This is a genomic window from Saccharothrix sp. S26 (genome assembly GCF_021390395.1).
Classification (GTDB): domain Bacteria; phylum Actinomycetota; class Actinomycetes; order Mycobacteriales; family Pseudonocardiaceae; genus Actinosynnema.
Map to the genome: position 1 here is coordinate 112998 of NZ_JAJUWT010000022.1, position 57671 is coordinate 170668.

General features: G+C 72.5%; 44 protein-coding genes (2 of these 44 cut by a window edge). 19 read left to right on the forward strand and 25 right to left on the reverse strand.

Features of this window, described 5'->3' with window-relative positions; genetic code table 11:
• The 5 genes from LZG04_RS31040 to LZG04_RS31060 form a co-directional block, all read right to left on the reverse strand.
• On the reverse strand, positions 1-668 hold the 5' portion of the coding sequence (locus tag LZG04_RS31040) for a pentapeptide repeat-containing protein (RefSeq protein ID WP_233823620.1). 463 nt of this gene lie to the left of the window's left edge; 668 of the gene's 1131 nt are visible here — the first part of the coding sequence; its start codon is at positions 666-668; its stop codon lies off the left edge, out of view.
• A gap of 88 nt (positions 669-756) precedes the next feature.
• Positions 757-1716: a hypothetical protein gene (locus LZG04_RS31045; RefSeq protein ID WP_233823622.1), complete on the reverse strand. Its 960-nt coding sequence runs from the start codon at positions 1714-1716 to the stop codon at positions 757-759.
• Entirely contained in the window at positions 1713-2924 is a 1212-nt protein-coding gene (locus LZG04_RS31050; protein ID WP_233823624.1) for an MFS transporter, read from the reverse strand. Before LZG04_RS31050 ends, LZG04_RS31045 begins: the two co-directional genes overlap by 4 nt.
• Positions 2925-2991: 67 nt before the next feature.
• Positions 2992-4386 (reverse strand): DNRLRE domain-containing protein, encoded by a 1395-nt coding sequence (locus LZG04_RS31055; RefSeq protein WP_233823626.1) that lies wholly within the window; start codon positions 4384-4386, stop codon positions 2992-2994.
• 179 nt (positions 4387-4565) lie between these two features.
• On the reverse strand, positions 4566-5426 hold the full coding sequence (locus tag LZG04_RS31060) for a LysR family transcriptional regulator ArgP (protein ID WP_233823753.1): 861 nt from the start codon (positions 5424-5426) through the stop codon (positions 4566-4568).
• A 69-nt stretch (positions 5427-5495) separates the two neighbouring features.
• Between LZG04_RS31060 and LZG04_RS31065 the strand changes: the two genes are divergently transcribed.
• Complete coding sequence (locus tag LZG04_RS31065) at positions 5496-6089, forward strand: LysE/ArgO family amino acid transporter (protein ID WP_233823628.1); 594 nt, start codon at positions 5496-5498, stop codon at positions 6087-6089.
• Positions 6090-6095: 6 nt separating this feature from the next.
• Here the strand turns inward: LZG04_RS31065 and LZG04_RS31070 are convergent, their stop codons facing one another.
• The gene (locus tag LZG04_RS31070) at positions 6096-7334 is read right to left on the reverse strand and encodes a cytochrome P450 (RefSeq protein ID WP_233823630.1); all 1239 of its coding nucleotides are present in this window, start codon (positions 7332-7334) and stop codon (positions 6096-6098) included.
• 646 nt (positions 7335-7980) lie between these two features.
• Here LZG04_RS31070 and LZG04_RS31075 point away from each other — a divergent pair.
• From LZG04_RS31075 to LZG04_RS31115, 9 genes are all read left to right on the forward strand, one after another.
• On the forward strand, positions 7981-9645 hold the full coding sequence (locus LZG04_RS31075; RefSeq protein ID WP_233823632.1) for a condensation domain-containing protein: 1665 nt from the start codon (positions 7981-7983) through the stop codon (positions 9643-9645).
• Positions 9646-9693: 48 nt separating this feature from the next.
• Complete coding sequence (locus LZG04_RS31080) at positions 9694-13146, forward strand: non-ribosomal peptide synthetase (RefSeq protein WP_233823634.1); 3453 nt, start codon at positions 9694-9696, stop codon at positions 13144-13146.
• Positions 13143-16724, forward strand: a complete 3582-nt coding sequence (locus tag LZG04_RS31085) for a type I polyketide synthase (RefSeq protein WP_267938396.1) — start codon at positions 13143-13145, stop codon at positions 16722-16724. Before LZG04_RS31080 ends, LZG04_RS31085 begins: the two co-directional genes overlap by 4 nt.
• A gap of 17 nt (positions 16725-16741) precedes the next feature.
• Positions 16742-18187, forward strand: a complete 1446-nt coding sequence (locus LZG04_RS31090) for an MFS transporter (protein WP_233823638.1) — start codon at positions 16742-16744, stop codon at positions 18185-18187.
• 20 nt (positions 18188-18207) lie between these two features.
• On the forward strand, positions 18208-19476 hold the full coding sequence (locus tag LZG04_RS31095; protein ID WP_233823640.1) for a cytochrome P450: 1269 nt from the start codon (positions 18208-18210) through the stop codon (positions 19474-19476).
• On the forward strand, positions 19473-20168 hold the full coding sequence (locus tag LZG04_RS31100; RefSeq protein WP_233823642.1) for a thioesterase II family protein: 696 nt from the start codon (positions 19473-19475) through the stop codon (positions 20166-20168). The genes LZG04_RS31095 and LZG04_RS31100 overlap by 4 nt, the downstream gene beginning before the upstream one ends.
• Before the next feature lie 11 nt (positions 20169-20179).
• A complete protein-coding gene (locus LZG04_RS31105; RefSeq protein WP_233823644.1) occupies positions 20180-22279 on the forward strand; it encodes an amino acid adenylation domain-containing protein in 2100 nt (699 codons plus the stop codon).
• 76 nt (positions 22280-22355) lie between these two features.
• The gene (locus tag LZG04_RS31110; RefSeq protein ID WP_233823646.1) at positions 22356-23357 is read left to right on the forward strand and encodes an aldo/keto reductase; all 1002 of its coding nucleotides are present in this window, start codon (positions 22356-22358) and stop codon (positions 23355-23357) included.
• 115 nt (positions 23358-23472) lie between these two features.
• Positions 23473-24429: a cyclase family protein gene (locus tag LZG04_RS31115; RefSeq protein WP_233823648.1), complete on the forward strand. Its 957-nt coding sequence runs from the start codon at positions 23473-23475 to the stop codon at positions 24427-24429.
• A 26-nt stretch (positions 24430-24455) separates the two neighbouring features.
• On the opposite strand, the gene LZG04_RS31120 is transcribed toward LZG04_RS31115, so the two are convergent.
• From LZG04_RS31120 to LZG04_RS31140, 5 genes are all read right to left on the reverse strand, one after another.
• Complete coding sequence (locus tag LZG04_RS31120) at positions 24456-25532, reverse strand: epoxide hydrolase family protein (RefSeq protein ID WP_233823754.1); 1077 nt, start codon at positions 25530-25532, stop codon at positions 24456-24458.
• 633 nt (positions 25533-26165) lie between these two features.
• Entirely contained in the window at positions 26166-27377 is a 1212-nt protein-coding gene (locus LZG04_RS42100; protein WP_267938398.1) for a hypothetical protein, read from the reverse strand.
• On the reverse strand, positions 27374-28885 hold the full coding sequence (locus LZG04_RS31130) for an alkaline phosphatase (RefSeq protein WP_233823650.1): 1512 nt from the start codon (positions 28883-28885) through the stop codon (positions 27374-27376). The genes LZG04_RS42100 and LZG04_RS31130 overlap by 4 nt, the downstream gene beginning before the upstream one ends.
• 262 nt (positions 28886-29147) lie before the next feature.
• On the reverse strand, positions 29148-29588 hold the full coding sequence (locus LZG04_RS31135; protein ID WP_233823652.1) for a hypothetical protein: 441 nt from the start codon (positions 29586-29588) through the stop codon (positions 29148-29150).
• A gap of 60 nt (positions 29589-29648) precedes the next feature.
• Complete coding sequence (locus tag LZG04_RS31140; protein WP_233823654.1) at positions 29649-30644, reverse strand: LacI family DNA-binding transcriptional regulator; 996 nt, start codon at positions 30642-30644, stop codon at positions 29649-29651.
• Between the two features lie 139 nt (positions 30645-30783).
• Here LZG04_RS31140 and LZG04_RS31145 point away from each other — a divergent pair, with 139 nt between their 5' ends.
• Both LZG04_RS31145 and LZG04_RS31150 read left to right on the forward strand, forming a co-directional pair.
• A complete protein-coding gene (locus LZG04_RS31145; RefSeq protein ID WP_233823656.1) occupies positions 30784-33507 on the forward strand; it encodes an AbfB domain-containing protein in 2724 nt (907 codons plus the stop codon).
• A 61-nt stretch (positions 33508-33568) separates the two neighbouring features.
• Positions 33569-33865 carry a hypothetical protein gene (locus LZG04_RS31150; protein WP_233823658.1) on the forward strand — a complete coding sequence of 99 codons (297 nt, stop codon included), beginning with the start codon at positions 33569-33571 and terminating at the stop codon, positions 33863-33865.
• Here the strand turns inward: LZG04_RS31150 and LZG04_RS31155 are convergent.
• Positions 33805-34383 carry a hypothetical protein gene (locus tag LZG04_RS31155; protein ID WP_233823660.1) on the reverse strand — a complete coding sequence of 193 codons (579 nt, stop codon included), beginning with the start codon at positions 34381-34383 and terminating at the stop codon, positions 33805-33807. The two genes, LZG04_RS31150 and LZG04_RS31155, sit on opposite strands and share 61 nt — an antisense overlap.
• 911 nt (positions 34384-35294) lie before the next feature.
• Between LZG04_RS31155 and LZG04_RS42745 the strand changes: the two genes are divergently transcribed.
• Both LZG04_RS42745 and LZG04_RS31165 read left to right on the forward strand, forming a co-directional pair.
• A complete protein-coding gene (locus tag LZG04_RS42745; RefSeq protein ID WP_308199526.1) occupies positions 35295-36224 on the forward strand; it encodes a histidine kinase in 930 nt (309 codons plus the stop codon).
• Positions 36225-36229: 5 nt separating this feature from the next.
• Complete coding sequence (locus LZG04_RS31165; RefSeq protein ID WP_233823758.1) at positions 36230-36883, forward strand: response regulator transcription factor; 654 nt, start codon at positions 36230-36232, stop codon at positions 36881-36883.
• On the opposite strand, the gene LZG04_RS31170 is transcribed toward LZG04_RS31165, so the two are convergent.
• On the reverse strand, positions 36861-38081 hold the full coding sequence (locus tag LZG04_RS31170; RefSeq protein ID WP_233823662.1) for a S8 family peptidase: 1221 nt from the start codon (positions 38079-38081) through the stop codon (positions 36861-36863). The two genes, LZG04_RS31165 and LZG04_RS31170, sit on opposite strands and share 23 nt — an antisense overlap.
• 261 nt (positions 38082-38342) lie before the next feature.
• Here LZG04_RS31170 and LZG04_RS31175 point away from each other — a divergent pair, with 261 nt between their 5' ends.
• Entirely contained in the window at positions 38343-40172 is a 1830-nt protein-coding gene (locus tag LZG04_RS31175) for a DNA/RNA non-specific endonuclease (RefSeq protein ID WP_233823664.1), read from the forward strand.
• A 10-nt stretch (positions 40173-40182) separates the two neighbouring features.
• Here LZG04_RS31175 and LZG04_RS31180 read toward each other — a convergent pair whose 3' ends face one another.
• Entirely contained in the window at positions 40183-40773 is a 591-nt protein-coding gene (locus LZG04_RS31180) for an ABATE domain-containing protein (RefSeq protein ID WP_233823666.1), read from the reverse strand.
• Positions 40774-40858: 85 nt separating this feature from the next.
• Here LZG04_RS31180 and LZG04_RS31185 point away from each other — a divergent pair, with 85 nt between their 5' ends.
• The gene (locus tag LZG04_RS31185; RefSeq protein ID WP_233823668.1) at positions 40859-41626 is read left to right on the forward strand and encodes an MBL fold metallo-hydrolase; all 768 of its coding nucleotides are present in this window, start codon (positions 40859-40861) and stop codon (positions 41624-41626) included.
• A gap of 53 nt (positions 41627-41679) precedes the next feature.
• On the opposite strand, the gene LZG04_RS31190 is transcribed toward LZG04_RS31185, so the two are convergent.
• Positions 41680-42696 (reverse strand): TerC/Alx family metal homeostasis membrane protein, encoded by a 1017-nt coding sequence (locus LZG04_RS31190; protein ID WP_233823670.1) that lies wholly within the window; start codon positions 42694-42696, stop codon positions 41680-41682.
• 249 nt (positions 42697-42945) lie between these two features.
• On the opposite strand from LZG04_RS31190, the gene LZG04_RS31195 reads away from it, so the two are divergent.
• The 3 genes from LZG04_RS31195 to LZG04_RS31205 all read left to right on the forward strand — a co-directional run bounded on the left by LZG04_RS31195 (position 42946) and on the right by LZG04_RS31205 (position 45645).
• Positions 42946-44442, forward strand: a complete 1497-nt coding sequence (locus tag LZG04_RS31195) for a beta-xylosidase (RefSeq protein WP_233823673.1) — start codon at positions 42946-42948, stop codon at positions 44440-44442.
• A 166-nt stretch (positions 44443-44608) separates the two neighbouring features.
• Positions 44609-45319, forward strand: a complete 711-nt coding sequence (locus LZG04_RS31200) for a bifunctional 2-polyprenyl-6-hydroxyphenol methylase/3-demethylubiquinol 3-O-methyltransferase UbiG (RefSeq protein WP_233823675.1) — start codon at positions 44609-44611, stop codon at positions 45317-45319.
• A 47-nt stretch (positions 45320-45366) separates the two neighbouring features.
• Positions 45367-45645, forward strand: coding sequence for a zinc-ribbon domain-containing protein (locus tag LZG04_RS31205; RefSeq protein WP_233823677.1), 279 nt, complete (start codon positions 45367-45369; stop codon positions 45643-45645).
• Between the two features lie 11 nt (positions 45646-45656).
• Here the strand turns inward: LZG04_RS31205 and LZG04_RS31210 are convergent, their stop codons facing one another.
• The 10 genes from LZG04_RS31210 to LZG04_RS31255 all read right to left on the reverse strand — a co-directional run.
• A complete protein-coding gene (locus LZG04_RS31210; protein WP_233823679.1) occupies positions 45657-46490 on the reverse strand; it encodes a siderophore-interacting protein in 834 nt (277 codons plus the stop codon).
• A 40-nt stretch (positions 46491-46530) separates the two neighbouring features.
• Complete coding sequence (gene glmS / locus LZG04_RS31215; protein WP_233823681.1) at positions 46531-48354, reverse strand: glutamine--fructose-6-phosphate transaminase (isomerizing); 1824 nt, start codon at positions 48352-48354, stop codon at positions 46531-46533.
• Between the two features lie 15 nt (positions 48355-48369).
• Positions 48370-48651 carry a hypothetical protein gene (locus tag LZG04_RS31220; RefSeq protein ID WP_267938399.1) on the reverse strand — a complete coding sequence of 94 codons (282 nt, stop codon included), beginning with the start codon at positions 48649-48651 and terminating at the stop codon, positions 48370-48372.
• A 477-nt stretch (positions 48652-49128) separates the two neighbouring features.
• Positions 49129-49710, reverse strand: a complete 582-nt coding sequence (locus LZG04_RS31225; RefSeq protein WP_233823683.1) for a dihydrofolate reductase family protein — start codon at positions 49708-49710, stop codon at positions 49129-49131.
• A gap of 63 nt (positions 49711-49773) precedes the next feature.
• Positions 49774-50595 (reverse strand): helix-turn-helix domain-containing protein, encoded by an 822-nt coding sequence (locus LZG04_RS31230; RefSeq protein WP_233823762.1) that lies wholly within the window; start codon positions 50593-50595, stop codon positions 49774-49776.
• Positions 50596-50723: 128 nt separating this feature from the next.
• Complete coding sequence (locus tag LZG04_RS31235) at positions 50724-51506, reverse strand: helix-turn-helix domain-containing protein (protein ID WP_233823685.1); 783 nt, start codon at positions 51504-51506, stop codon at positions 50724-50726.
• Positions 51507-51538: 32 nt separating this feature from the next.
• On the reverse strand, positions 51539-53272 hold the full coding sequence (locus LZG04_RS31240) for a copper resistance protein CopC (RefSeq protein ID WP_233823687.1): 1734 nt from the start codon (positions 53270-53272) through the stop codon (positions 51539-51541).
• 75 nt (positions 53273-53347) lie between these two features.
• Positions 53348-54124 (reverse strand): YcnI family protein, encoded by a 777-nt coding sequence (locus LZG04_RS31245; RefSeq protein WP_233823689.1) that lies wholly within the window; start codon positions 54122-54124, stop codon positions 53348-53350.
• A gap of 51 nt (positions 54125-54175) precedes the next feature.
• On the reverse strand, positions 54176-55210 hold the full coding sequence (locus tag LZG04_RS31250) for a multicopper oxidase family protein (RefSeq protein WP_233823691.1): 1035 nt from the start codon (positions 55208-55210) through the stop codon (positions 54176-54178).
• A 76-nt stretch (positions 55211-55286) separates the two neighbouring features.
• Positions 55287-57671 carry the 3' portion of a cupredoxin domain-containing protein gene (locus tag LZG04_RS31255; RefSeq protein ID WP_267938400.1) on the reverse strand. 354 nt of this gene lie beyond the right edge of the window, so 2385 of the gene's 2739 nt are visible here — the last part of the coding sequence; the start codon falls outside the window, past its right edge; its stop codon occupies positions 55287-55289.

The window sequence follows — 57671 nt, forward strand, 5'->3', positions numbered from 1 at the left end:
GTGCCGTAGGGCTGGCGCAGGTAGGCGCAGAGCACGTCGATGCAGCCCTGGCGGGCTTCCGGCGCGTCGTTGGCCAGCGCCGCGAACGCGTAGATGCCCGCGATGCGCACCGAGGCGTCGTGGGCGCCCAGCAGTTCGGCCGCTTTGGCGTAGCGGTCGAGCAGCACCTTCGCGTCCTCGCGGTGCGAGTCGACCTCGTTGAGGCGTTGCCTGCGGTAGGCGACGGTCAACGCCACGACCGCGCCGACACCCCCGACCACGGTCAACACGACCTTCACCGCGTCGAGCCGCTCCTGGACGCCGTTCGGTCGTCCCAGCACGCCCCACAGGGCCATCCCCGCACCCGCCGCGACCGCTGCGGCCAACACCAGCAGCAGGGCCACGTGCACGAGCAGCGACATCGCCGACGTCCGCGGCCGGCGTGGCAGGGCCATCGTGCCCCCGCGACCTCCGCCTGCCGAAAGCGCCACCGCCACCAGCACGAAGACCCACGCCGACCAGTGCCAGCCCACCCACTGGCCACCCGCCACCACCGCCTGCGCCCACCACCGGGGTGCCAGGCTCACGACCGCGGCCACCAGGGCTGTCGCCGCCAGCGCTTGCCGCAGTCGCGGTCGCCGGCGGAAACCGAGGACGGCCCGGCTCACCTGGAGAGGTTGCTCGCTCATCACGCCATGGTGGCGCAACGGACCGCGCGCCAACCCTCGAATGGCGCCCGGGGTTGCGTTGCCGCGTGGTTCGCCGCCGGTCGGCTCGTCACCCGATCGGCGCGGGTGACGCGGCCTCGGGAACCAGGACCACGGGCGAGCCGGAGCCGTCCGCGGGGACCGCCCACACGTCGTTCACGCCGTCTTCCCGCTGGATGCCGTAGGCGATGGTGCGCGCGTCGACCCAGGTCGGCTGGTCGTCCACGCTGCGGGTCTCCGCGAGCGCGCGCACCTCCAGCGACTGGAGATCCAGTGTGGACAGTCGCCACCCTTGCCGGGGATCGCCGTTGACGGCGGCCTTGTACGCGATGCGCTTGCCGTCCGGCGACAGCGACGGGCATTCCACGTTGTCCGCGATCGACCGGAGCGTGCGGGCGGTGAAGTCGCCCTCCATCAGGTAGCGGTGGCCGCCGGTGGACATGGTCGCGTAGAAGCGGTTGTCGTCGGCGGCGAAGGTGACGCCCCAGAAGTTGCGGTCGGCGGCGGTGGCCGGCGCACCGTCCAGGGTGGACGTGAACTCCTCCAGCGAGGCGACCGCGGTGCCGGTGCGGGTGTCGAGGATCCCGGTGCTGGTGGAGAACCCGTTGGCGGCGTAGGAGTGGCCGTCCACGAACAGCGTCCACGCCACCATCCGCCCGCTGTCCGACACCCGGGTCCGGTTCGGGAACCCGGTCAACGGCATCGTCCGCACCTCCCGCAGCCCGGCGTCGAGCACCGCCAGCTCACCGGCCTTGAACGCGCCCACCGGCCGCAGGCACGACGTCGTGCCACCGGCGCTGTACACCCGGTCGCACCGCTGCTCGCCCACCTCGCGCGGCCCACCCGGGTCAGACCGCGACACGGTGGACACCCTGCCGTTGGTCAGCACCATCAACCGGGGACCGGTGACGGTGGTCGACGCGACCTCGTCCGGCTCCCCGGAGCGTGACAGCGCGGCGTACCCGACCGCGACCGCCGCCAACAGCACCGCGACCAGCACGGTGATCAGCAACCGGACCCGAGTGCTCATGAGCGACGTCCCACCAGCGCGAAGGTACCCACCAACGTGAGCGCGACGGCTGCGGCGGCCAACCGCGTCGCGGCCTCCGGCCCCCAGAACTGCCACGCCAGGCCGAACAACACCGACGACCCCAGGTAGGCCAACGCCTGCCCGCTCTGGATCAACGCGATGCCGGTCGTCCGCAACCCCTCGGGCAGCAGCGGCCCGGCCAACGCCATCAGCACCCCGTCCGTGGCCGCGTAGAACACGCCGTACAGCGCGACCACCACCACGACCAGCACCCACCCGTCCAACGGCCCGGACAGCAGCAGGTACACCGCGCCCAGCGCCACGTACCCGCCCGCCATCACCGGCAGCCGACCGACCCGGTCGGCCAGCGCGCCCAACGGCGCGGCCAGCAGCAGGTACACCAGGCTCGTGCCGACCGCGAGCAGCGGGAACCACCCGATCGACAGCCCTTCGCGCTTCTGCAGCAGCAGGTACACGAACCCGTCGCCGATGGTGGCCAACCCGAGCAACGACGCCGCCAACACGACCCGCCGCACGCCGCCGTCGCGCCACAGCCCGCCGACGGCCCGGACCCGCACGGGCCGCGACGGCACGGCCGACCGGTGGTCGCGCACGAACAGCACCAGGATCACCACGCCCAGCGCCGCGACGCAGAAGCTGGTCATGAACACCGCGTCGAACGAGTCGCCGGCCAACGCCAGCACGGCCAGTGCCACCAGCGGCCCGGCGAACGCGCCCATCCCGTCCATCGCCCGGTGCACGCCGAACGCCCGCCCCAGGTCGCCCGACGGCGTGGACAGGGTGATCAACGCGTCACGCGGGGCCGTGCGCAGGCCCTTGCCCGCCCGGTCCGCCGTGATCACCGCGCCGAGCGCGGCGGTGGCGCTGCCCGCGACCAGCAACCCGAGCTTGGCCAGGGCCGACAGGGCGTAGCCGAACCCGGCCACCGCCTTGCGCCGGTCGGTGCGGTCGGCGAGGAAGCCGCCGACGAGCCGGAGCAGCGTGGTGGCCCCGGTGTAGACGCCGTCGATCACGCCGTAGGCGGCGGGGCTGAGCTGGAGCCCGACGACCAGGTACAGCGGCAGGACGGCGGTGACCATCTCGGAGGAGATGTCGGTGACGAGGCTGACCGCGCCGAGCGCGAAGACGTTGGCGCTGACGCCCTTCCAGCCCGCGGTCTTGGGTCGGGTGATCGTGGACAGGTACACGGCGCACCTCCGGAGAACGGGGGTGCCGCGCCCGGCCGGGGGACGGCCGGGCGCGGCGGTCGGCGGGTCAGTGACAGGCGGTGGTGCCGCTGTCGGTGAACGTCTGGCCCGCGACGGGCACGAACCGCCAGTCGAAGCTCGTGCTGCGCAGGGTCAGCTTCAGCACGCCGTACGCGGTGCTGTTGCGGACCTCGCTGTTGGGTCGGATGGTGCCGAAGCCGTAGTGGCTCGCGCCGCCCATGCCGGCGACGAACGTGCGGATGCCGCGGGTGGTGTCGAGGCCGCCGCTGGGGTTCTGCGGCGCGAACCGCTCGTACTGGTGGTTGTGGCCGAACAGCACGAGGTCGGCGTTGTGGTCGTACAGCGCCTGGAACAGCGGGCGGGTGGCCGTGGAGGGTGCGTGGTTGGCGCCGGAGGTGAACAGCGGGTGGTGCCAGTACGCCGCGGTGCACGGCTTGGTGCTCGCCGCGAGGTCGGCGCGCAGCCACTGCTCCTGCGCGGAGCCGGCCGACATGCTGATGTTGGAGTTCAGCGACACGACGTGCCAGTTGCCGAGGTCGTAGGAGTAGTAGCCGCGGCCGGACGGGCCGGCTTGCGTGCCGAAGTAGTTGTAGTAGCCGGTCGCGCCGCTGGTGTTGTAGTCGTGGTTGCCGGGCGACGGGCGGGTGCGGGCCTTGTGCCTGCCCCAGGTGGGGTCGTAGTAGCTCGCGAACTCCGAGGCGGTGCCGCTGTCGTAGACGTTGTCGCCGGTGGTGAAGACCGTGCCGGGGATGGTGTCGAGCAGCGCGGCGGTGGCGCTGTCGCCGGAGCCGGAGTCGGAGATGTCACCCGCGCCGACGAGGACCGGGTCACCGCCGGCCGGCGGGGTGGTCGTCGTGGTGGTGGTGCCGGTGGTGATCACGAGTTGTGGCGCGGTGGCGCCGGTTTCCCGCGAGTCGTAGTCGGCGCCGTCGGTGTTGGTGGAGGTGACGCCGAAGCTGAACGTGCCGTTGGCGCGCACGTGCGCGGTGACGTCGACCTCGTACCAGGCGTTGCGGGCGACGGAGCCGAGCGTGCCGAGGGTGGCGCCGTCGATGGCGGGCTGGTTGTTCCAGGTCACGCCGGTTTCCGACCAGGTGGTGTCGGTCATGGCGCGGAACGTGCCGCCGGAGGGGCTGGTGGCGCCGGAGACGTCGTCGGTGTGCACGCGCAGCTTGGCGCTGCCGATCGTGCCGGTGACGCCGGTGACGGTGAACTTGAGGAACAGCCGCTTGGCCGGCGAGCCGTCCACGCCGAGCCGGCCGGAGGTCCCGTAGTTCGTGCCGGGGACGGAGTTGTCGACGTGGGTGTCGGCGGAGGGGGTGAAGGTGGTGGTGGCGGCCTCGGCGGCCGGCAGGTGGCCGGAGGAGGCGATGGCGGTGAGGGTGGCGGCGGTGACGACGCCGATGGCGAGCAGCGCGAGGGGAGCTCTGCGTCCTGACATGCGGAACCCTTCGTTCTTCGAACGACGGCAGTGAGGGCTTCGCAGACAGTAGGGATCCGCGGACACTGCGTGGTGATGGTCGGGCGGCCGGCCGGTGAACGCCCGGCGAACCGCTCACACGTCCATCACCGATGCGTGCATCCGGCGGTGCGGTCGCGAGGAACCGTCGCGTGAGGGGGTCAGTGCAGCTCCGCGGCGGCCGCGCGGAACACCGCGTCGGCGACGCGCGCCAGCGGCGGTGAGTCGAGCTTCCACTGCTGCCAGTGCAGCAGCACGTCCACCGGCCGGTCGGGGGCGAGGTGCACGAGCCTGCGGTGGGCGGCGATCTGGTGCTCGGTGAGCAGCGCCCACCCGGCGCCCGCGACCACGGCGTCCTCGAACACGTGCCCGTCGGGCAGGTGGTGGCGGTGGGCGGAGGCGTTGCGGCCGGACAGCTCGCGGCAGAACCGGTCCTGCAAATCGTCCTTGTCGTCGAACACGATCACGGGCGCGTCGTGCAGCGGTCGGCCGTCGGCGAGCCACCGGCGGGTGAACCGGCGGGTGGCGACGGCGTGGTAGCGGATGCTCCCGAGTGGACGGACGACGCAGCCCTGCACCGGCCGGGGCGAGGAGGTGACCGCACCGACGACGAGTCCTTGGCGCAGCAGCTCGGCGGTGTGGTCCTGGTCGTCGCGCCGCACGGTGAGCACCAGGCCGTCGTCGCCGGCCAGTTCCTTGACCACGCGGCGGAACCAGGTGGCGAGCGAGTCGGCGTTGACCGCGACCGGGATCGGCGTCGGGTCCTCGACCAGGCCCAGGGCGTCGCGCGCGTCGCGGTCGAGCAACGCCTGCTGTCGGCCGTAGCGGGCGATCACCGCGCCGGACTCGGTGAGCCGTGCGGGTTTGGCGCGCACCAGCAGGACGCGGCCGGTGCGCTGTTCGAGCAGCTTGATCCGCTGGCTCACGGCGGAGGGCGTGACGTGCAGCGCTTTGGCGGCGGCGTCGAAGGTGCCCTCGTCCACGACGGCCAGCAACGTCCGCACGCACTCCGGATCCAGCATCACGAGCGCTGATGATACGTAAGAAAACGTAGCTGGCCTTATGTCGATGGCGTTCCTACCGTCGTGGTCGTGACCTACGCGCTGCTCGCCGGGCTCGGCACCGGACTGTCCCTCATCGTCGTGATCGGCGCACAGAACGCCTTGGTGTTGCGCCAGGGCGTGCTGCGGCAGCGGGTGCCCGCGATCGTGGCCATCTGCGCGGGCTCGGACGCCGTGCTGATCGCGCTCGGCGTGGGCGGTGTCGGCGCGGCGCTCACCGCGTGGCCCGCCGTGTTGACGGCGGTGCGGTGGATCGGCGCGGTGTTCCTGGTCGGCTACGGCGTGCTGGCGGCGCGGCGGGTGCTGCGGCCGTCGGCGTTGACCCCGGAGCGCACGGCGGGCGCGGCGTCCGCGGCGATCCTCACCTGCCTGGCGTTGACCTGGCTCAACCCGCACGTGTACCTGGACACCGTGCTGCTGCTGGGCACGGCGTCCACGGGGTTCGGCGGCGACCGGTGGTGGTTCGCGGTCGGGGCGATGACGGGCAGCGTGCTGTGGTTCAGCGCGCTCGGGTTCGGCGCGCGGTGGCTGTCGGGGACGTTCGCCAAGCCGGCGGCGTGGCGGGTGCTGGACGCTGCGGTCGCCGTGGTGGTCACGGCGACCGGCGTCTCCCTCGTGGTCTGACTCCCGCTAGGACAGGCGCGCCTTGGCCCGCGCGGTGATCGGCACGTGCTTGTAGCCGGACACGAAGTTGGAGATCAGCCGCTCCGGCTTGCCCGCCGGCGCGAAGTCCTCGAAGCGGGTCAGCAGCTCCTCGAACAGGATCTTCAACGTCACCCGCGCCACGCTGTGGCCGATGCAGTAGTGCGGGCCGATGCCGAACGCCAGGTGCTTGTTGGGCTTGCGGCGGAGGTCGAAGCTCTCCGAGTCGGCGAACTCCTCCTCGTCCCGGTTGGCCGACCCCAGCCACACCACGACCGCGTCGCCCGCCGCGATGGGCGTGTCCCGGATCACGACGTCCCGTGTGGCGTAGCGCAGCATGTGGTTCACCGGCGACGCCCACCGCAGCGCCTCCTCGACCGCGGTGGTGGTGACGGACATGTCGGCCGCCCAGTCGCGCAGCACGGCGGTGTCGGCGAACTCCGCCATCACGTAGTTCGGTGCGTGCGGTGTGGTCACGTTCGCACCCAACAGCAGGCTGTAGCAGTTGGACACGATCTCGGGCGGCGTCATGTGCCTGCCCTCGAACCGGGTGGAGATCAGCACGCTGAGCAGGTCGTCGCCGAGGTGGTCGCGCCGGTGGCGCACCAGGTCCTGGAAGTAGGCGAACAGCTCGTGGTGCGCCATCGACAGGGTGGCCGACTTGCTGCCCGCGTCCTGGTACTCCGGGTCGTCGGCGGCGATGCAGATGGTGGTGAGCCTGCTCAGCCACGCCCAGTCGGACTGCGGCAGGCCCATCATGGTGCCGGTCACCGACATCGGCATGGCGAACATCGCCTGCGCGAAGTCGAACGTGCCGCCGTCACCCAAAGGCAGCAACAGGTCGAGCACCAGGCCGCGGATCATGTCGCGCTGGCGGTCCACGGCGTTGACCGCCAACGCCTTCTTCAGCCTTTTCTGCATCACCGTGTGCCGGGGCGGGTCGGTGACCGCCAGCTGCTGCCCGCCGGCCGGGTCGTCCATGCCGAGCAGGCTGAGCATCGTGCCGCGTTCCGACGTGAACAGTGCGGTGTTCCGCAGCACGAAGTCGGTGTCGTCGAACTTGACCACGGACCAGAACCCGCGGTCGTCGTCGACCTGCAGCCAGCTCAGCCCGTCCAGCCCGCGCAGTCGCCGCCACTCGCCGCGGGCGTCGCCGTCGCTGTACAGGTGTGGGTCGACCAGGTCGGTCGAGCCCACGTGCACCGGGCATCCGGACATGGTGGTCATGGCCCGTTTTCCTTTCGTTCGAGCGTGCGCGTTCATTCCGCGCCGGTCTCGGTCCGCGGTGCGGGGAAATCCGGCCAGCACAAATCGCCGCCCCCGGCTGCGGGCGGTTTTGTCCGTTGTGGGCGATGTGCGCGTGCGGCTTCGAACGCGCAGGTCGGACCCTGTTCGTCGACTAACCGTGAACTGGGTCACGACAATGGTGGTTAATCCACCAATTTGTGCCCAATAGTCCCCAGACCCCAGGCGTCGACTGTATGCAGCCGACGGTGACCGAGTGAAGCACGTGGTCACGGGGGTGTCAACCCCGTCCGCAGGCGACCGGACCGGTAACTGTTAAACCCGAATGGGGGCAGGGGCACATACGTTCCGCAGTCACGTTTTGATCGTCTTCGAAAGGCGTGGTCCATGCGTGTTGTCGAAGTCCGTCCGGGTTACTTTTCGGGATCTCTTGACGCCTTGTGTCGAGCCGACCTACGTTGAGCCACGGCCGCCAGGAGAACTGCGGGGACTGGCTGGCAAGTCTGGGGACGTTGAGGGGTAATCGTGGGGCTTTCGCCCGATTCGGACATTTGTGCTGCGCTTTTTACCGCCGCGCCGCCTTTTCTGCCGGAAGGGGAGGACCTCGCGGTCGGGGGCGGGTCGGCGCATGGCTGAGCCGTCGTCCACCGCGACCACCTGGCACGAGGCGACGCCGACCCAGCAGGGCCTGTGGATCCTCGACCGGATCGAACGGCTGCGACCCACCTACCTGCTGCCGTCGGTGGTCGAGTTCACCGGCCCGGTCGACCACGCGCTGCTGGTGGCGTCGGTGCAGCGGGCCATCGCCCGGCACCCGGCGCTGCGCTCCCGCTTCCGCCTGGACGCACGCCTGCGCCGGGTCGAGTACCGCACCGACGCCGAGCCCGCCGAGGCCGGGTTCATCGACGCGGCCGCCGACGGCTGGACCGGCGAGGAGCTCGACGACCTGGTCGAGGTGCTCTGCTGCACGCCGTTCGACCTGGCCGAGGAGGCGCCCACGCGCGCCGAGGTCATCCGGGTCGACGACCGCACCACGCTGCTCGTGCTCAACGTGCACCACATCGTCTTCGACGGCTGGTCGCGCGGCCTGCTGATGGACGAGATCGCCGCGATCTACCGGGGCAAGCTGCGCGGCGAGGAGATCGAGCTGCCGCCCGCCCCGCACCCGGCGGACGTGCTGGACCCACCGGACCGGGAGGAACTCGCCGACCGCGTCGCCGAGGTGGTCGAACGGCTGCGCGGCGCGCCGATCGGCGTGGCCCTGCCCTACGACCGCGACCCGGCGTCGGAAGAGCTGTCGCTGCTGGGCGCCGACAGCGCCACGCACCTCGACGCCGACCTGACCAAGCAGCTCGTGGACGTCGCCACCACCGAGGGCGCGACGCTCTACATGACCGGTGTCGCACTGCTCGCCGCGACGCTGGCCCGGATGAGCGGGCAGCGCGACTTCCTGTTCGCCGTGGTGTGGCCGGGCCGCGACGACCCGGCGACCGCGGACGTGGTCGGCATGTTCATGACCACGCTGGTGGTGCGCATCGGCCTGGACGAGACCACCACGTGGCGGGAGCTGCTGCGCGACGCCCGCATCGCGGCGATGGAGACGTTCGTGGACGCGGACGTGCCGCTGGACGCGATCGCCGCCGCGCTCGACCCCAACCGCGACGTGAGCAGGCCGCCGCTGACCCCCGTGCTGGTGCAGCTCAACGCCGTGCCGGACGGGTTCGAGCTGGCCCCCGGCGTGCCGGGCCGCTACCGGCCGCTCAAGCCGCAGTACAGCAAGTACGACCTGGCCCTGTTCGTGCGCCTGGACCACAGCTCGGGCGCCGAGCGGCTGGAGCTGTCCCTGGACCGCCCGGCCGACCTGTTCGAGGGCACGACCCTCGTCGACCTGTTCGCAGGCCTGCGCCGCAGTGCCGCCGACCTGGCCCGATTCCCGGAGGAACCCGTGTTGGAACCCACGACCGCCGTTGACGGCATCGCCGACGACCCCGCCGCCCGCCTGGACGCCGTCCGCGCCCTGTGGCGCGAAGTGCTCGGCGTCGAGGAGGTCGCCGACGACGTCAGCTTCTTCGAGGCGGGCGGCGACTCGCTGCGCCTGGTGATCCTGGTCGAACGGCTCAACCAGGTGTCCGAGCACGCCCTGCGCACCGTGGACCTGTTCCGCGCGGGCACCGTCCGCGCCCAGGCCGAGCTGCTCGCCGGCCCCGCGAAGTCCACCGCCTCGGCGGCGGGCACCAGCCGGCAGCGCCTGCTCGACGCCGCCCGCGCCCGCCGCGGCGAGGCTCGGGCCTGACCACCACCACCCGGTAGTTCCGCTCTGCGTTGGAGGGGCAGGCAGGCGATGACGTTCACCCAGTACGCGACCGCTGTTCTCGGTCCGGAGGTCGACACCTCGGCGTTCACCACCCGCAGTTTCATCGGGCTCGGCGGCGACTCGTTACGCGCCATGCGCCTGGCCGCGCTGGTGCAGGAGCGGCTGGGCGTGCGGATCCCGGTGGCCGCGCTGCTCGGCGACGCGCCGCTGGCCGAGGTCCTCGCCGAGGCGGGCGTGGTCACCGCGCCCGCCGAGCCCGCCCCGACCGACGACGCCCCGGCGGAGTCGCTGTCCCACGCGCAGCGCGGCATGTGGCTCATCGAGCGGCTCACCGGCGGCTCGCCCTACAACCTGGTGTTCACCTGCTTCGTCGTGCCCGGCACCGAGGGCAGGCTGGACGGGCGGGTGTTCGAGCGGGCCGTCGCCGCGACCGTCGCCCGCCACCCCGGCCTGCGCACCGTCTACCGCGAGGTGGACGGTGACGTGGCCACCGAGGTGCTCGACCACCACACCGCCGAGATCACGGCGGTGGCGCACGAGGGCGACGGGTTCGAGGAGCACGTGCGGGCGCTGGCCGCCGAGCACGGCAGGCTGCCGTTCGACCTGGCCGCCGCCCCCGCGTTCCGGTTCCTGCGGGTCACGGGCACGCGGCAGGACGCCGTGGTGCTGATGGCGCACCACATGGTGCTCGACGGGTGGGCGGTCGGCCTGCTGCTCAAGGAGCTGTTCGCGCACTACGACGCGCTCGCGCTCGGGCAGGCCGCGCCGTTCACCGGGGTCGCGCCGTCGACCCGGGCGCTGCTGCGGCACCAAAAGCGGGCGCGCGCCGCCGGCGAGTGGGACCGCCAGGCCGAGTTCTGGATCAAGCACCTCGACGGCGTGCCGACCGTGCTGGAGCTGCCCGCGGACTGCCAACGGCCCGCGTTGCAGGACGCCGCCGGCGACCGCACGACCGTCGACTTCGGCCTGGACACCAGCGCCGCGGTGCTGCGGCGGGCCCGCGAGCTGGGCATCACGCCGTTCGCGTTCCTGCTGGGCGCGTACGGGCTGACGCTGAGCCGGTGGACCGGCACGCGCCGGCTGCTGGTCGGCGTGCCGCTGACCGGCCGCGGCAGCTCCGAGCTGGAGGAACTGATCGCCGTGGCGGGCAACCTCGTGCCGGTGCGCATCGACGTGGACGACGACGCGCCGGTCGCGGACTACCTGCGCGCGGTGCACCACTCGTTGGCGCAGAGCATCGACGCCGGCTCGCTGCCGTTCGAGGAGCTGGTGTCGCGCCTGGGCGTCGAGCGCAGCCTGGGCTGCCACCCGCTGGTGCAGGCCACGTTCGGCATGCACGACCAGTTGGTGCCGCAGCGGCTGGAGGCGGCCGGGCTGGAGATCCGGGTCGAGGAGGGGCACGGCGGCGGCTCGCAGTTCGACCTGTCGCTGCTGATCCGCCAGTCCGAACCCACGCTCGCCGGGCACCTGGAGTACGCGACCGCCGTGTGGGGCGTGGCCGAGGTCGAGGGTTTCGTGGCCGACTTCCAGGCCGCGGCGGCGGAGCTGGCCGCCGCCGGCGGCGCGCTGGAGGAGGTGCGGTGCGTCGCGCCGGAACGGCGTGCGTCGCTGGACCGGATCAACGAGACGCGCCGCGACTTCCCCGTGGCGTCGCTGGACGAGCTGTTCCGCGACATCGCGCGCAGCACGCCCGACGCGGTGGCGGTGCGCGAGGGCGACGTGGAGCTGACCTACCGGCAGTTGGCCGACGCGGCGGCGCACCAGGCCGGGCTGCTGCGCGAGGCCGGGGTGCGGCCCGGTGACCGGGTGCTCGTCGGCGTGGAGCGGTCGGTCGCCGAGGTGGTCGCGGTGCTGGGCGTGGTGTGGGCGGGCGCGGCCTACGTCGGCGTCGACCTGGGCCTGCCGGCCGCGCACACGGCGAAGATCGTGGCCAAGGCCGCGCCGACGGCGGCGTTGATCGCCCAGGGTGCGGCGGATCGGGTGCCCGGTGTGCCGGTGGTGTCCACTTGGGACGCCACGTGGACCGCCGACGGGACGCAAGCCCCGGACGGGCCGGACGTGGTGCCTGGCGGGAACGGGACGCGGGCGGCGGGCGGGTCGACCGCGGTGTCCGACCCGGCGCCGACGGGCGTCCTGTCCGTCGACCCGGACCGGTTGGCCTACGTGGCGTTCACGTCCGGCTCGACCGGGCAGCCCAAGGGCGTGGCCATCCCGCACCGCGCGGTCGTGCGGCTGGTGCACGAGGCCGACTTCGTCCGGCTCGGCGCGGGGGAGCGGGTGCTGCGGCTGTCGCCGCTGGCGTTCGACGCGTCCACGCTGGAGCTGTGGGGCGCGCTGCTCACCGGCGCGGCGCTGGAGGTGCACCCGGCCGGCCTGCCCACGCCCAGCGAGCTCGGCGACTTCCTGCTGGAGCGCGAGGTCACCGTGGCGTGGCTGACCGCGGGCCTGTTCCGGCTGGTCGAGGAGTTCGCGCCGGACTCGTTCGCGGGCTTGCGCCAACTGCTGTCCGGCGGCGACGTCGTGCCGCACGACCACGTCGCCCGCGTGCTGCGGCGGCACCCCGGCCTGGTCGTCACCAACGGCTACGGGCCCACCGAGAACACCACGTTCACCACCACGTACTCGGTCAGCGACCCCGAGGAGGTCGACGGCCCGCTGCCCATCGGCACCCCGCTGCCCGGCACCCGCGTCTACGTGCTGGACGAGCGCGGTCGGCGCGTGCCGCCCGGCGCGGTCGGCGAGCTGTACGCGGCGGGGGAGGGCCTGGCCGTCGGCTACCTCGACGACGAGGCGGAGACCGCGCGGGCGTTCGGGCACTTCTCGCCCGAGATCGGCGAACGGCTCTACCGCACCGGCGACGTGGTGCGCCTCGACACCCGCGGCCGGCTGCGGTTCCTGGGCCGCCGCGACGACCAGGTCAAGCTGCGCGGCTACCGGGTCGAGCTGTCCGCGATCAGCGACGCCCTGGTCACCCACCCGGACGTGCACGACGCCGTGGTCACCGTGACCGGCGACAACAGCGCCGACAAGCGCCTGGTCGCCGCCGTGGTCCTCAAGGAGGAGACGGGGACCGCCGAGCTGCGGGACTTCCTCTCCGAACGGCTCCCCGCCTACATGGTGCCGGTGCTGTGGGCCGTCGTGGACCGGATCCCGTTGACCGGCAACGGCAAGGTGGACCGCCGCGCGCTCGTCGCGCAGGCCGCGCCCGCCGGTCACCGCGCCCCGAAACCGGTCGTGGCCGACCGCGGCGCGGACGAGGGCCTCGTGCCGCTGTTCGTGGAGGCCATCGGCGGCCAGCCGACCACCGCGGTCGACGCCGACACCGACTTCTTCGTCGTGGGCGGCAACTCCATGGGCGCGGTGCGCCTGGTGAAGCTGGTCAAGGACCGGCTCGGCGTCACGCTGCGGCTGCGCGACTTCCTGCGCACCCCCACCCCGGCCGGCCTGCGGCAGCTCGTGGACCGGGCGGGCGCGAAATGACCCCCGTCGCCGTCATAGGGATGGCCGCCCGCCTGCCGGGCGCGGACGACGTCCGCGAGCTGTGGGCGTTGCTGCGCGGCGGCGTGGAGGGCATCTCCCGCTTCGACCCCGAGGACCTGATCCGGCGCGGCGCGGACCCCGACTACGTGCGGCGGCCGAACTTCGTGCCCGCCATGGGCACGATCCGCGAGCCGTACCACTTCGACTGGTCCTACTTCGGCTACAGCCGGGCCGAGGCGGCCAACATCGACCCGCAGCAACGGGTGTTCCTCCAGGCCGCCACCGCCGCCCTGGACGACGCGGCGATCGACCCGACGAGGTTCCCCGGCTGGATCGGCGTGTACGCGGGCGCGGACAAGGTCGCCGCCCGCGCCGACGACCAGCTCAGCGAGCTGGCCCAGTACATCGGCACGGAGAAGGACTTCCTGGCCACCCGGGTGGCGTACAAGCTCGGGCTGCGCGGCCCGGCGGTGAACGTGCAGTCGGCGTGCTCGACCTCGCTGGTCGCCGTGCACCTGGCCGCGGCCGCGCTGCGCGGCGGCGAGTGCGACGTGGCCCTGGCGGGCGGCGTCGCGGTCACCGGCAAGGGCGAGTGGGGCTACCTGTACGAGCCGGGCGGCATCCTGTCCCGCGACGGCCACTGCCGCCCGTTCGACGCCGACGCCGACGGCACCGTGCCCAGCGAGGGCGTCGGCGTGGTGGTGCTCAAGCGCCTCGACGACGCGCTGCGCGACGGCGACCGCGTCGACGCCGTGATCCTGGGTTCGGCGATCAACAACGACGGCGCGGAGAAGATGGGCTACACCGCGCCGTCCATCCCCGGCCAGAGCGACGTCATCCGCTACACCCAGAAGGTCGCCGACGTCGACCCGGCCGACCTGGACTACGTCGAGGCGCACGGCACCGCGACCAAGCTCGGCGACCCGGTCGAGGTGTCCGCGCTGACCGACGTGTTCCGCGACTCCACCGACGCCACCGGCTGGTGCCACCTGGGCGCGGTCAAGTCCAACCTCGGCCACACCGGTTCGGCGGCCGGCGTCGCGGGCCTGATCAAGACCGTGCTGATGCTCAAGCACGGCGAGCTCGTGCCCACGCTGCACTACGGCAGCCCCAACCCGCTGCTCGACCTCGACGCCACCCCGTTCCGGGTGGTCACGACCACGCAGCCGTGGCCCGACCGCGGCACCCGGCTCGCGTCGGTCAGCTCGTTCGGCGTGGGCGGCACCAACGCCCACGTGATCGTGCAGGGAGCACCGCTGCGCACCGCACCCGTCGCCCGTCGTGGCGCACGCGTGCTGGCGCTGTCCGCGGCGTCCACCGACGCCCTGGGACGCATGCGCGACAACCTCGCGCGAGCGCTGCGGTCCGAGCCGAAGCTCGACCTGCCCGAGGTGGCCCGGACGCTCGCCGACCGGCGAGCGCACGGGCACCGCCAAGCGTTCGTCGCGGGCGACCCGGCCGAGGCGGCGAGCCTGCTGGAGCAGGCCGGCGAGCCCGCCCCGCCCGGCCGGCTCGACAAGGTCGCGTTCCTGTTCCCCGGCCACGGCCCGCTCGGGCACGCCGCGGGGGAGGCCGCCCACCGCCTGCTGCCCGGCTTCCGCGGCGGCTTCGACGAGATCCGCGAATCCGTGCGCGACCGCCACGGCATCGACCTGACCCCGGTGGTCAGCCGCGAGGCCGCCACCGACGAGTGGTTCGCCGACATCGTCAACCACCAGCTCGGCCTGTTCGCGCTCGGCTACGCGCTGGGCCGCCAGCTCGCCGACTGGGGCGTGCGGCCGCACGCCATGTTCGGCAACAGCATCGGCGAGTACGCGCCCGCGACCCTGGCCGGCCTGTGGTCGCCGACCGACGCCGCCGAGCTGGTGTTCCAGCGCGCCAGTGCGATGGCCGCCACCGAACCCGGCCGGATGGCCGCGGTCAACGCCCCCGCCGACGAGGTGCGGCAGCGGCTGGGCGACGACAGCGGCGTCACCGTCGCCGTCATCGGGCCCGGCGGCGTGGTGATCTCCGGCCCCTCGGCCCGCGTGGACGCGGTCCTCGACGGCGACGCGCTGCGCGGCCTGGACGTGCGGCCGCTCAACATCAAGCAGGCCTCGCACTGCGCCGCGATGGAACCGGCCGCCGCCGTGCTGGCCGAGGCCGTCGCGGCGACCCCGAGCACCCGGCCGAGGCTGCGGTTCGTGTCCAACACCAGCGGCGACTGGGCCGACCCCGACGCCGTCACCGGGCCGGGGTACTGGGCCGAGCAGCTGCGCCGGCCCGTGCTGCTCGACGGCGGCCTGGCCACCGTGCTCGCGGCGGGCTGCGACACGTTCCTCGAGCTCGGCCCCGGCACCTCCATGGCCGGTGCGCTGCGCCGCCACCGCGACTGGGACACCGGCCACCTCACCGTGCCGCTGCTGGGCAGGCCCGAGGACGGCGAGCGCGGCCTGCTGCGGGCCTTGGCCGCGCTGTGGGAGCGCGGCGCGGACGTGGTGCTGGACGAGGTGCGCGACGACGTGTTCCCGGTCTCGCTGCCGACCTACTCGTTCACCCCGCACGACCCGCAGGTCGACGCACCGAAGCTCGAACCGGCTGCCCCCAAGGGGAAACCTGGGGCCACACCGACGCGCAAGCCCGCGGGGCAGCCGGTTCGGTCCACTGTGGAGCGCTTGTGGCGGGCCGCGCTCGGCGTGCCGTCGGTCGCGCCGGACGACGACTTCTTCGCCCTCGGCGGCGAGTCGCTGATGGCCGTCGACCTCATGGCGAAGATCCGCGAGGCGACCGGCCTGTCGGTCACCGTCACCGAGTTCACCCGCGACCCGACGTTCGGCGCGCTCGCCGCGTTGGCCGACCAGGCGGACGCGGCGGCCGTGGTGCACGTGGTGGACTCCGTCGTGTTGCGCGAGGGGACGGGCCGGCCGATCGTGCTGGTCGCCGACTCGGCGGGCAGCGTGCTGAGCTACCGGCAGCTCGCCGAGGAGCTGGGCGACCGGGCGGTGCTCGGCCTGGAGCCGCGGGAGGCGCTGCACACCCGCGTCGAGGACCAGGCCGCGCACCACGTGGACGCGTTGCGCCGGGTCCAGCCGCACGGCCCGTACACGCTGGGCGGCTGGTCGTTCGGTGCGGTGCTGGCGCACGAGATGGCACGGCAGCTCACCGCGCGCGGCGAGACCGTGGACGTGGTGTTCAGCCTGGACGCGTTCGTGCAGGGCCGGCCCGGCGTGCCGATCGGGCTCGACCCGGAGTTCCTCTACAGCCACGCGCACATCCAGGTCAGCGCCGCCCTGGGGCTGGGGTTGATCGGCGCGCAGGTGCGCCGCAACCCGGCGCTGCGCGCGTTGTTGCGCACCAAAGCCAAGGTGCTGGCCACGTACACGCCCCGGCCGGTCCCGGCCCGTGCCGTGGTGTTCCGGGTGGGCGCGGACCGGCGCGCCCGGCAGCGCCTCACCCGACGGCTGGCCCCGCTGTACGGCGGGGGCGTCGAGGTGCGCTCCGCCGGCGGCGACCACTGGTCGATGTTGGCCCGGCCCCACGTGGGCGAGCTCGCCGAAGGGCTGCTCGCCGCCTTGTCCGACGCCGAGAGGGTGCAGTGATGGCAGGAAAACCCGCAGTGACGACCACCGGGACCACGGCCCCGCCCGCGGGCGCGGCGGCGGGTGGTCCGACCGCGCCGGAAGGGCGGGCGGTGATCGCGGACGCGACGCCCGCCGAGCAGGCCGCGACGTCGGCACCCGCGGATCAGGCACCTTCGGGCCAGGCACCCTCAGGCCAGGCATCCGCGGGCCAGGCATCCGCGGGCCAGGATCCCTCGGACCCGGCATCGGTCGAGCAGACCGCGCCGGAGAAGCCGCTGTTCCGCAACCGCGACTTCCAGGCGCTGTGGATCAGCCAGTTCCTGGCCGCGGTCGCCAAGGAGTCCGCGGAGATCGCCTACCCGCTGCTCATCCTCGCCACCACCGGCTCGGCCACCTACGCGGGCGCGGTCGGGTCGGTCGCGCTGGTCGTGGCCGGCCTGATGTCGATCCCCGGCGGCTCGCTGACCGACCGGTTCGACCGGCGCAAGATCATGCTGCTCACCGACGGCATCCGGCTCGTGCTGCTGGCGCTGTTCAGCGTGCTGGTGTTCAGCGGCGTCACCAGCATGCCGCTCATCTTCGCCATCGTGATCATCTCGTCGGCGTGCCTGGGCGTGGCCAACCCGGCGGGCCTGGCCGCGATCAAGCAGCTCGTGCCGCCCTCGCAGCTCACCCAGGCCACCGCGCAGAACCAGATCCGGTTCTTCGGCGCGACGGTCGCCGGCCCGCCCATCGGTGGCGCGCTCTACGGCATCGCCCGCGCCCTGCCGTTCCTCGGCGCGGCGATCGCGTTCCTGGCCTCCGCGGTGATCCTGCTGTTCATCCGCAAGCCCATGCAGGCCCCGCCCGCGCCGTCCGGCGGCCAGAAGCGGGGCGCGTGGGAGGGCTTCAAGTTCATCGCCCGCCAGCCCATCATCCGCATCCTGATCCTCTGGGTGATGGTCTCGAACATGGCGTTCAACCACTCCGGCATGTTCCTCGCGCTCATCGCCACCGCGGAGAGCCGCGAGGCGTCGGAGGCGGTGATCGGCACGACGCTGGCCATCGCGGGCTTCGGCGGCCTGGCCGGCTCGCTGATCGCGCCGGTCGTGCTGCGGTTCGTCAAGCCGTCGCTGATCATGGCCTACGCGATCTGGGTCGGCCCGGTCGCCGCGGTGCTGCTCGCGATCGTGCCCGGCACGATGCCGCTGGGCATCATCGTGGCCTGCATCTTCCTGCGCGCCGGCGTGGTGAACGCGCTGTTCTTCGGCTACATCGCCGCGCTCGTGCCGGACGAGAAGCAGGGCCGCGTCATCGGCGCGATCATGTTCATCTCCATGATCGCCCAGCCCATCGGCATCTTCGCCATCGGCGCGATCTTCGACCTGGCCGGCGCCACGTCGGTGTTCATCACCATGGCCGTGGCGGGCGTGATCGCCGCCGTGCCGACGCTGTCCCAGCAGATCCGCAAGCTCCCCGCTCCCGAAGAGCTTTCCGCCTGAGTCTTTCGGAGGACAAGCACATGACGACCGAAGCCCACCCTGCGCGAGCTCAGCAGACGACGCCGGGGCACTGCCCCGCGCTGCCGCCGGAGTTCTTCACCCAGCCCGGCGCGAACCCCTACCCGGCGTTCGCCGAGCTGCGCCAGAAGTGCCCCGTGCGGCAGATCAACCACCCGCCGGGCGCGGAGGCGTACGTGGTCGCCGACTACGACACGGTGTCGAAGCTGTTCGGCGACCCGCGCATCTCCAAGAGCGTCAACAGCGGCCCGAAGTGGTTCCGCGACGTGCTCAACGAGTCCAGCCCGATCCTGATCAAGAACATGCTGACCGCCGACCCGCCGGAGCACACCCGGCTGCGCAAGCTGGTCAGCCGCGCGTTCGTGCCGCGCCGCATGGAGCTGCTGCGCCCGCGCATCCAGGAGATCACCGACGAGCTGATCGACGCGTTCCCCGAGACCGGCGAGGTCGACCTGTTCAACGACTTCGCGCTCGCCCTGCCGATGAAGGTGATCTGCGAGTTCCTGGGCGTGCCGGTGCAGGACCGGCCCGCGCTGCACGAGTGGGGCCTGATCCTCAGCGGCGCGCCCTACGCCGACGAGGAGTCCAACGCGCGGCTGAAGTGGGCCAGCGAGAAGACCGAGGCCTACCTGCTGGACCTGCTGGCGCAGCGCCGCGAGAACATCGGCGAGGACCTGGTGTCCAGCCTCATCCGCGCCACCGACGAGGACGTGTTCACCAACGACGAGCTGGTCTCCACGCTCATCCTGCTGATCATCGCGGGCCACAAGACCACCGCGAACCTCATCGGCAACGGCACCCAGGCCCTGTTGCGGCACCCCGACCAGTTCGAGCTGCTCAAAAACGACCCGGGCCTGGTCGACAACGCGATCGAGGAGTTCCTCCGCTACGAGGGCCCGGTCTACCGCGGCACGCTGCGCCTGGCCGCGCAGGACATGGAGATCAACGGCGTGCCGATCCCCAAGGAGAGCTTCGTCCACCTGCTGCTCAACTCGGCCAACCGCGACCCGGAGGTGTTCGAGGACCCCGACCGGCTCGACATCACCCGCCAGGGCATCCGGCACTTCGCGTTCGGCCACGGCGCGCACTTCTGCCCGGGCGCGCCGCTGTCCCGGGTGGAGGGGCAGGTCGCGTTCACCACCCTGCTGCGCCGCCTGCCCGGCCTCGCGCTCGCGGTGAAGCCGGACGAGCTGGAGTGGGTGTTCGACAACTCCGCCAGCCGCGGCCTGGCCAAGCTGCCCGTCACCTACGACCGCAGGCTGCCGCGGTGACCGCGCGGCTGGTGTGCCTGCCGTTCGGCGGCGCGGGCGCGTCGTTCTTCCGGCCGTGGTCGGCGATCGCCGGCGACCGGCTGGAGGTCGTGCCCGTGCAGCTGCCCGGCCGGGAGCGCCAGATCGACCTCGACCCCTACACCGACGTGCACGAGGCCGTGACCGGACTGCTGCCCGACCTGCTCGCGCAGCTCGACGGGTCGCGGGTGGTGCTGTTCGGGCACAGCCTGGGCGCGGTGCTGGCCCACGAGCTCGCGCACCGGCTGCTCGCCGCGCCGGGCGTGGAGCTGCTGCGGCTGGTCGTCAGCGGCTCGCCCGCGCCCGGCGTGCGGCGCGAGCTGACCGCCACCGGCCTGGCCGACGACGACGAGTTCCTGGCCAGGGTGAAGCAGATCGCGGGCTACGCGCACGAGGCGTTGGACGACCCGGAGATGCGGGAGCTGATCCTGCCGACCCTGCGCGCCGACGTGGAGATGCACGAGACCTACGTGCCGTCCACCGAGGAGCCGCTGGCCGTGCCCATCACCGCCGTGCGCGGCGTCGACGACGCGCTGGTGTCGGCCGACGAGGCGGCGGGCTGGGCCAAGGTCACCAGCCGCGACTTCGAGCTGGTCGAGGTGCCCGGCGGGCACATGTACCTGACCGACTCCGCGCCCGCGCTGCTCGACCTGATCCACTCGACCGTCCACTGAGGGGGAACACCGTGGCGCACGCGCCGGACTGGGGACTGGGGCGCGGCCGGGGCACGGGCACGCTCACCGTGCCGCTGCCCGCCGACACCGACGTGGCCGAGCCGGGCTGGCGGGCGGCGCTCGCCACCACCCTGCGCGCCTACGACGGCGAGCACGCCGCCGAGCCGACCACCGCGGTCGGTCTCGGCGACGGCTTCGCGCTGGCCATCACGGTCACCCGCGGCGAGCTGCGCGCCGCGTACGACCGGGAGCACTTCGCGCCGGAGATCGTCGAGCAGTTCACCCGGCACCTGGTGTCGGTGCACCGCCACGGCGTGCTGCTCGACGACGCCGAACGGGCCCGCATCGCCGCGCTGGGCCGTCCCGGTGTCGAGCTGGTCACCACGCCCACCACGATCCACGAGGCGTTCACCCGGGTGGCGGCCGAACGCCCGGACGCGATCGCGTTGTGCGACAACGAGGTCCGCCTCACCTACCGGGAGCTGGACGAGCGGGCCGACCGGGTCGCGGGCGGGCTGCGCGCGCGGGGCGTGCGCGGCGGCGACCACGTCGGCGTGTGCCTGGAGCGGTCGGCGGAGCTGGTCGTGGCGCTGCTCGGCGTGCTCAAGGCGGGCGCGGTGTACGTGCCGACCGACCCCGCGTACCCCGCCGAACGGCTCGCCTACACCGCGGCCGACGCGGCGCTGGGCGTGGTCGTGACCAGGCTGGCGGAGTTCCCACGAGGTGACGGCCTCACCGTCGTCACGCCCGACGACCTGGACGGCGAGCCGGCCGCGAGCGGCGCGACCCCGGACGACCCGGCCTACGTCATCTACACCTCCGGGTCCACGGGACGGCCCAAGGGCGTCGTCGTGCCGCACCGCAACGTGATCAGCCTGGTCGACGCGACCCGTGACGAGTACGGCCTCGGCCACGACGACGTGTGGACGTTGTTCCACTCCAGCGCGTTCGACTTTTCGGTGTGGGAGATCTGGGTCTGCCTGCTCACCGGCGGCCGGCTGGTCGTGGTGCCCTACTTCGTCTCCCGCGAGCCGGACCGGTTCCACGAGCTGCTGGCCGCCGAACGCGTCACCGTGCTCAGCCAGACGCCATCGGCGTTCGCGCAGCTGCTCGACGTGGACGCCCGCTCCGAAGCGGGGCTCGCGGTGCGGCTGGTGGTGTTCGGCGGTGAGCCGCTGGACGCCCGGATGCTGCTGCCGTGGTTCGACCGGCACCCCGGCAGCCGGCTGGTGAACATGTTCGGCATCACCGAGACCACCGTGCACGTCACGCACCAGACCGTGACCCGGGAGCTGGCCGAGGCGGCGACCCGGTCGGTCGGCCCGGCGCTGCCCGGCTGGCACCTCTACGTGCTGGACTCCACCGGTGAGCTGGTGCCCCCCGGGGTCGCCGGTGAGATCCACGTCGGCGGCGCGGGCGTCGCCTCGCACTACCTCAACCAGGACGAGCTGACCGCGCGCCGGTTCCTGCCCGACCCGTTCACCGGCGGCCGGATGTACCGCAGCGGCGACCTGGGCCGGCTGCGCCCGGACGGCGCGCTGGAGCACCTGGGCCGCATCGACAGCCAGGTCAAGATCCGCGGCTTCCGCATCGAGCTGGACGAGATCCGCAACGTGCTGCTGGAGGACCCGGACGTGCGGGCGGCGGCCGTCGTGGTGCGGCGGGAGAACCCCGACGACGCCGCGACCGCGCGCCTGGACGCCTACGTGGTGCTCACCGGCGGCGACCCGGCGGGCGTGCGCAAGCGGGCGGCCGGGATCCTGCCCGACTACATGGCGCCCGCCACCGTGACGGCGCTGGACGCGCTGCCGCTGACCACCAACGGCAAGCTCGACGCGGCCCGCCTGCCCGCGCCCGCGTTCGCCACCGGCGCGGACGACCCGCCCAGCGAGGGCTTGGCGGGCACCCTGCGGGAGGTGTGGCGCGAGGTGCTGGGCGTGCCCGTGGGCGTGGACGACGACTTCTTCGAGCTCGGCGGCAACTCCCTGGTGGCGGTGCGCATCGGCGCGGCGCTGCGGGCCCGCGGCCTGCCGTCGGTGCCGCTGCGCGAGCTCTACCGCAACCCGACCATCCGGGACCTGGTCGCGGTGCTCGGCGGCGAGACCCGCTGAGCCGACCCCACCACGTCGGCGCCGTCCTTCGCTACCGTCGGTCCCGCAGCACGACCACCCTGGGAGGAAACCCGCAATGGACTACCGCACCATCGGCCAGGACCCGAAGACGCGTCGGGAGGTGAGCGTGCTCGCCCTCGGCGCGATGCTGATGGGCACGGCCACCGACGAGGAGACGTCGTTCGCGATCCTCGACCGGTACGTCGAGGCGGGTGGCACGTTCATCGACACGTCGAACAACTACGCGTTCTGGTACAACGCCAGCCAGGGCGGGGAGAGCGAGGCCCTGCTCGGCCGGTGGCGGCGCAGCCGCGGTGTCGGTTCCGAGGTCGTGATCGCGACCAAGCTGGGCGGCCGGCCCAACGCGGCCGGGCTCGCGTTCGCCGACACGGCCAAGTCCGAGAACGTCGAAGGCCTGTCGGCCAAGGTGATCCGCGAGTCCGCCGAACGCAGCCGCGAGGCGTTGGGCGTGGACCGGCTCGACCTGCTCTACGCGCACGTGGAAGACCCGCTCGTGCCGTTGCAGGAGACCGTCGAGGGCTTCGCCGAGCTGGTGGCCGAGGGCACCGTGGGCCTGCTCGGCGTGAGCAACCACTGGTCGTGGCGCGTGGAGCGGGCCCGCGCCCTCGCCGCCGCCGCGGGCCTGCCGGGCTACGAGGTGCTCCAGTACCACCACAGCTACCTGCGCGCCCGCACCGACCGCCCGGGCAGGCGCTCGCCGGACGGCAACCAGGGCGTGGTGAGCGGCGACCTGCTGGCCTACCTGCGCGCCGAGCCGTCGCTGACCCTGGTCGCCTACTCGCCGCTGCTGTCCGGCGCCTACGTGCGCGACGACAAGCCGCTGGGCCCCGACCACGACCACGCGGGCACCGCGCCGCGCCTGGCCGCGTTGCGCGAGGTGGCCGCCGAGACCGGCGCCACGGTCAACCAGGTCGTGCTGTCCTGGCTGATCGGCGGCGAGATCCCGGTCATCCCGCTGGTGGGAGCCTCCTCGGTCGCCCAACTGGAGGAGAGCCTGGCCGCCGTCGACCTGCACCTGACCGCCGACCAACGAGCCCGCCTGGACGCCGCCCACTGACCGCCGACGAGCACGCGGGCACCCCATCGGGTGCCCGCGCGCTCCGCGTCCCCGTACCGCGGCCACGAGTGCGTACCCTTCCTCCGAGTCGGTGACCGAAGGAGCGGGTGCGGGGATGACGGCAGGACGACCGGTGCCCACGCGGGACGACGTGCTCGGCTACTTCGACACGCTGTCGAACTGGGGGCGCTGGGGCGACGACGACCAGCTCGGCACGCTCAACCACATCACCGACGACGTCCGACTGGCCGCGGCACGGGCCGTGCGCCACGGCCGCGGCGTGTCGTGCGCCTGGGAAGTCGCCGTGCCGCGGGATGTGGAGCGGTCCACGACCACCTGCCCGTGCGCCGCCGACATGCCGGGCGGCGAGAACGTGCCCGTGCCCGCCTTCCACGCCGACCGCCGCTGGGGCTTCTCGACCGAACGGCTCGGCCTGACCTTCCACGGCAACACCATCACCCACCTCGACTCGCCTTGCCACCTCTTCTGGGACGGCAAGATGTACAACGGGCGGCCGCACACGCTGGTCGACACCGAGACCGGATCGGCGTGGGCGGCCGTCACGGCGGCGGCGAACGGGATCGTCACGCGCGGCGTGCTGCTCGACGTCGCACGGGTCCGCGACGTGCCGTGGCTGGAACCGGGGGAGGGCGTGTTCCCGGAAGACCTCGAGGAGGCCGAGCGCCGCCAGGGCGTGCGGGTGCGGCCCGGCGACGCGGTGCTGCTGCGGACCGGCTACGGCCGGGCCCGGCACGAGGTCGGCGAGTCCGCCGGCTTCACGCAAGCCGGCTGGCACGCGTCCTGCCTGCCCTGGCTGCACGAACGGCAGGTCGCGCTGATCGGCGCGGACAGCCCTCAGGACGTGCAGCCGTCGGGGTACGACGACGTGCTGATGCCGGTCCACGCCGTGGGCCTCGTCGCGATGGGCCTGTGGCTGCTGGACAACTGCGACCTGGAGGCGTGCGCGGCGACGGCCACCGACCTCGACCAGTGGGACTTCCAGCTCGCCGTCGCCCCGGTCCGCTTCGCCGGCACCTCCGGCAGCCCGGTCAACCCGATCGCCACCTTCTGACCGAGCCGATCAGGACCGCCACCAGCCTACGAGCGACCGGCGAAGAACTCCCTGATGTCCCCGACCAGCAGGTCCGGCACCTCCATCGCCGCGAAATGCCCGCCCCGCGAGAACTCGCTCCAGTGCTCGACCGGGTACACCCGCTCGGCCACCTTCCGCACCGACAGCACGATGTCGTGCGCGAACACCGCCACGCCCAACGGCGCCGGGCACGCGTTCGTGACGATCCCCGTCTCCCGCGCCAACCGGGCCGACGACCCGGCCGTCCCGGTGAGCCAGTACAGCGTCACGTCGGCCAGCACCCGGTCCACGTCGATCCGCGACTCCGGATCCGTCCACTCGGTGAACTTCTCCGCGATCCACGCCAACAACCCGACCGGCGAATCGGTCAACGCGTACGACACCGTCTGCGGCCGCGTCGCGTGCAGCACCTGGTACCCGGGCCGGTTGCGCATCATCGCCCTGATCCGCTCCAACCGCCGCTCGTCCTCCTCGGACAACCCGTCCAACCCCTCCACCGGCGGCGTGGGCAGGTAGTTCACGTGCACCGCCACCACGTTCTCCGGCGCGACGACGGCCATCTCCTTGGCGATCCCGGACCCCCAGTCCCCACCCTGCGTCCCGTACCGCCGGTACCCCAACCGCTCCATCAGCTCGGCGAACGCCCTCGCCACCCGCCCGACGTCCCAACCCCGCGAGGTCGTCGGCCCGGACAACCCGAAACCGGGGATCGACGGGATCACCAGGTGGAAGTCCCGCGACAACGGCTCGATCACGTCCAGGAACTCCAGCACCGACCCCGGCCACCCGTGGACCAACACCAACGGCAACGCATCGTCCCGCGCCGACCGCACGTGCAGGAAGTGCACCCGCTGCCCATCGATCTCCGTCGTGAACTGCGGCCACCCGTTCAACTCCGCCTCGTGCCGCCTCCAGTCAAACCCCTCCCGCCACCGCTCGACCAACCGCCGAACCTCACCCAGCGGAAACCCGTAGTCGAACCCGGCATCGGGCAACTCCTCGGGCCACCGCGTCCGCGCCAACCGATCCGCCAGCTCATCCAGCTCCGCCTGCGGCACGTCCAGCACGAAGGGCTTGATCATCATCACTCACTCCATTGGTCTCACCAACGTTGGCAGGACCAACGATACCTCATAACCGTTGGTCAGACCAACGACCACCCTGGCGCACTGCGGTACCCCCGGCCCCCTGCCCGTCCACTGGCACGCCCTTCCCGCAAAACGAGGGCTTCGTGTCATCCCGCCGACCTGGCTCCGCCCTGCCGCACGTGTCAAGGGGAGCGCGGGTTCGGCTTTGCCCGCGGCCTTCACTGTGGGCCGCGCTCCCCTTGACGCGTGTGGTAGCCCGTAGGGAGGTCGGTGGGATGACACGAAACCCGGCCCCACAACACAACAGGGGCTTTCAGGCGTAGTTGGGGTCATCCTGCTGATCTGCCCGTCCGGCGAGGACTCTTTCATCTTTGCTTTTGAAGCTTTTCGTTTCTACCCCAAGCCGCTACTCACTCCCGGCTCGATTTGACATGGGGCCCTTACGGGCACTCCAGGCAGGCCAAAGCCGGCAGGCCCGGCGGGGAAAAGCGTCCCGCCAGGCCTGCCGGCTTCGACCAGCCTAAAGCACCCGAACCCATGTCAAATCGGGCCTCTGCGGTGGGGTTCCGGGTCCGATGTGGGGCTGTTGAGGCTGGTTTCGAGGTCCGTTGTGGTGATTGGGTTTTGTCACCAAGTGCTGTTGGACAGTCCGGTTCCGAGGTAGATCTGGTCGAATCCGTTGCCGTCGTTGTCGTCGGTGTAGACGACCGTGATCTGTCCCCAGGCGTCGACGCCGAGTGCCGGTTCGTCCTGCCTGCCCGTGGCGGTCGACACGGTGGCCTGTCGTGGCAGGCGGCCGGTGACCGAGCCGTCCGCGTTGAGGCCCTGCGTGACGACGTCCTGGGCGTCCACCGCCGACACCACGACGTTGATCTGGTCGTCGATGCCGATCTGCGGGTCCGCACCCGCGAGCACGGCATCCGCCGCGGTCCGTGCCGCACCGCCGGCGGTGAACGAGCGCACGCCCACCTGTGCCGTGCCGGTGTGGTCGGTTTCCCACGCGACCGCGTGGTCGCCGTTGAAGTTCGCTGCCACGACCGGCCGTCGTTGTTGGCCGTCGCCGGTGGCGTTGGCGACGCCCTGGGCGAGCTTCGCCCCGCCTGACGGGGTCAGGATCTTCCGGCCGATGTTGAAGTAGCCGTTGCCGTCGCCGTCCTCGTCCCACACCACGATCGCGTTGCCCGCCGCGCCCATGGCCACGTCCGGCCGTTGGTGGGTGCCGCCCGCGGTGTGGACCTGGGCCTCGTAGGTCTTCGCCGTCACGGACGCGTAGCCGGCGATGCGGACCGTGGGGTTGGTGGAGGTCTGCTTGTCCTCCCACACGACGGCGAAGCCGGTGCCGTCGGGGTCGGCGGCGACGGCGGGGTTGAGCTGTTGGCCGTCGGTGCCGGCGTTGGCCCGCGCCGAGCCGGTGACCGTGCCGCTGGTGTTCAGCTCCCGCACCTGGATGTTGTAGTAGCCGTTGCCGTCGCCGTCGTCGGCCCACACGACGACCGCCGAGCCGTTGTCGTGCACGGCGACGTCCGGCTGCACGTGCCGCCAGGTGCCGGTGCCGCCGGTGGACAGCTTCTTCTCGTAGCGGGACACGCCGTCCTTGAACAGCCGGACCCACACGTCGCTGTGCGCGGGGTCGTCGGGCGTGGTGTCGTCGCGGTCGTCTTCCCAGACCACGGCGGTCCAGCCGTTGCGGACCGCGGACACGGCGGCGTTGTCCTGGTCGCCGGTGGCGGTGCTGTTCGCGGTGGTCCACGTGGCCGCCGCCGAGGCCGTCGTGGCGGCACCCAGCAGCAGGGGCGCGGCGAGCACCGGCGCCGCGATCATCATCGTCAGCTTCTTCATGGCGCCTGCAATCCTGGGTTGCCTGCCTGGACGACGTAGCTCTGCAACGTGCGGACCGGGTAGTCCCGCGTGGTGACCCGGTCGACGAAGCGGAAGTCGACGTCCACCCGGGTCGGGGACGTGACGGTGCGGACGTAGCCGCGCAGGTTCTTGTAGAACTTCACGTGCGGGTTGAGGCTGGACAGGCCGGTGTCGGCGGCGCTGCCGTCACCGCCGGACGTGATCGACGTGGTCACCAGCTCGGTGCCGACGACCCGGTCCTGCGCGGCGTAGTCGTTCATCAGGTCGGCCGCCCACGACCGGTGCACGTCACCGGTCAGCACCACGGTGTTGCGCAGTCCCGCCGCGTCCCAGCCGCGCTGCAACCGGCCCCGGTTGGCGCTGTAGCCGTCCCACGAGTCCATCGACTTCGCGCCGTCGGCCGAGGCCAGCTTCTGCGCGAAGAACACCTGCTGCCCCAGGAAGTCCCAGGTGCCCAGCTTCTGCCGCATGCCGTCGAGCAACCACGCCTCCTGCGTGGCGCCGAGCAGGGTGCGGGCCGGGTCGTCGGCCTCCGGGCACACCTTCGTGCCGTCGCCGCACGCCTGGTCGTCGCGGTACTGGCGGGTGTCGAGCAGGTGGAACGTCGCCAGGCTGCCCCAACGCACCCGCCGGTACAGCTGCATGTTCTCCGCCACCGGCGCCTGCGCGGCGCGCAACGGCATGTGCTCGTAGTACGCCTTGTACGCCGCCGCGCGCCGCACCTTGAAGTCGCCGGCGGGGGAGGTGTTGGCGCGCACCAGGTTCGCGTAGTTGTTCTCGACCTCGTGGTCGTCCCACACGACCAGCCACGGCGCGGCGGCGTGCGCGGCCTGAAGGTCGACGTCCGTCTTGTACTGCGCGTGCCGCACCCGGTAGTCGGCCAGGTTCGCGATCTCCGCCGACGGCGCGAACTGGCGCACCTTGGTGGTGCTCGCCCCGCCCTCGTAGATGTAGTCGCCCAGGTGCAGGATGAGGTCCGGGTTCTCCTCGGCCATGCGCCGGTACGCGGTGAAGTAGCCCTCCTCGTAGTGCGAGCAGGAGGCGAACAGCATGGTCAGCGACGGGCTCGTGCCGACCGCCGGCGCGGTGACGCCGCGGCCGACGGGGGAGATGTGCCCGGCGGCGCGGAACCGGTAGAAGTACTCGCGGCCGGGCAGCAGGCCGGTCACCTCGACGTGCACGCTGTGCGCCCACGACTGCGTCGCGGTCGCCGTGCCGCTGCGCACGACCTGGGTGAACCGCTGGTCCGTCGCGACCTGCCAGTCCACCGCGACCGAGGTGCTGCCCATGCCGCCGAGGCCGTCGGCGTTGAGCGGGCTGGGCGCGAGGCGGGTCCAGATGACGAAGCCGTCCGCGGCGGGTTCACCGGAGGCGACGCCCAACGTGAACGGGTAGGAGATGGCGTTCGCGGTGGTGGGGGCGAGGACCGTCACGCCGGCGCTCGCGATGCCGCCGGCGATGAGCGTTCGTCGGGTCAGTGGGGACATCGGCTCTCCTTCGGTGCAGGGCCGGGAAGAACGCGTTCCGGTACTGCGTACACGCCGAAGGTGATCAGTGGCCATCCCCGACGTGTACGCCGGGTGGAGCGGCCGAAGCCGCCTCGGGCGCGGCCGACCGGCCGCCCACCGGAGCGGGGGCACGACTGCGCAGGTGAATGGCTGTCCAACTAGCCGATGTATTGGTTACAGAAGAACCTGGCGAATGCCGACGACACCCGCCGATCGGGAAATTCCATCGCGCGAGGGCCGGTCAGGCCGCGGTGAGGGCGTCGCGCAACGCCTCGAACGCCGCGTACTCCTCCTTCTGGTCCACCGGCAACTGGTAGGCGACCGAGAGCAGCTTCGGCACCGACGGGATCACCGTGAACCGGAACGTGCGGCCGTCCGTCGTCCTGACCACGAACCGGCCCTGGAAGTCGCGCCGGCGCACGGCGGCGCGGTTGACGTCGGTGATCGGCACCGGCGCGCCGGCCCGGATCACGCCCCGCTCCTCGTCCACCGGAACCACCACGAGATCGGTCCCACCCGGCCGGAAGCCCACGACGAAGTCGGTGACGGTGGTGGTGCGCAGCACGATGAAGTTCTTCTGCCTGATCTCCGCCGCGTACACCTTCGTGTAGCTCGCGCCGTCCTCGACCACCGAGTCGAAGGCGGCGTGCAGGGCGGCCTTGAGCTCTTCCTTGCTGGGCATCGGGAAACCCCTCCCGGGCTCGAGGTGGCAGCGCACTGTACCGGTGCCCGCCGACACCGGTCAGCCGCGCGTGCTCTCCCGCACCACGAGCGAGAACGGCGTCCGCACGTGCTCCGGCGGCCGTCCCGGGTCGTCCACGCGCCGCCGCAGCAGGTCCACCGCGGCCCGCGCGATCGCCGCCTTGTCCGGCGCGACCGTGGTCAGCGACGGCAGGCTGTACCCGCCCTCCTCGGTGTTGTCGAACCCGACCACGGCCACGTCGTCCGGCACCCGCGCACCGCGTTCCGCCGCGGCCCGCACCGCGCCCACCGCCAGCAGGTCGTTGAAGCAGAACACCGCGTCCGGCGGCTCGACCGCGGCCAGCAGCCGCGACATCGCCTCCGCGCCGTCACGCCGGTGGTAGTTCACCGCGGTCGCGACCAGCTCCTCGCGCACCGGCAGCCCGGCTTCGGCGAGAGCCCTCCGGTAGCCCTCCAGGCGCTGCGCCGCCGTGCCCCGGTGGGGGTGCGCGCCGATCGCCGCGATCCTCGTGCGCCCCAGCCCGACCAGGTGCGCCACGGCCACCCGCGCCGCCTCCACGTTGTCGATGCCGACGTGGTCGATCGGCAGGTCCACCGAGTGCTCGCCCAGCATCACCACCGGGATGCCCGGCGCCAGCTCGCCGAAATCACCCGCCTGCAACGCCTCCGGGCTCACGATCGCACCGTCGATCATGTGCGGGCCGAGCGAGGCCAACGTGTCCCGCTCACCCTCGCGCGTGCCCAGGGTCTGCTCGATCAGCACGTTCCACTCGTGCTCCTGCGCCGCACCGAGCACCAGCCCGGCCAGCTCCGCGAAGTACGGCACGACCAGCTCCGGCAGCACCAGTGCCAGGAAGCCGGTCCGGCCGCGACGCAGGTTGCGCGCGCCGAGGTGGGGCCGGTAGCCGGTGGCGGTCAGCGCCTCCTCGACCCGGCGGCGGTTCTCCGGCTTCACGAACGCGTACCCGTTGACCACGTTCGACACCGTCTTCACCGACACGCCGGCCAGCGCGGCGACGTCCTTGAGCGTGGCCAAGCGGCGCCTCCGGTCGTCTCGATCGCTTTACAACGTTGTACCAACGATGTAAGAACAAGAGAAGTGACCCAGGTCACTGCTGCACGCACCGCGTCACGAGCACCCACGTCACCGCACCCTGCCGATCGTGGAGCCACCCATGCGCAAGCCGATGTCCGCCCTGACCGCACTGCTGGTCCTGGGCACCCTCGTCCTCGCCCTGCCCGGCACCGCCACCGCCGCCGTCTGGCAGCCCAAACCACCACCCCTCACCACCCCGTGGACCGCTCAGGTGTCGCCGACCAACGCGTTGCCCGAGTACCCGCGCCCCCAGCTGGTCCGCCCGGACTGGCTCAACCTCAACGGCGTGTGGGAGTTCACGGGCGCACCGAACCTGTCCTCGCCACCGTTCGGCCGCCCACTCGCCGAGGGCGTCCTGGTGCCCTACCCGATCGAGTCCGCGCTGTCGGGCATCAAGCGGCACGAGGACCACATGTTCTACCGCCGCACGTTCACCACGCCGGCCGGGTGGAACGGCCGCCGGGTGAAGCTGAACTTCGGCGCGGTCACCTGGGAGACCCGCGCCTGGGTCAACGGCGTCGCCGTCGGCACGCACACCGGCGGGTTCGACGCGTTCACGTTCGACATCACCGACGCCCTGCGCGCCGGCGACAACGAGGTCATCGTCGGCGTGCGGTCCACCGTGGACGGCAGCCTGCACCCGATCGGCAAACAACGCCGCACCCCCGGCGGCATCTTCTACACCGCCGCCTCCGGCATCTGGCAGACCGTGTGGCTCGAACCGGTCGCCCCCAACCACATCACGCGCCTGGACACCACGCCGGACGTGCCCGCCGGCGTCCTCGACCTGGTCGTCCAGGGCACCACGGGCCAACCCGTGCGCGCCGAGGTGCTCACCGGCGGCCGGGTCGTCGGCACGGCCACCGGCACCTCCGGCACCCACCTGCGCGTGCCGGTGCCCGACGCCCGGCTGTGGTCGCCCGACGACCCGTTCCTCTACGACCTGCGCGTCACCATGGGCAGCGACGTCGTCACCGGCTACTTCGGCATGAGGTCGCTGGGCAAGGCGATGGTCGGCGGCGTCATGCGACCGCTGCTCAACGGCAGGTTCGTCTTCCAACTGGGCACCCTCGACCAGGGCTACTGGCCCGACGGCGTCTACACCGCGCCCACCGACGCCGCCCTGCGGTTCGACCTGGAGCGGCAGAAGGCGCTGGGTTTCAACATGGTGCGCAAGCACATCAAGGTCGAGCCCGCCCGCTGGTACTACCACGCCGACCGGCTCGGCCTGATGGTGTGGCAGGACATGCCGTCGTTGGACGCCGTCGACGAGGTGCCCAGCGGCCGCGCCCACTTCGAGTCCGAACTGCGGCGCGTGATCGAGCAGCTCAAGGGCATCACGTCCATCGTGCAGTGGGTGCCGTTCAACGAGGGCTGGGGCGAGTACGACGCCGGCCGGATCGTCGACCTCGTCCGGTCGATCGACACCACCCGCCTGGTCAACCACAACTCGGGCGCCAACTGCTGCGTCTCCGACCCCGACCCGGGCAACGGCGACGTCATCGACGACCACGCCTACCAGATGTCCGCCGGCACCCGGCCACCCGACGCCAACCGCGTCGCCGTGCTCGGCGAGTTCGGCGGCCTCGGCCGGCGGGTCACCGGCCACGAGTACCAACCGGGCGCGGGGTTCGCGTACGGCGAGCTCTACCCGGACGAGGCGTCGTTGACCGGGCGGTACGTGGAGATCACCAAGGAGGTCGGCCGGTTCGTGCACGCGCGGGGCCTGTCGGCGTCCGTCTACACCGAACCGTACGACGTGGAGAACGAGATCAACGGCCTCTACACCTACGACCGCCAGGTGCTCAAGGTGTCCGAAGCCCGCGTCCGCGAGGTCAACCGGCGGGTGCTGGCGATCGCCGACGGCACCGAGGTCGGCCGCGGCGAGGCGATCTCGCTGCGCGTCACCACCCCCGGCTACACCGACCGGCACCTGCGGCACCGGGACGGGCCGGCCCGCACCGACGTGATCTCCGACGACCTGGGCCGGCTGGACGCCACCTTCTGGGCCAGGCCGGGGTTGGCCGACCCGGCGTGCCTGTCGTTCGAGTCGCGCAACTACCCCGGCCGGTTCCTGCGGCACTCCGCGTTCCGGGTGCGGTCCGACCAGGGCGACGGGTCGGCCGCGTTCGCTTCCGACGCCACGTTCTGCGCCCGCGCCGGGGCCGGCGGCACGGTGCTGGAGTCGCGCAACCTGCCCGGCCACTACCTGCGGCACTACCAGGAGAACGTCTACCTGGCCCGGTCCGGCGGGCCCAACCCGTGGGACGGCGCCACCAGCTTCGCGGCCGACACCACGTGGGCGGCCGTCGTGCCGCTGTGGCGCAGCGGCGCGGACCTCCCGCTGGACCAGGCGCGGTCGTTCCGGGTCACCACGCCCGGCTTCACCGACCGGTACCTGCGGCACCGCGACGGCCTCGCCCGCACCGACGTGGTCGACGCGGGCAGCCCGGCGCTGCTGAAGGCCGACGCGACGTTCGTCGTCCGGCGCGGGTTGGCCGAGCCGTCGTGCTACTCGTTCGAGTCGCGCAACTACCCGGGCCAGTACCTGCGGCACGCGCAGTTCCGGGTGCGGTTGGCCGCGTCGGACGGCAGCGAGCTGTTCCGGCGCGACGCGACGTTCTGCGCCCAGCCCGGTGTCGGCGGCGTGCGGTTGGCGTCGGTGAACGAGTTGGGCGCGAGCGTCCGGCACTACGCGGAAGAGGTGTGGGTGGCGGTGAACGGCGGCGCCCACACCTACGACAGCCCCACGTCGTACGACGCGGACGTGAGCTGGGCGGTGAGCGCGCCGTGGGCACCGTGACGCCGACACACCCGTGAGTCCTTTGTGGACCCGCACGGCGGTGCTGCTACCGTGCGGGTCCATGAAGGGCTTCGCCGTGCTCGGCACGGTGCTGGTGTGCGTTCTCGCGCCGATCGCCATGGTGTACGGGTTGATGGCGTTCACGCCGACCGGCAGCTGCGACTACTCGGTGTCCGGTGTGTGCTCGTACGGGCGGTTGCCGATGATCGTGGCGTCCGGGGGGACCGCGCTGGTGTGGGCGGTGTCGGTCGTGCTGACCTGGGCGGGCACCCGCGGCCGGCCTCGGGTGTACGTGCCCTACGCGGCGCTCGTGGTGATCGTGCTGCTGCTCGTCGTGGCCGGGCGGGTGGCCGGGTAGACCGAGCGGGCGAGCCAGACGAGCGCGCCGCCGACGATGACGTGCAGGGCGCTGGTCAGCGGGGTGTCCGGCAGGCGTGCGGCGAGGGTGAAGACCGGGAGCGCGACGGCGTAGGCCCAGGTCGGGACGGGCGGGTGGACGCGCGCCCGGATCATGCTGATCGCGAAGGTGACCGTGCCGAGGGCGAAGATCAGGGCGCTGGCGCCGAGGACCGCCACGGTCGGTGCCGCGAGCTTCGGTTCGTCGAGGTGGAAGACCACGATGTTCAACGCGTACGCCGCCGCCCCGAACAACCCGAGCCCCACGAAGTTCACCACGTACCCGACCGTGCCGAGCGTGGTGCGGGGTTGCTTGAGGTAGAGGGCGGTGATCAAGGGCGCGGCCAACGCCGGCGACACCCCGATCACGAGACTGGTCGCGGCCGTCTCCCCGACAAACCCCTCGACCGCTCCGGGCAGGGCTATGAAGAGCCCCGACAGCACACCGCAGAAGGCACCGAACCGCATCAGGAACGTCATGCTTTCGGACGATATTGCCGCTGGTAGCGGCCCTGGGAGTGCTGATCGACTACTCTCGGGGGTGCCGATCGACACGTGCCACCACGCCGCCACGATCGGGTGAACTCACACATCGACTCAAAGAAAACGCTGTTTTGCCTGCCCTCGAACGTCGGTTGAAACAAGGAGGCCGCCACCAACCCCCCCGATGCCACCCCGAAACCCCCACCCCGGGCCGTAACCTGCCGGACGTGCGCCCACTGCCGTGGTTGTCGCCCCTGCTGTGCGGGGTGGTGCTGGCCGCCGGCACCTACGCCGGCCTGACCGGCCTGGGAGAGACGCGGTGGACACCGTTCGCCGCCGGCCTGACCGCCCTCGCCCTGCTCGACACCCTCACCACGCGCCGCCGAGCTGCCGGCCGACGCCCCCCGACAGGCGCGCCGCGACCACGGTCGTCGACAGCGGTGTCACGGCCCTCGGGACTCGGTCGGCGGTCCCTGCGACTCGGACCCCAGCCGCTCGGACCCCAGCCGCTCGGGTCGCGGTCGCTCGGGCTGCGGTCGTTCGGGTCGCGGTCGTTCGGGTCGCGGTCGCCGGCGGTCGAGCCGCAGTCGTCCACGGTCGAGCCGCAGTCGTCCACGGTCGAGACACTGCCTCCGGACCTCGTGCCGCAGCCACCAGCAGCCGGGCCGCGATCGTCAGGGGCCGAGCCGCAGCCTTCACGAGTCGAGCCGTCGTCGTCGCGGGCCGCGGCGGGGGCGCCGGTGGTCGGGGCGCGGTCGCCGGGCCCGGGGTCGCCGGGCCCGGGGTCGCGCTCGCCGGGTGGGGATTCGCGGTCTTCGGGCGTGCGGGCGGGATCGTCGGGGACCGGGTCGCCGTCGGGGCCTTCCGGGTCGTCGTGGTGGCGTTCGGGGTCGGCGGCATGGGGTTGGGTGGTCGGGGCGTGGTGGCGGGCGGTCGGGGGGTGGTGGCAGGCGCTTGGGTGGCGGCTCGGGTGGCGGCTCGGGTGGCGGGTGGCGGCGGCGTTGGTGTTGGTGGTGCAGGCGGGGCTCGTGGTGGTGGTGGCGTTCGCCGATGGGTCCGGGATGGCGCGGGTGTTGTTCTTGTTGTTGCCGTTCGGGGCGTACTTCGCGTTCGGGCGGGTGGTGGCGGTCGGGGTTGGGGTCGGGGTCGTGGTCTTCCTGGTGGCGGCGTTCGAGATCACCGTGCCGGGGTGGACCCGGTCCGTCGAGCACGTGTCCGACCTGGTGATGTTCGGCATCGGGGTGGTGTTGGCGTTGGCCATGGCGGAGATGTCGGCGGCGGCGGAGCGGAATCGGGTGGCGCGGGACGTCCATGACGGGCTCGGGCACCACCTGACGGCGGTGTCCGTGCTGCTGGAGAAGGCGTCGGCGTTCCGGGAGATCGACCCGGAGGTGGCCGATCGGGCGGTCGCGGACGCTCGGGAGGCGGCGCGGCGGGCGTTGGAGGACGTGCGGACGTCGGTGAGGGCGTTGCGGGAGCCCTTCCGGTTGGGTGAGTCGTTGGGGCGGCTCGTCCACGGGCTCGGCGTGTCTGTCACCTGTACGGGTGACGAATCCCGGTATGCGCCCGCCGTGTTGTCGGCGCTCTACCGGGCCGGGCAGGAAGGGATCACGAACGCGATGCGGCACGGCGGGTCCGACGTCACCGTGACGGTGCACTGCGGGCGCCGTGAAGCCCGGCTGGTGGTCGAGGACGACGGACCGGGCTTCCCGCCGGAACGAGAAGGGTTCGGGCTGAGCGGGGTGCGGGAGCGGATCGGGCAGGTCGGTGGGTCGGTCGAGGTGGACTGCGCGGCGGGCACCCGGCTCACCGTGGTCGTGCCGAGGGTGATGGGGTGAACGAGGTGGACGACGTGCGGGTGGTCGTGGTGGACGACCAGCAGCTCATCCGCGAGAGCATCGCCGCCCTGTTGGGCCTCCAACCCGGCATCGCGGTCGTCGGCACGGCCGCCGACGGGCGGGCGGCCGTCGACCTCGTCCTCACGCACAACCCCGACGTCGTCCTGATGGACGTCCGGATGCCCGTGATGGACGGCATCGACGCGCTCCGCCGGTTGCGCGACCACCGGTCCAAAGTGGTCATGTTGACCACCTTCGACGACGAGGAGTACGTGGTGCGCGCCCTGAAAGAGGGTGCGAGCGGCTACCTGCTCAAGGACCGGCCCGCGGCCGAGCTCGCCGCCGCCGTCCGGCTCGCCCACTCGGGTGTGGTCCAGTTCGACCCCGCCGCCGCCGCCCGCCTGGCCGCCGCGCTGCGACCCGCGCCCACCGAACGGGCCGACGGCCTGACCGAACGCGAGCTGGACGTGCTCCGCCTGCTCGCCACCGGCCGCACGAACCGCGAGATCGCCACCCGCCTGCACGTCAGCGAGGGCACGGTGAAGAACCACGTCTCCCGCATCCTCGGGCGGCTCGGCCTGCGCGACCGCACGCAGGCCGCCGTCTACGCCCGCGACCAGGGCCTGCTCCCGCGCCCTACACCGGGATCATCCCCATGAACAGCACCAGGTTCGGCGACCCCGCACCCGGGTTCGCGATCACCCCGGGCGTGGCGTTGGCCCGCAGCGCCTCGGCCACCGCCACCGCCGAGTCGCCGGGGAACCGGTGCCGCCACAGCGCCGCCACGCCCGCCGCGTGCGCGGACGCCGTGGAGCCGCTGATCGTCGAGTACGCGGTGTCCGACGTGCCCCACGCCGACGTGATGTTCACGCCCGGTGCCCACACGTCGATGCACGGGCCGTAGTTGGAGAAGCTCGCCTTCGCGTCGTTGGCGTCGGTCGCGCCCACGGTCGTGGCCAACGGCGTGCTGCCGGGGGAGAAGGCGCACGCGTCGGCGTTGGAGCCGCCGGACACCACCGAGTAGTGCACGTTCGCGTTGATCGACCGGGTGATGGCGTCGTTGAACGCCTGGTTCGCGCTGCCGCCCAGCGTCATCAGCGCCACCGCCGGTCGCCCGCCGGCCGCCGCGTCACGGGTCGCCCAGTCGATCCCGGCGATGATCTGCGCGTACGTGCCGGAGCCCTGGCAGTTCAGCACCCGCACGGACACCAGCGTCACGTCCTTCGCCACGCCGGTGGTCCGGCCGCCGACCGTGCCGGCCATGTGCGTGCCGTGGCCGTTGCAGTCGTTGCCGGGCGGGGTGACGCCGCCGACCGCGTCGAAGCCGGGCACGGCCCTCCCGCCGAACTCCTGGTGCGCGTAGCGGATGCCGGTGCCGAAGACGTACGCCCGCACGGACGACGCCGTGTTCGGGTGGAAGTACTTCTTGTCCAACGGCAGCGAGCGCTGGTCGATCCGGTCCAGGCCCCAGGAAGGCGGGTCGGGCTGCACCACGACGTCCCGCGCCACGACGTCAGGCGCCACGACGTCGCGCACGGCGGCCGGGCGGTCCTGCGCGCCCAACCCGACCCGGACGTCCTGCGCCACGTACGCGACGCGCGGGTCGGCCGCGAGCCGCCGGGCCCGCGCCGCGTCGGCCCGCATCGCGAACCCCGGCAGCGCCGCACCGTAGGTGAACGTGACCTCCGGCGCGGCGGACCGGGTGGCGGCCAGGTCCTCGTGCCGCTTCAGCACCACGATGTAGCTGCCGGCCACGGCCTGGGGGTGGTCGGCGTACCGCACCGGCGCGGCGTGAGCGGTCGGGGCGACGAGGCCGGCTAACAGCGCGCTCGCCACGGTGACGTGTCCGATCTTCACAGCTCCTCCAACAGGCAGGGTTTCGTCGGGGAACGTGCTCGTCCTTGAACCACAGCACGACCACCCGCGCGGCGACAGGTCCGATCAGAGTTCAACGATCAGTCGCCCGGTGGTCAACTTTCAGCCTTCTCGGGGGTGGAAACTGCATTCGGTGGTCAGGCGTTGGGCTGAACGGGTGAACGGAACGGGGTCGGGCTAACACCGGATCGGGGGACGTCGACAGCAAGGCCACCGGCGCGCACACACAGGGGGTTTGCGCTCATGGTCAAGAAGAAGAACGGTTCGCCGGCCTCGCTGCGGCAGTTCGTGCGCACCAAGGGCGCGGACTACCTGCGCGACCCGAACGTGTCGTCGATCGGCATCGGCTACCGGGTCGTCGACGGCAAGCCGACGAACGAGATCGCCATCCAGTTCACCGTCCGGCAGAAGGCCGAGCCCGAGGCGTTGCGCGCGCTCGGCACCGCGCCGCTGCCCGAGACGATCGAGGTGGACGGCGTCGCCGTGCCCACCGACGTGCTGCAACGCGAATACCGCGTCGACTTCCAAGTGGTGGAGGAGAGGGTCAGCGACGTGCGCAAGACGCGCGTCGACCCGGTGGTGCCGGGGGTGAGCGTCGGGCACGTGCGCGTCTCCGCCGGCACGGTCGGCTGCGTCGTCTACGACCGCCTCGACGGCACCCCGTACGTGCTCAGCAACTGGCACGTCCTGCACGGCCCGACCGGGGCGATCGGCGAGGACGTGGTGCAGCCCGGGGTGCACGACGACAACCGCACCGACCGCAACCGCCTCGGCCGGCTCGTCCGGTCGCACCTGGGCGCGGCGGGCGACTGCGCCGTCGCCACCGTCGAGGACCGGCGGTTCGAGGCGGAGATCCTCGACCTCGGCGTGCGGGTGGACAGCCTGGGCGAGCCGGAGCTGGGCGACAAGGTCGTCAAGAGCGGCCGCACGACCGGCGTCACGCACGGCGTGGTCCGGCGCGTGGACACCCTGGTCAAGATCGACTACGGCCCGGGGGTCGGCGAGCGGCAGATCGGCTGCTTCGAGATCGCGCCGGACCCCGCGCGCCCCGCCGCCAACGGCGAGATCAGCATGGGCGGCGACTCGGGCGCGGCGTGGGTGTTCAAGGCGGCCAACGGCCGGACCGGCCGCACCCTGGCGGGCCTGCACTTCGCGGGCGAGTCCGGCGACAGCCCCGACGAGCACGCGCTGGCGTGCCTGCCCGGCTCGGTGTTCGAGAAGCTCGGCATCACGCTCACGCCGCCGCGCGCACCTCAGACGCGCGCCGCGCTCGTCGGGTTCGACGAGGACTTCCTCGGCACGCCGGTGGGCGTGCCCGAGCTGGGTGAGGCGGCACGGGCGGACGCGGTCGAGCTGAACGGCTCCGCCGTGATCGACTACACGCACTTCTCGTTGGCGCAGAGCAAGTCGCGGCGGTTCGCGTTCTGGGTGGCGTGGAACATCGACGGCGGCGACCTGAAGTCGATCAACCGCACCGGCATCCCGTTCGTGCTCGACCCGCGGCTGCCCGCCGAGTTCCAGGTCGGCGACGAGCTGTACCGGGGCAACCGGCTCGACCGCGGGCACCTGGCGCGGCGCGCGGACCTGCTGTGGGGCCCGAAGGCGGTGGCGGAGCGGGCGAACGTCGACTCGTTCTTCTTCACCAACATCACGCCCCAGATGGACGACTTCAACCAGAGCATGCGGCAGGGGCTGTGGGGCCGCCTCGAGGACGCCGTGATGTCCGATGTGGACGTCGACGACCTGCGGGTCAGCGTCTACGGCGGCCCGGTGTTCCGGCCGGACGACCGGGTGTTCCGCAGGGTGGCGCTGCCGCGCGAGTACTGGAAGGTGATCGCGTTCGCCTCGGGCGGCACGCTGAAGGCGCGGGCGTTCGTGCTCACGCAGAACCTGAACCACCTGGAGTCGCTGGAGCTGGACGAGTTCCGCGTGTTCCAGGTGCGGCTGGCCGAGGTCGAGCAGCGCTGCGGCTTCACGTTCCCGGCGGTGTTGACGGCCGCGGACACGCTCGTGGTGCCGGAGTCGTTGGACGAGCGCGCGCCGCTGGAGGCGTTGAGCGACATCCAGTGGTGAGCCGCGCGCGTCACCCCGCCTTGCCGGCGCCGGCGCGGCGGGCGTAGGCGCGGGCGGCTCGGGCGCGGTCGCCGCACCGGGTGGAGCACCACTGGCGGCGGCCGTGGCGCAGCAGGTAGCGGTTGCACGGGGCGGAGTCGCACCGGGTGAGGCGTTCGGCGTCGGGGCCGGTGAGCAGGTCGGCTCCGTTGGCCGCGAGGGTGGCCAGCGCCCGGTCGAGGATCTCGTTGGTCGGGCACGGGGTCGCGCGGTAGGGGCCGGTCTTCTCGTCCCACTGCAACAGCGCGGCCGTGGGTGCCTTGCTCAACGCGTCGTTGACCGCGGACAGGGCCGACGGCAGGGCGGGCACGCCGGTGACCCGTGCCGCGAACAGCGACCTGAGGTTCTCCCGCAACGAGCGCAGCTGCGTCACGCACATCTCCCGCACCCCGGCGTCGGCCGGCGCGAGGCCGCGGTCGAAGAGCCACTGGTTCGTGCTCTCCGGCGTGCCCAGCAGGTCGATGAACTGCCCGCCCGGCAGCGCCACGGCGCTGTTGACGAAGTCGAGGGCGAGGTGGTCCTCCGCGCCGGGGGCGGGCGACGGCACAGGCTCGTCGGTCATGCTTCTCATGGTACGAGTTGTTTTCTTCCGTGAGAGGGGGCTACCGTCCCTCACGGATAACCACTTGATCATCCGTGAGGTTCTGATGACTGGCCGTGATCGCCTCCCCGTCCGCGTCTTCGGCGGGCCGACCGCCCTGTTCGAGTACGGCGGGCTGAGGTTCCTGACCGACCCCACGTTCGACGCACCCGGCGACTACCCCGTGCCGCGCGGCCTGCTGACCAAGACCGCGCCGGCCGCCGCCACCCCGGCCGACCTCGGCCGGATCGACGTGGTGCTGCTCTCCCACGACGAGCACCCCGACAACCTCGACCACGCGGGCCGCGCCCTGCTCGCCGACGTGCCGCTCACCCTGACCACGCCCGGTGGCGCGCAGCGGCTGGGGGAGAAGGCGAAGGGGCTCGCGGACTGGGAGTCCGTCCGGCTCGGCGACGGCGCGGTCACGGTGACCGGCGTGCCCGCCGTGCACGGTCCCCGGGCCAGGGAGGAGGTCGAGCCGCTCACCGGCCAGGTCGTCGGCTTCGTGCTGACCGGCGACGGCCTGCCCACCGTCTACGTCAGCGGCGACAACGCCTCGCTGGACGCGGTCGAGCGGATCGCCGAGTGCTTCGGCCCGGTGGACACGGCGATCCTGTTCGCCGGCGCGCCCCGCTTCCCGATCCTGTTCGACGGCGGCCTCATCGTCCTCGACAGCGCCCAGGCCGCGCGGGCCGCCGAGATCCTCGGCGCGCGTCAGGTGGTGCCCGTCCACTACGACAGTTGGACGCACTTCACCGAGGGGCGGGACGACCTGGTGGCCGCGTTCACCGCCGCGGGCCTGCTCGACCGCCTCGACCTGGGCGTGCGCGGCTGACCGCGACCGCTCCCGGCGGCCCCCGCGAAGGGTCCGCCGGGAGCGGTCGGTGGTCAGTCCGTCGGCGTGGCGGCGTCCTCCGGCACGTCGGCACGACGGCGGGAACGCAGGCTGGTCAGCGTCACGGTGGCCAGCACCAGGATGATCACCGCCAGGGACAGCGGCGTCGGGATCTCCGGCACGCCGGGCCAGATCCCGTGCGCCCAGTGCAGCACCAGCTTCACCCCGATGAACGCGAGGATGATCGCCAGCCCGTGGTTGAGGTGGACGAGCTTGGCCAGCGCGGACTGAAGCACGAAGTACAGGGCGCGCAGTCCCAGCAGGGCGAACGCGTTGGTGGCGAACACCAGGTACGGGTCGTCGGTGATGCCGTAGACGGCGGGCACCGAGTCCACGGCGAACACCACGTCGGTCGCGAACACCGCCACCACCACGACCGCCAACGGCGTGAGCGCGCGCCGCCCGTGCTCGCGGACGGTGAGGCGGGCGCCGCGGTAGTCGTCGGTGACCGGCATCAACCGGCGCAGCAGCCGCACCGACCGCATCCGGGAGATGTCGCGCTCGCCGCCGTGCCCGGTCATGGCCTCGTGCAGGATCTTCACCGCCGAGGCGAACAGCACCAGCCCGAACACCAGGAACGCCCACGTGCCCGCCGCCAGCATCGCCGCGCCGGCCGCGATGAACACGCCACGCAGCACCAGGGCGCCGACGATGCCGTAGAGCAGCACGCGCTGCTGCACGTCGGACGGGACGGCGAAGGCGGCGAGCAGCAGCATGAACACGAACAGGTTGTCCACCGACAGGGACTTCTCGACCACGAACCCGGTCATGAACTCCACCGCCCGGTCGGTGCCGAAGGCGCTCCACAACCAGACGCCGAACCCCACCGGCAGCGCGAGGTAGAACACCGACCAGCCGGCGGCCTCCCGCATCGACACCTCGTGCGGGCGGCGGGTGACCGCGAAGTCGGCGACCAGCAGCGCGACCAGGACGGCGATGCTGACCACCCACAGGCCCGTCGACCCGACGGACTCCACGGGGCTCGCCGAAGCGGCGGCGTGCACAGGCATGACAGGCTCCTCGAACACCGGACGTCCGAGGTCTCCTTCACCCTGTCGGGCGGCCCACCGGGGACACCTCACGGGATGTCCGTACTGACCGGCCAGGCACTTGGGAAGTACTCCCCTCGGCGCCCATTATCAACGACGGGGAGCGGTTAGTAAAGCAGCGGTAAAGGTGACCGGGATCGCGTCGGGTCGTCCACCGTGCGTGACGATGTGTCTCACTCGCACGGGTGAGTGGCCACTAGACTGGGCCGCGTGCCCCCAGGTCGTCGGCTTCTCGCGCTGCTTGCCGCCTCCGCGCTCCTGGGCACGGTGACGGCGTGCAGCGACCCGGAGGCCAGCGGCTCGGTGCCGATCTCGCCCGTGGAGAAGGCCGCGTCGCCCGTGCCCGCGCCGCCACCCGTGCCGAAGAAGCTCACGCTCGCCGTCGACCGCCCGCGCGAGAGCGCCGGGGTCGTGGTGCAGGGCGTCGGTGACGCGCCGTACAACTACGCGCCCGCCGTGATGCGCGACGGCGGGCGGATCAGGGCCTGGTGGTGCAGCCAGATGGGCATCGCGCACCCCGGCGGCGACGACATCCTCCACAGCGAGGGGCCGTCGCTGGACGGCGGGTTCAGCACCGCCGCGCCGGTGTTCTCCGGCAGCTCCACCAGCTTCGACGCGATGCACGTGTGCGACCCGTCGGTGATCCGGGTCGGCGGCGTCTACTACATGTACTACACGGGCGCGTCCCGCGACGACCACGCCAACGGCAGCTCCATCGGCGTCGCGCTCAGCCCGGACGGCGTCACGTGGACCCGGGCCAACCAGGGTCGGCCGATCGTGGTGCCGGCCAACGACGTCATCCGCGAGAACGTCTACGGCGCGGGCCAGCAGTCCGTCGTGCACGTCGACGGCTGGTTCTACCTGATGTTCACCGACACCACGGGCCGCGCGTCGCACCCGAACGGCGCGGGCCAGTACGTGCTGCGCGCCCGCGACCCCCTGTTCACCAAGGGCTTGCAGGCGTTGGGCGACAAGGGGATGGAGCCGGTGGCGGCGACGAACCTGCCGCGCACCCGGTCGGTGGTCGAGGCGTTCAGCGCGGACTGGATGTGGATCGACGCGGTGTCGGCGTTCGCGATCGCCCACTCGACCGACGCGGGCACCACGGTGACGTTCTGGAACGAGGACTTCACCCGTCAGCCGTTCGACCCGGTGCTGATCCCCGGCGTGTGGCGCGAGGGCCCCGGCCTGGTGCGCACCCCCGAGGGCCACGCGCCCGTCGACCCGGTCGACCCGTGCGGCCGGGTGTCGTTGGACGTGTTGCGCGCCACCGTGATCGGCGGGGCGAACGCGCCGACCGACATCCGGCACTTCGGCCTCGACGCGGTCGGGATGGCGGGCTGCGCCACGAAGTCCGAGGCGAGCGCGCTCGACCGCTTCGCCGTGCCGTCGCCGGAGAACACGGTCGACCTGGTGGTCGGCGACGAGGTGCTCCGCTTCGAACGCCGGTCCGTGGCCAAGGAACTGGCCCGCGCCGTGCTGGACGAACGGCCCGCCGTGGTCGACTCGCTGCCGGTCGCGGCCCGCGTGCCCGCGGGCGCGGAGGCGGTGCGCTCACCGGACGGCGCGGTCGGGCTGGTGCTGGACGGGAAGCTGTGGGTGGTCGGCTCGGTCGACGTGGCGGTGCTGAACTCCTCGCCGGTCAAGGCCGTGTCCGCCGAGCAGTGGTCCCGCTACGCGCGGGGCGGGGAGCTCACCGCGCCCTGAGCGGTCGTGGCCGGCCTTCCCCGCTGTCCATGGGCGCGAGGGGCCGCGGCCCGGTCGCCCGCATGGACCCCGAGCCGACGGCCCGGTCGTCCACCGCCTCGGACCGCCCGGGACGGTCCGGATAATCCGTCGCCCGTCCCACCACCGCGGACCTACAGTCGTCCGAATGGACTTGAGCGCCCTTGCCGTTCCCCACACCCTCGCCCGCCTGGAACCGTTGCTGCCGCCGTCCCCGGCACGTGTCCTGGAGGCCGGCTGCGGTCGGGGCGCGCTCGCCGCCGCGTTGGCCGACCTGGGTCACCGGGTCACCGGTGTGGACCGTGACGCCGACATGGCCGCCGCGGCCCGGGAACGCGGGGTGACGGTCGTCGAGGCCGACATCCGTGAGGTCTCCGGCGAGCACGACGTCGTCCTGTTCACCCGTTCCCTGCACCACGCCGACGACCTCGACGGCATCCTCGCGCACGCCCGCCGCCTGCTCGTGCCCGGCGGGCGGATCATCATCGAGGAGTTCGCCTGGGAACTCGTGGACGAAGCGGCCGCGGATTTCGTCTACGACAACGGCGCCCTCCTGGTCGCCGCTGGCCTGCTCGATGCCGAGATCGCAGGCGAGGACCTGCTCGACCACTGGATCACCGGCCACGAATTCCTGCACGAGGGCTCCGCCATGCTCGACGCCCTCGGTCGCGTCGGCTCGGACCTGACCGACCTCCGCACCGCCATGCTGTGGCGCCTGGTCCACGGCCGCGGCGGCACCTGGACCGGACCGGCCACCCGCGCCGCCGACGCCCTCGACGCCGTCCGCCGAGCCGAGGAACGCCGCATCGCCACCGGCACGCTCCCACCCATCGGCATCCTCGCGTCCGTGCGCCGATAACATCGGAAGCCGCGGCGGGCACCGCGTGCCGTCGCCGGTCCTGTGCGATGCTGGTCGGGGGGGCGATCCGACGGGAGTGGCGACGACAAGTGGTGATCTTCGGCTTCTCGACCAAGGTCGTCGTCCTGGCGATGCTGACGTTGGTGTGCCCGAGGTGCGGCAACCAGTCCGCCCACCCGCTGCACAAGGCGGTCACGAGGTTCACGTTGTTCTTCGTCCCGCTGATCCCCGTGAAGACCCGGTACGGCACGCAGTGCACGTTCTGCGGCGTCACCAACCGGCTGTCCGCGGACGAGGCGGCACGCCTGCGCCACCAGGTGGGCTGACCGCGCCGGGGTCAGGTCCGGGCCGCGCCGACCTTCCAGTAACCGCTGAACATGACCGAGCGGCGGTCCAGGCCGCGGTCCTTCACCAGGTGCCTGCGGACCGCGGTGGCCAGGGACGACTCGCCGCACACCCAGGCGTAGGCCGGGGTGGGGCCGGGCAGGTCGGTCACCGCGCGCAGCACGTGCGAGCCCGGCGCGTCGGTGCCGCGGTGCAGCCAGGTGACCGCGGCGTCGACGTCCACGTGGAAGTCCTCGGTCGGCACCTCGGCGAAGATCCGGGTGCCCGCGGGGACGCCCGCCTCCACGATCGCGCACAGGGCGGGCAGGGCGGTCTCGTCGGCGACCAGCAGCACCGAGCCCGTCGACGGCGGGCGGTAGCCCGAGTTGCCCGCGCGGAAGCCGACGGACGCGCCCGCCCCGGCCCGGCTCGCCCAGCGCGTGCCCGGGCCCGCGTCACCGTGCAGCACGAAGTCCACGTCGATCTCGGCCGCCTCGGGCCGGTGCGCCCGGACGGTGTACCAGCGCAGGTCGGGCTGGTCCGCCGCGGGCAGGGCGCGGATCGCGGTGCGCACGTTGACCCGGTCCTCGCTCGGCATGGTCAACGGGCGGCCGGGCGGCGGCACCAGCAGGCCGAAGCACTCGTCCGGGCCCGTGACCCGGTACCCGGCGAACTCCGGCGCGTGGAACGTGACCCGGCGCAGGTGCGGCCCGATGTCGGCGACCGCCGTGACCGTTATGACGAACTGGTCGAACACGGCGCGTTGGTTGGGCGTCGCCGTGAGCAGGCCCGCGGCCTTGGTGAGCACCTTGAGCTGCAACTGGTCCAACGTCGAGTACCGAGGCATGCAAGTTAGGCTAACCTAAGATCGACGCTGGGGGCACCGGCTACTCGACCGTCACGCTCTTGGCCAGGTTGCGCGGACGGTCCACGTCACGCCCCAGCGCGTGCGCGAGGTGGTAGGCGAACAACTGCAACGGCACCGACAGCGTGATCGGGGCCAACGCGTCGTGCGCCTTCGGCACCCGGATCACGTCCGTCGCCAGACCCGCCGGCAGCTCGGCGTCGGTGACCGCGATGACCGGCCCGCCGCGCGCCTTGATCTCCTCGATCGTGGCGGTGTTCTTGGCCAGCAGCTCGTCGTCGGGCACCAGCACCACCGTCGGCATCTCCGGGTTGATCAACGCCAACGGCCCGTGCTTCAGCTCCGACGCCTGGTATGCCTCGGCGTGCACGTAGGAGATCTCCTTGAGCTTCTGCGCGCCCTCCCGCGCGGCGGGCCACCCGCGCACCCGGCCGACGAAGAACATGTGCCGCGCGCCCGCGTACTTGCGCGCCACGGCCGCGATGTCGTCCTCGGCGGCCAGGACCCGCGCGATCTGGTGCGGCAGCTCCGACAGGCCGGTGACCAGGCGCCGGCCTTCGGTGATGGACAGGTCGCGCACCCGGCCCAGGTCCAGGGCCAGCATCGCCAGCGCCACGGCCATGGTGGTGAACGACTTCGTCGCCGCCACCGACACCTCCGGGCCCGCGTGCAGGAAGATGCCGTGGCCGCACTCGCGGGCGATCGTGCTGCCGACCGCGTTGACCACGCCGATCACGTGCCCGCCCTTGCGCTTGAGCTCCTGCACCGCGGCGAGCGTGTCCAGCGTTTCGCCCGACTGGCTGATCGCCACGTACAGCGTGTCCGGGTCGACCACCGGGTTGCGGTAGCGGAACTCCGACGCGGGCTCCGCGTCGGCCGGGATCCGGGCCAGCTCCTCGATCAACTGCGCGCCCAACTGGCCCGCGTAGTAGGCCGAACCGCAGCCCAGCAGCTTGACCCGGCGGATCCGCTGGTAGTCCTGCGGGGTGAGGCCCACGCCGTCCAACCGGGCCGAGGAGAACCGGTGGTCCAGCCGCCCGCGCAGGCAGCGGTCCACCGCGTCGGGCTGCTCGCGCATCTCCTTGTACATGAAGTCCGGGTGCTCGCCCAGCTCGTACTCCGCGCTCGCCACGTCGATCGCCGTGGGCGAGCGGGTGGTGCTCGTGGCGCGGGCGTCCATGGTGGACGTGCGGTAGCCGTCCGCGGTGACCGTGGCGATCTCGTCGTCGTCCAGGTAGATCACCTGCTGGGTGAAGCGGACCAGCGCGGTGACGTCGGAGGCGACCAGCATCTCCTGCTCGCCGACGCCGAGCACGACCGGGCTGCCGCGCCGCGCGGCGACCAGCTCGCCGGGCCGGTCGGCGTCCATCACGATCACCCCGTACGTGCCCTCCACCTGCGCCAACGCCTCGCGCACGGCATCTTCGAGGGTGGCCGCGCGGCTGCGGGCGACGAGGTGGGCGAGCACCTCGCTGTCGGTGTCGGAGGCGAGCGCGACGCCGTCGGCGACGAGCTGCGCGCGCAGCCGGTCGGAGTTCTCGAACACGCCGTTGTGGACGATCGCGACCCGTGCCGCCGCGTCCACGTGCGGGTGGGCGTTGCGGTCGCTCGGCTCGCCGTGGGTGGCCCACCGGGTGTGCGCGATGCCGATGGGGCCCGCCGCGCCGTCCGGCACGGCCTTGCGCAGGTCGCCGACCCGCCCGGCGGTCTTCACCACCCGCAGCTCCCCGCCGTCCGCGACCGCGACGCCCGCCGAGTCGTACCCCCGGTACTCGAGCCGGTGCAGGCCCTCCAGCAGCACGGGGACCGCGTCCCTCGGACCGACGTACCCGACGATTCCGCACATGCCCGGTGATCTCCTCTAGCCGTAGACGATGCGACGCAGCTGACGTTCGGACAACGGGGGCGCGGCCACGGGCCGCACGTCCAGCTCCTCCCGCAACACCACCCAGATCCGCGCGTTGCCGACCCCGTCGCGCCGCAACTCGGCGTGCCGCCGCAGGACGTACTCCTCCGCCGTCTCGACGAAGTAGCCCATCACGTCGGACACCACGCGCCGCGCGAGCGCGGGAGGCAACCCGGTCGTCCTGACCACGTGCCGGAGGAGCTCCTCCGGCACCTCGTCTCCCACGGGCTCCAGCATGGCCACAGCCAACCACCGGTCCAAATGCCGTGCCCGATTTCGGGCACGGCCCACCCGGCGGCCGCAAGGGACCTCGCGTAGGTGCCCGCGGATCGCACAACCCCGACGCATCCCGCTGGGCCGGGTCGTCCGAGCTGCGCAGGGTTCAGGAACGACAGGTCCCGACGCCTCTTGGTCGCCGACCCGCGACGACGTCCAGCGGCCGGCGCGTTCCGGCCTGACATCACGCCGGACCTGGCCGGAGCCCGCTTCGACGGCGACGCCGGCTGCTCGCCATCCCCCCCGACCTCGGAGACCGCACGTCTGCACGACCTGCCGGGCCGCTGGGGCCGCCTTTACGACCGGTGACGCTCGACCTCGCTCGATCGAGCGCGGCAGCGACCGCCGGCACCGACGAGATGCCGGACGCCGAAGGTCAGGGGCCGCCGCCGCGCCTTCGGGGTGCCGGCGCTTCGTCGCGCACCCCGTTCGCACCGGTCAACGGCGCACCCGGTAGCGCAGGTGCAGCACCCGGTCGCCCCGGATCACCACGTCCGGGTCCTCCAACAGGTGCTGCGCGCGGACCGATCCGAAGTAGCGCTTGCCGGAGCCGAGCACGACCGGGACGACGTCCATGCGCACCTCGTCGACCAGGCCGGCGGCGAGCACCTGGCCGCCCACGTCACCGGCGGCGACCTCGACCACGCGGTCGCCGGCGAGGTCCTGGGCCCGGGCCACGGCGGCCTCGACGCCGTCGACGAAGTGGAACGGCGCCTCGGGGTCCCAGCCCTCCGGCGCCGGCCGGTGCGTCACGACCACCACGTGGTCGACCCCGCCCGGAGGTGTCCCGTCCCAGCCGTCCGTGATGTCGAAGACGTGGCGGCCGACGACCGTCGCCCCGATCCCGTCCCAGTACGGCCGGGTGTAGTCATAGGAGGGGCGCGACACCTTCAGCACGCCGCTCGCGTCCAACGGGACGTCCCCGTTGGACAACCAGTCGAACAGCGGTCCGGGCTGGTCGTGCTCGTCGGCGACGAAGCCGTCCACCGACACCGAGCTGTACATGACCACCTTGCCCACAGGGCCCTCCTTCGCTTGGATGCCCCAAGCTAGTGGCCCGCGAGCCGTCGCTCTTGTAGGAAATCACCCGACCGGCAGGGGCCAGCCGTCCAGCACGTGGCCGGGGTGCTCGCGCAGGAACCGCCGCCGGACCTCGAGGTACCGGGTCGGCGTGAGCCCGGTGAACGCCCGGAACTCGTGGCCGAAGTGGGCCTGGTCGAAGTAGCCCGCGCCACCGGCGAGGTCGGCCCAGTCGACCGGTCCGGCGGGGTCGATGGCGAACACGGCGGCGGCGAAGCGGTAGGTGCGGGCCAGCCGCTTGGGCGTGACGCCGACGAGCTCCTTGAACCGCCGTGCGAGCTGGGTGCCGCTGACCCCGGCGGCCGCGCCCAGGTCGGCGATCGCCGTCGCCCCGGCGGTCGCCGCGATGACGCCGCTCGTGTGGCGCACCAGCCCCAGGCCGGTGGTCTCGCGCAGCCGGCGCCGCAGCTCCTCTTCGAGCAGCGCCAGCATCTCGTGCGGTCCGTCCGCCGAGGCCAGTCGGTCCCGCAGCTCGGCGACGGCGGCCCGGCCCCAGACCTGCTCCACGGTCACCGGCCGGTCGCACAGCTCGGCCACGGGCATCGGCAGGAACGCCGCGGGCCCCCACGGCTTGAAGTGCACGCCGACGGACCGGGTCCCGGGCGGGTAGCCGAACTCCACCGCGCGGGTGGGCGTGGTGACCACGCAGCCGTCGGCGTACTCGGTCGTCGCGATGTCGGTGCCGGCGCGGATGCGGAACGGTGGCCCGAGGTTGACGATGAGCAACGCCGCCGGCATCGGGGGCAGCGTCAGCCGGGCGTACGGCGGCGTGCCCGCCAGGTAGTAGAGGTCGTCGATCAGCCCGTCCAGCGGCGGTCGCGGCACTCTGGACACGTACTCCACGCCCACAGCATCGCCCACGCCCCGCGGGCGCCGCGCGCCGACCTCCGCACCCTCGCCCGCCGCCTCAGGGAAGGTCGCTATCCCTCCCGGCACGACCCGGTCACCTGGGGTCACGGCCCCTGCGCCACCCCGTCCACCGGGAACCGCACCGACACCCGCCCCTCCTGCCGGTCGATCCACGCGGTCAGCGCGTCGGCCCGCCGGGTCGGCCGCCAGGACTGCACGATGGCCAACCGGCGGCCGCGTTGGCGGACCAGCCTGGTGAAGAACTCCGCCAGCCGCACGCCGTCGAACGGGTCGCGTCCGGCCAGGAACAGCACCGTGCCCCGCGCCGACACCGCGTACAGCACGTGACCGCCGGGCACCGCGCCGGCCGGCTGCGACTGCGGCCCGGTCAGCCGGTGCGCGGGCGCGTGGTGCACCCACAACGCCTCCACGCCCGCGGGCAGGGACGGTCGGCCGCCGGGCCGTTGGAGCAGCACGGACTCGGCGAGCACACCCCACCGGATCAGGTAGTTGCGCGCCGTCGTGACCGACAGGGCGATCCCGAACCGGCTGTTGACCAGCTCCACCACGGCCTGGTTCGTCCACAGCCAGTACCCGAGCCCGACCTGTTCCGGGCCGCACGTCGTCACGATCCGGATCGTCCACAGCTGCTGCGCGTAGGACAGGGCGAGCTGCTCGCCCCTCCGCCTGCCCCTCCTCCTGCTCTGCAACGCCTCCTCGCCCCTGCTGCGGTACTCGCGGTGCCAGGTGCTGATCGTCTGCCGCGACACCCCGAACACCCGCGCGACCTCCGCCCGGGTGACACCCGACTCGACCGCGGCGATGGCGCGGCGGCGCAGGGCCTCCAGCGCGTCGGGTGGCAGTCTGCGCGCGTCCTGAGGGGACATGAGGTCACCATCCGTTCGTCCGACCACCGCGGTCAGGCGATGGTCACGGGAACCCGCACGATGGCCTCGTCGACATCGGATGTGCGAATGGCCAACGACATCTCCCACCGTCCGGATACGGGCAGCGACAGCGCGTCGGAGATGTAATGTCCCGCCACACCGCCGTAACGCAACGGCACCGTCATCGGCCCCGGTGACCGCTCGGCGTGGCTCAAGGTCGCGCGCACCTCGGCGACCTGCCTCGGCTGCCCCCGCTCGTCCAGCACGGCCACGTGCACCTCGCTGCCCCCGGACGCGCCGGGTGCCACCAGCGCCGCGACCTTGCCGCGCCCGGCCGCACCGCCGGCGTCGAAGTCGGCCACGACGGGCTCGCCGGGCGCGGTCTGCGCCACGGCGACCTGCTCCACCTCGGCGGGATCCGTGGTGACCAGCACCGCCGTCAGCGCGAGCACCAGCGTCGCGATGCCCGCCTCCGCCGCCACGACCGCGCCGAAGCGCCGCACCGGCCCGGCACCGGGTCCGCGGGCCACCCGCCGCCGATCCGACACCGTGACGACGGGGAAGCCGTAGTGGCGCCGCACCCAGCGGCGGGCCGCCGCGCCGAGCACCAGGAGCACGACCACCAGCGCGAGCTTGCCCAGCAGCACCCGCCCGTACGGCGTGCCGACCAGGGCCGACGGGCCGTCCACGAGCCGCCACGACTGGAACGCGCCGGTCACGACCAGCACGAGCACCGACACCAGCGCCACCCGGGAGAACCGCGGCACCGCCACGCGCATCCCGGGCACGTCGTCGGACCGCACCACGACGGCCGCGACCACGACCAGGCCGCCCAGCCACACGGCCATCGCGGTGAGGTGCACCGCGTCCGTCACCAGGGACAGGCCGACCAGGCTGCCCGCCGCGCTGTGCGACGCGGCGCTCCACGTGAACGCGAGCAGGCACGTCACCCCCAACACCACGGCGGCACGACGGCCGCGTTGCACCTCCACGCGGCCCCGGCGCAGGAACCACAGCAGCGCGAACCCCACCAACCCCAGCACCAGCAGACGGGCCACCACCATCACGCCCAGCCGCGTGCCGATCGTGTCCGCGACCAGCGAAGGGTCCAGCGCGGCGGTGATCGGCCGGGACGTGGCGTAAGGCCCGTAGAACAGCAGCACCAGGGCGGTGGCCGCCACCGAAACCCACCACCCGCTCACCAGCAGCACGCGGACCCGCCGCCCGGCCGCGGCGGCGGCCTGGCACCACGCGACGAAGAACACCGCGCCGCCCAGCAGCGCGAACCCGGCGAAGGACAACCACCGGGACGTGCCGTAGGCGGCCACCGCGAACCCGTCCGCCTCGACCGCCGCCCCCGGCGCCGAGGTCGACGGCCGACCCACGCTGAACACGAACGCGCCACGGGCCGGGTGCGTGTCCGCCGACGTGACCTGCCAGTTCACCGTGTAGCTGCCGTCGGACAGCACCCTCGGCAAGGCCACCGACAGCACCTGCGGCCTGCCCTCGGCGTGCGCCGGCGCGGCGGTGCCGATCGCGTCGCCGGCCGGCCCGACGAGCCGCACCGTGGCCAGGCCCAGGTCCACGGGCTCGCTGAAGGTCAACGACACCTCGGCGGGTGAGGTGTCGAGCACCGCCCACCCGGCCGGGCTGGTCGAGACGACGGCGGCGTGCGCCCGGGCGACACCGGGCCCGCCGGGGAACGACAGCAGCACCGGCACCAGCGCCAAGGCGAACACGAGGCACGCGCGCACGAAGTGGTTCACCGCTCTTCCTCTCACCAGGGTGACGGGGGTGGGCGCGGGGTCGACGGCCGTCGAAGGACCGTCGACCCCGCGTGGTCAGACCCGTGCGGGCTCGTTCCCGGTCGACGTGGTCCGGTCGGCTCCCTCACCGGACGCGCGCACCCCGGGACCCGCCGCGCGGGCCGCCCCGCCGTCCGCCGGCGGGGCCGACCGCCGACGGCCGACCACGACCAGGGCGATCGCGGCCAGACCGGCCAGCAGCCCCGCGCCGCCGAGCACCCGGCCGAGCGCGTCCACGTCCGAGTCGGGCGCGACCGGCGTCGGCGCGGGCGCGGCGACCACCGACAGCGTCGGGGCCGGGTGCTCCGGCCGGGACTCGCCCTCCCGCTCGACGTCGATCCACCGGACCACCTCGCCGCTGGAGTAGGTCTGCACCGCCTTGAACACCAGCTTCGTGTCCGCGGCGGGCAGCGGGCCCAGCGAGACCGGGAACTCCTGGAACTGGCCGGGCAGCACCGTCCCGCCCTCCCAGACCACGGTCGTGACGGCCTCGGTCACCGTGTGCCCGCCCACCTGCGCGGGCGGGTCCACCTTCACCTTGCTCGTGGTCGCCGTCCACCCGGGAACCGGTTGCACGGACGCGGAAGCGAACCGGTGGTCGGTCGGGAAGGACACCTCCACCCGGGTCGTCGAGGCGTCGTCGCGCTCGTTCGGCACGCGGAACACCACGCGGGCGTAGCCACCGGGTTGCGCGGTGCCCGGCGAGACGGTGACGTGGGCCGACGCGACGGGCGTCGACAGGACCGTGACGGCGGCGGAGGCGAACGCCGCCAGGACGAGGGTGAGCGCGGCGCGCCGCGGGGAGCCGGACATGGTTTTCCCTTCACCGGTTTGGGTTGCGTCGGGCTGGTGGGTGGCCACGGGTCAGCCGCCCAGGGGCAGCGGGAGGCCGACGGCGGGCGGGTCGACGTTGACGATGGACACCAGCCCCGCCATCCCGTGGTGGGTCTCCGAGTGGGAGAAGATGTGGCAGTGGATCATCCACTTGCCGACCCTCGTCGGTGTCCAGACGATGTCGTAGGTCTGCCCGACCCCGACCAGCAGCGTGTCCATCTGCTGCGGTGACGGCAGCCGCCTGCCGTCCTGCGCCACCAGGTCGAAGTGCCCGAGGTGCAGGTGGATCGGGTGGATCATCTCGGGGCCGGCGCCGATCAGCCGGATGCGCACCCGCTCGCCCACCCGGGCCCGCAGCGGCGCGGTGGCCGGGAAACCCTTGCCGTTGAACACGAAGCCCAGCGGGCCGTCGCCGATGATCAGCCGGTAGTCGCGGTCCGACGCGATGTCGCCGAACCTCGGCACCACCTCCAGCGAGCCGTACAGGCCCTTGCCCTCCTGGTCGCCGTGCATGTGCGAGTGGTACCAGTGGGTGCCGGTGCTGATGGCCTTCCACTGGTAGGTGAAGCTCTGCCCCGGCTCGACCTCCGGCTGGGTCAGGCCCGGCACGCCGTCCTGGTCGTTGGGCAGGTCCATGCCGTGCCAGTGCAGGGAAGTGGGCTCCGGCAGGTCGTTCTGCAGCACGAAGCGCACGGTGTCGCCCTCGTTGATCCGGATCACCGGTCCGGGCACGATCCCGTTGTAGGCGAACGCCTCGCGGACGTTGCCGGGGGAGACCTCCCAGTTGACCGGCGCCGCCCGCAGGGTGAACACCTTGACCCCGCTGACGACCTCGTAGGGCGCGAGCCGCGTCCCGTCGCCGAGGTCGTCGCCCGCCGCGGCCGGCGGCACCGGGTCCGCGACCGGCGTCCGCGTCGGCGTCGGCGTGCCGGACGCCGTCACGCCCACCACGACGGCGGTCAGCGTGAGCAGGAAGACCATCAGGACCGGCAGGGCTCTGCGCCGTCCGCGCGTGCGGGGCGCGTCTGTCGTGAACATCTCTTCGCTTGCCAGCTCGGTGGACATGGGCCGCCTTCCGCAGGGCAGCGCGGGGCCGGGAAGCCGTCGGCGGGACGGCTCCCCGACCACGCGGTGGGGTTTGTCAGCAATCGGTGGCGAAGGTGAGCGGGTGCCGCTGACGGCAGGTCAGCAGGTCGTTCACCGGGTTGCTGGGCACCTTCTGCACCCAGCCCTCGTAGACCAGCGGCACGGCCAGCACGCCCATGCCTCCCATGCCCACGTGGTCCACGACCTGGTCGTCGGTCGCGGTGGTGGGGGTCGGGTCGAGCACCATCTTGCCGACCACGGCGGCGTCGGCCGGGTTGCCGTCACCGTTCGGGTCGATGTCGACCACGGCCAGCGTGTTGGCGAACTTGCTGGAGACGTAGGCGTAGTAGCCGCCACCCCGCTTCGCGCCGTAGTTGATGCCGTGGCAACCGGAGTCGCACGGCAACCACTTGACGATCTCGTCGGTCTTCGGGTCGATGACGGTGATGTTGGACGACAGCGTGTTCGCCACGAGCAGCGCGTTGCCGTCCGGGCTCACGGGCAGCTGGATCGGCAGACCGCCGTAGGAGCCGCGCTCGCCCGCCACCGGGTCGTAGTTGCGCCACAGGTCGATCTGCTTGTTGTGCACCGTGGCGCCGCCGTCCTTGCAGGCGTTCTCCTTGAGCGAGATGCACGAGACCGTGCCGCCCATGAAGTTCGCCTCGTACGCCTTCGCGCCGTCGGGCGTGATGCCGGTCGCGATGGGCAGTTCGCCGGTGGCCTCCTTCCGGATCGAGCCCGACGCGATGTCCACGATGGTCGAGTCGTAGCTGTTGACGTTCGGCGTGACCATGGTCTTGCCGTCACCGGTCATCCAGTGGGCGTGCGGGTTCGCGACCTTCTCGCCCGGACCCTGCACCGGGATGCGGCGGTCGATCTTCGTCGCGCCCGGCGACAGCTCGACCACCGACGCGCCGCCGTTGAGCGCGACGTGCAACTGGTCGGTGTCGGTCCTCGTCATCACGTGCGACGGGTCGGGCCCGACCTCGATCTGCCGCACGAACCGGCCCGTCGCCCGCTCGAAGACGTCGAGCTTGTTGCCGAACCACTCGGTTTGGTAGATGTACTTCTCGTCCTTGTCGGTCCACATGTTGTGCGGGTTGTTCATGTTGATCCCGGGCAGCGCCACCTTGCGGTCCACGGTCCACGAGCTGACGTCGACCTTGGTCGCGGTGCCCGACTTGGTCTTGCCCGCCGTCTTCTCCATCTGCGTGTCGACCCAGACCTCGCCCACGCCGGGTGTGCCGGGGCGCTGGTTCAACGCGGGCAGAGTCTTCGGCGTGTTGAACTTGCTCTTGAAGTAGGCGTCGAGGATCGGCACGAGCTGTGGGTTGCCGTTCGAGTCGTGCATCAGGATGGGCGCGGGCGGGAACGTCGGGTTCCAGGTCCGCGCCTCGGTGTTGCTGAACTTCTGCCAGTTGTTCGGCGAGGTGATGTTGAAGAACTTCTGCACCAGCTGGGCGATGATGTCGGCGTCCGACGGGACGTTGAGCGCCCGGCTGTTGACCTTGAGCTTCTTGCCGAAGTCGAGGCCAGGGGTCAACGGGTCGTCCACGACGACCGCGCCCAGCATGTACGGGTGGATCTTGCAGACGAACGCGTAGAGCCCCGGTTCGGTGAGCTGCGCGGTGGTGCTGCCCACGAACGCGCCGGGCTGGTCGAACGGGAAGCCCGCCGCGTTCTCCGGCCAGATCAGGTTCGTGATGGTGTGCGCCGACTCCGCGGCCGGGGCCGAGATGTCGAAGTTCACCGTCACGGGCAGGCTGATCGTGGTCGTCTGCACGTACTTCTGGACGTCGGCGAGCACCTTCATCAGCTCCACGCCGACCGGCAGGTCGAGCAGCGCGGTCTTGGCGTTGGCCGGGCGCGCCGCCATCTGCTGGGACAACTGGCTGATCAGCGCGTTCGCCCTGATCAAGCGCAGGTCCAGAGGTGGCAGCACCTTCCCCAGCGCGGTGCGCAGGTTGTCGAGCCCGAGCAGTTGCGCCGGGTCGACGCCCAGGCTGGAGATCAGCGTCGAGCCGGTGTTGAACGGCAGCTGCGTCAGTTGGGACAGGTCACCGTTGAGCAGGTCGCTCGCGGCCGAGCCGAGCAGCGCCCCGTTGCCCAGCAGCGGCAGGCCGTTGAGCGGCAGGCCCGGGAGCAGCCCGCCGGTCTTGACCCTGGGCAGTTCGGCCACGGCCAGGGACCGCGTGCCGAACAGGTTGAGGTTCGTGTCGTACCAGGAGCCCTGGGCGTCGGTGAGGTGGAACGACACCGGGATCGGCCCGACGCCGACCGGCAGGCCACCCGAGCCGGTGGTCGTGGTCGGCGCCGGCGCCTGCGTGGTGGTGGTCGTCGTGGGCGCGGTCGCGGTGGTCGTGGTGGTGGTCGTGGTCGTGGTCGGGCCCGTGGTGGTGGTCGTGGGCGTCGTGCCGCCGACCACGACCGTGCCGAGCAT

What these genes read in the sequence shown, in the direction of transcription:
- LZG04_RS31045 (WP_233823622.1), bottom strand. Translation starts at nt 1,716, where the DNA reads ATGAGCACTCGGGTCCGGTTGCTGATCACCGTGCTGGTCGCGGTGCTG.
- LZG04_RS31055 (WP_233823626.1), bottom strand. Translation starts at nt 4,386, where the DNA reads ATGTCAGGACGCAGAGCTCCCCTCGCGCTGCTCGCCATCGGCGTCGTC.
- LZG04_RS31060 (WP_233823753.1), bottom strand. Translation starts at nt 5,426, where the DNA reads ATGCTGGATCCGGAGTGCGTGCGGACGTTGCTGGCCGTCGTGGACGAG.
- LZG04_RS31070 (WP_233823630.1), bottom strand. Translation starts at nt 7,334, where the DNA reads ATGACCACCATGTCCGGATGCCCGGTGCACGTGGGCTCGACCGACCTG.
- LZG04_RS31075 (WP_233823632.1), top strand. Translation starts at nt 7,981, where the DNA reads ATGGCTGAGCCGTCGTCCACCGCGACCACCTGGCACGAGGCGACGCCG.
- LZG04_RS31080 (WP_233823634.1), top strand. Translation starts at nt 9,694, where the DNA reads ATGACGTTCACCCAGTACGCGACCGCTGTTCTCGGTCCGGAGGTCGAC.
- LZG04_RS31085 (WP_267938396.1), top strand. Translation starts at nt 13,143, where the DNA reads ATGACCCCCGTCGCCGTCATAGGGATGGCCGCCCGCCTGCCGGGCGCG.
- LZG04_RS31095 (WP_233823640.1), top strand. Translation starts at nt 18,208, where the DNA reads ATGACGACCGAAGCCCACCCTGCGCGAGCTCAGCAGACGACGCCGGGG.
- LZG04_RS31110 (WP_233823646.1), top strand. Translation starts at nt 22,356, where the DNA reads ATGGACTACCGCACCATCGGCCAGGACCCGAAGACGCGTCGGGAGGTG.
- LZG04_RS31115 (WP_233823648.1), top strand. Translation starts at nt 23,473, where the DNA reads ATGACGGCAGGACGACCGGTGCCCACGCGGGACGACGTGCTCGGCTAC.
- LZG04_RS31120 (WP_233823754.1), bottom strand. Translation starts at nt 25,532, where the DNA reads ATGATCAAGCCCTTCGTGCTGGACGTGCCGCAGGCGGAGCTGGATGAG.
- LZG04_RS42100 (WP_267938398.1), bottom strand. Translation starts at nt 27,377, where the DNA reads ATGAAGAAGCTGACGATGATGATCGCGGCGCCGGTGCTCGCCGCGCCC.
- LZG04_RS31130 (WP_233823650.1), bottom strand. Translation starts at nt 28,885, where the DNA reads ATGTCCCCACTGACCCGACGAACGCTCATCGCCGGCGGCATCGCGAGC.
- LZG04_RS31135 (WP_233823652.1), bottom strand. Translation starts at nt 29,588, where the DNA reads ATGCCCAGCAAGGAAGAGCTCAAGGCCGCCCTGCACGCCGCCTTCGAC.
- LZG04_RS31145 (WP_233823656.1), top strand. Translation starts at nt 30,784, where the DNA reads ATGCGCAAGCCGATGTCCGCCCTGACCGCACTGCTGGTCCTGGGCACC.
- LZG04_RS31150 (WP_233823658.1), top strand. Translation starts at nt 33,569, where the DNA reads ATGAAGGGCTTCGCCGTGCTCGGCACGGTGCTGGTGTGCGTTCTCGCG.
- LZG04_RS31155 (WP_233823660.1), bottom strand. Translation starts at nt 34,383, where the DNA reads ATGACGTTCCTGATGCGGTTCGGTGCCTTCTGCGGTGTGCTGTCGGGG.
- LZG04_RS31175 (WP_233823664.1), top strand. Translation starts at nt 38,343, where the DNA reads ATGGTCAAGAAGAAGAACGGTTCGCCGGCCTCGCTGCGGCAGTTCGTG.
- LZG04_RS31180 (WP_233823666.1), bottom strand. Translation starts at nt 40,773, where the DNA reads ATGACCGACGAGCCTGTGCCGTCGCCCGCCCCCGGCGCGGAGGACCAC.
- LZG04_RS31185 (WP_233823668.1), top strand. Translation starts at nt 40,859, where the DNA reads ATGACTGGCCGTGATCGCCTCCCCGTCCGCGTCTTCGGCGGGCCGACC.
- LZG04_RS31190 (WP_233823670.1), bottom strand. Translation starts at nt 42,696, where the DNA reads ATGCCTGTGCACGCCGCCGCTTCGGCGAGCCCCGTGGAGTCCGTCGGG.
- LZG04_RS31200 (WP_233823675.1), top strand. Translation starts at nt 44,609, where the DNA reads ATGGACTTGAGCGCCCTTGCCGTTCCCCACACCCTCGCCCGCCTGGAA.
- LZG04_RS31205 (WP_233823677.1), top strand. Translation starts at nt 45,367, where the DNA reads ATGCTGGTCGGGGGGGCGATCCGACGGGAGTGGCGACGACAAGTGGTG.
- LZG04_RS31210 (WP_233823679.1), bottom strand. Translation starts at nt 46,490, where the DNA reads ATGCCTCGGTACTCGACGTTGGACCAGTTGCAGCTCAAGGTGCTCACC.
- glmS (WP_233823681.1), bottom strand. Translation starts at nt 48,354, where the DNA reads ATGTGCGGAATCGTCGGGTACGTCGGTCCGAGGGACGCGGTCCCCGTG.
- LZG04_RS31220 (WP_267938399.1), bottom strand. Translation starts at nt 48,651, where the DNA reads ATGCTGGAGCCCGTGGGAGACGAGGTGCCGGAGGAGCTCCTCCGGCAC.
- LZG04_RS31235 (WP_233823685.1), bottom strand. Translation starts at nt 51,506, where the DNA reads ATGTCCCCTCAGGACGCGCGCAGACTGCCACCCGACGCGCTGGAGGCC.
- LZG04_RS31245 (WP_233823689.1), bottom strand. Translation starts at nt 54,124, where the DNA reads ATGTCCGGCTCCCCGCGGCGCGCCGCGCTCACCCTCGTCCTGGCGGCG.
- LZG04_RS31250 (WP_233823691.1), bottom strand. Translation starts at nt 55,210, where the DNA reads ATGTCCACCGAGCTGGCAAGCGAAGAGATGTTCACGACAGACGCGCCC.